This is a genomic window from Accumulibacter sp. (genome assembly GCF_016789985.1).
Classification (GTDB): Bacteria; Pseudomonadota; Gammaproteobacteria; order Burkholderiales; family Rhodocyclaceae; genus Accumulibacter.
Genome location: NZ_JAEUOL010000169.1, coordinates 1 through 54,862 on the forward strand (window position 1 = coordinate 1; position 54,862 = coordinate 54,862).

48 protein-coding genes and 2 pseudogenes are annotated in these 54,862 nt (G+C 63.6%); 28 read left to right on the forward strand and 22 right to left on the reverse strand.

Translation table 11 applies throughout. The annotated features are described in order from the left end of the window. Positions 1–605 (reverse strand): LEPR-XLL domain-containing protein (locus JNK99_RS09910; RefSeq protein ID WP_291852149.1); only part of this gene is annotated, 605 nt, incomplete at its 3' end. A gap of 306 nt (positions 606–911) precedes the next feature. Here JNK99_RS09910 and JNK99_RS09915 point away from each other — a divergent pair. Continuing rightward, on the forward strand, positions 912–1,427 hold the full coding sequence (locus tag JNK99_RS09915; protein WP_291852152.1) for a hypothetical protein: 516 nt from the start codon (positions 912–914) through the stop codon (positions 1,425–1,427). Positions 1,428–1,533: 106 nt separating this feature from the next. Continuing rightward, positions 1,534–2,517 carry an MDR family oxidoreductase gene (locus JNK99_RS09920; RefSeq protein WP_291852155.1) on the forward strand — a complete coding sequence of 328 codons (984 nt, stop codon included), beginning with the start codon at positions 1,534–1,536 and terminating at the stop codon, positions 2,515–2,517. Positions 2,518–2,653: 136 nt separating this feature from the next. Here the strand turns inward: JNK99_RS09920 and JNK99_RS09925 are convergent. After that, positions 2,654–3,942, reverse strand: a pseudogene (locus tag JNK99_RS09925) (IS4 family transposase). Between the two features lie 306 nt (positions 3,943–4,248). Here JNK99_RS09925 and JNK99_RS17665 point away from each other — a divergent pair. The 7 genes and pseudogenes from JNK99_RS17665 to JNK99_RS09955 form a co-directional block, all read left to right on the forward strand. Further along, positions 4,249–4,440 (forward strand): annotated as a pseudogene (locus tag JNK99_RS17665) (helix-turn-helix transcriptional regulator); the annotation flags it as partial. A gap of 332 nt (positions 4,441–4,772) precedes the next feature. Continuing rightward, positions 4,773–6,638, forward strand: a complete 1,866-nt coding sequence (locus JNK99_RS09930; protein ID WP_291852158.1) for an HlyD family efflux transporter periplasmic adaptor subunit — start codon at positions 4,773–4,775, stop codon at positions 6,636–6,638. A gap of 20 nt (positions 6,639–6,658) precedes the next feature. After that, positions 6,659–8,806, forward strand: a complete 2,148-nt coding sequence (locus JNK99_RS09935; RefSeq protein ID WP_291852161.1) for a PqqD family peptide modification chaperone — start codon at positions 6,659–6,661, stop codon at positions 8,804–8,806. Beyond that, a complete protein-coding gene (locus JNK99_RS09940; RefSeq protein WP_291852165.1) occupies positions 8,799–10,808 on the forward strand; it encodes a preprotein translocase subunit SecA in 2,010 nt (669 codons plus the stop codon). Before JNK99_RS09935 ends, JNK99_RS09940 begins: the two co-directional genes overlap by 8 nt. Positions 10,809–10,810: 2 nt before the next feature. After that, positions 10,811–11,710, forward strand: a complete 900-nt coding sequence (locus tag JNK99_RS09945; RefSeq protein ID WP_291852168.1) for an efflux RND transporter periplasmic adaptor subunit — start codon at positions 10,811–10,813, stop codon at positions 11,708–11,710. Positions 11,711–11,876: 166 nt separating this feature from the next. Beyond that, a complete protein-coding gene (locus tag JNK99_RS09950) occupies positions 11,877–12,620 on the forward strand; it encodes a helix-turn-helix transcriptional regulator (protein ID WP_291852171.1) in 744 nt (247 codons plus the stop codon). Positions 12,621–12,768: 148 nt separating this feature from the next. Beyond that, positions 12,769–13,215 carry a cache domain-containing protein gene (locus tag JNK99_RS09955; protein WP_291852174.1) on the forward strand — a complete coding sequence of 149 codons (447 nt, stop codon included), beginning with the start codon at positions 12,769–12,771 and terminating at the stop codon, positions 13,213–13,215. 263 nt (positions 13,216–13,478) lie between these two features. On the opposite strand, the gene ppk2 is transcribed toward JNK99_RS09955, so the two are convergent. The 4 genes from ppk2 to lgt all read right to left on the reverse strand — a co-directional run bounded on the left by ppk2 (position 13,479) and on the right by lgt (position 17,808). Next, positions 13,479–14,285, reverse strand: coding sequence for a polyphosphate kinase 2 (ppk2, locus tag JNK99_RS09960; protein ID WP_291852278.1), 807 nt, complete (start codon positions 14,283–14,285; stop codon positions 13,479–13,481). A 775-nt stretch (positions 14,286–15,060) separates the two neighbouring features. Next, positions 15,061–15,534 (reverse strand): VOC family protein, encoded by a 474-nt coding sequence (locus JNK99_RS09965; RefSeq protein WP_291852176.1) that lies wholly within the window; start codon positions 15,532–15,534, stop codon positions 15,061–15,063. Positions 15,535–15,587: 53 nt separating this feature from the next. After that, positions 15,588–16,973 carry a malonyl-CoA decarboxylase gene (locus JNK99_RS09970; RefSeq protein ID WP_291852179.1) on the reverse strand — a complete coding sequence of 462 codons (1,386 nt, stop codon included), beginning with the start codon at positions 16,971–16,973 and terminating at the stop codon, positions 15,588–15,590. Positions 16,974–17,010: 37 nt separating this feature from the next. Continuing rightward, positions 17,011–17,808: a prolipoprotein diacylglyceryl transferase gene (gene lgt / locus JNK99_RS09975; RefSeq protein WP_291852182.1), complete on the reverse strand. Its 798-nt coding sequence runs from the start codon at positions 17,806–17,808 to the stop codon at positions 17,011–17,013. An 83-nt stretch (positions 17,809–17,891) separates the two neighbouring features. Here lgt and ilvD point away from each other — a divergent pair, with 83 nt between their 5' ends. The 7 genes from ilvD (at position 17,892) to JNK99_RS10010 (ending at position 25,305) form a co-directional block, all read left to right on the forward strand. Next, the gene (ilvD, locus tag JNK99_RS09980) at positions 17,892–19,748 is read left to right on the forward strand and encodes a dihydroxy-acid dehydratase (protein ID WP_291852185.1); all 1,857 of its coding nucleotides are present in this window, start codon (positions 17,892–17,894) and stop codon (positions 19,746–19,748) included. A 176-nt stretch (positions 19,749–19,924) separates the two neighbouring features. Beyond that, complete coding sequence (locus tag JNK99_RS09985; RefSeq protein ID WP_291852188.1) at positions 19,925–20,230, forward strand: c-type cytochrome; 306 nt, start codon at positions 19,925–19,927, stop codon at positions 20,228–20,230. Between the two features lie 171 nt (positions 20,231–20,401). Beyond that, on the forward strand, positions 20,402–21,637 hold the full coding sequence (locus JNK99_RS09990) for a branched-chain amino acid ABC transporter substrate-binding protein (protein ID WP_291852193.1): 1,236 nt from the start codon (positions 20,402–20,404) through the stop codon (positions 21,635–21,637). 171 nt (positions 21,638–21,808) lie between these two features. After that, the gene (locus JNK99_RS09995) at positions 21,809–22,732 is read left to right on the forward strand and encodes a branched-chain amino acid ABC transporter permease (protein ID WP_291852196.1); all 924 of its coding nucleotides are present in this window, start codon (positions 21,809–21,811) and stop codon (positions 22,730–22,732) included. Continuing rightward, positions 22,729–23,805 (forward strand): ABC transporter ATP-binding protein, encoded by a 1,077-nt coding sequence (locus JNK99_RS10000; protein WP_291852198.1) that lies wholly within the window; start codon positions 22,729–22,731, stop codon positions 23,803–23,805. The genes JNK99_RS09995 and JNK99_RS10000 overlap by 4 nt, the downstream gene beginning before the upstream one ends. 2 nt (positions 23,806–23,807) lie before the next feature. Then, positions 23,808–24,584 carry an ABC transporter ATP-binding protein gene (locus tag JNK99_RS10005; protein WP_291852201.1) on the forward strand — a complete coding sequence of 259 codons (777 nt, stop codon included), beginning with the start codon at positions 23,808–23,810 and terminating at the stop codon, positions 24,582–24,584. 16 nt (positions 24,585–24,600) lie between these two features. Continuing rightward, positions 24,601–25,305 carry an ABC transporter ATP-binding protein gene (locus JNK99_RS10010; RefSeq protein ID WP_291852203.1) on the forward strand — a complete coding sequence of 235 codons (705 nt, stop codon included), beginning with the start codon at positions 24,601–24,603 and terminating at the stop codon, positions 25,303–25,305. A gap of 143 nt (positions 25,306–25,448) precedes the next feature. Here the strand turns inward: JNK99_RS10010 and JNK99_RS10015 are convergent, their stop codons facing one another. Together JNK99_RS10015 and JNK99_RS10020 are read right to left on the reverse strand one after the other, a co-directional pair. Continuing rightward, positions 25,449–26,624, reverse strand: coding sequence for an HDOD domain-containing protein (locus tag JNK99_RS10015; RefSeq protein WP_291852206.1), 1,176 nt, complete (start codon positions 26,622–26,624; stop codon positions 25,449–25,451). Beyond that, a complete protein-coding gene (locus JNK99_RS10020) occupies positions 26,617–27,690 on the reverse strand; it encodes a CDP-6-deoxy-delta-3,4-glucoseen reductase (RefSeq protein ID WP_291852209.1) in 1,074 nt (357 codons plus the stop codon). The genes JNK99_RS10015 and JNK99_RS10020 overlap by 8 nt, the downstream gene beginning before the upstream one ends. A gap of 39 nt (positions 27,691–27,729) precedes the next feature. Between JNK99_RS10020 and JNK99_RS10025 the strand changes: the two genes are divergently transcribed. Genes JNK99_RS10025 through JNK99_RS10035 form a run of 3 tightly spaced genes read left to right on the forward strand, consistent with a single transcriptional unit; the run spans position 27,730 to position 30,213 of the window. Next, on the forward strand, positions 27,730–28,635 hold the full coding sequence (locus tag JNK99_RS10025; protein ID WP_291852211.1) for an SDR family oxidoreductase: 906 nt from the start codon (positions 27,730–27,732) through the stop codon (positions 28,633–28,635). Then, entirely contained in the window at positions 28,629–29,045 is a 417-nt protein-coding gene (locus tag JNK99_RS10030; RefSeq protein ID WP_291852214.1) for a CopD family protein, read from the forward strand. The genes JNK99_RS10025 and JNK99_RS10030 overlap by 7 nt, the downstream gene beginning before the upstream one ends. A gap of 22 nt (positions 29,046–29,067) precedes the next feature. Further along, positions 29,068–30,213: a THUMP domain-containing protein gene (locus JNK99_RS10035; RefSeq protein WP_291852217.1), complete on the forward strand. Its 1,146-nt coding sequence runs from the start codon at positions 29,068–29,070 to the stop codon at positions 30,211–30,213. 70 nt (positions 30,214–30,283) lie between these two features. Here the strand turns inward: JNK99_RS10035 and JNK99_RS10040 are convergent, their stop codons facing one another. Beyond that, positions 30,284–31,420 carry a PilT/PilU family type 4a pilus ATPase gene (locus JNK99_RS10040; RefSeq protein ID WP_291852219.1) on the reverse strand — a complete coding sequence of 379 codons (1,137 nt, stop codon included), beginning with the start codon at positions 31,418–31,420 and terminating at the stop codon, positions 30,284–30,286. Between the two features lie 24 nt (positions 31,421–31,444). Further along, on the reverse strand, positions 31,445–32,491 hold the full coding sequence (locus JNK99_RS10045; protein ID WP_291852222.1) for a type IV pilus twitching motility protein PilT: 1,047 nt from the start codon (positions 32,489–32,491) through the stop codon (positions 31,445–31,447). A gap of 69 nt (positions 32,492–32,560) precedes the next feature. Here JNK99_RS10045 and JNK99_RS10050 point away from each other — a divergent pair, with 69 nt between their 5' ends. The 4 genes from JNK99_RS10050 to JNK99_RS10065 are packed head-to-tail and all read left to right on the forward strand — an operon-like array spanning position 32,561 to position 34,892. Further along, positions 32,561–33,244, forward strand: a complete 684-nt coding sequence (locus tag JNK99_RS10050) for a YggS family pyridoxal phosphate-dependent enzyme (protein ID WP_291852224.1) — start codon at positions 32,561–32,563, stop codon at positions 33,242–33,244. Beyond that, positions 33,241–34,056: a pyrroline-5-carboxylate reductase gene (gene proC, locus JNK99_RS10055; RefSeq protein ID WP_291852227.1), complete on the forward strand. Its 816-nt coding sequence runs from the start codon at positions 33,241–33,243 to the stop codon at positions 34,054–34,056. The genes JNK99_RS10050 and proC overlap by 4 nt, the downstream gene beginning before the upstream one ends. Further along, positions 34,056–34,595 carry a YggT family protein gene (locus tag JNK99_RS10060; protein WP_291852229.1) on the forward strand — a complete coding sequence of 180 codons (540 nt, stop codon included), beginning with the start codon at positions 34,056–34,058 and terminating at the stop codon, positions 34,593–34,595. Before proC ends, JNK99_RS10060 begins: the two co-directional genes overlap by 1 nt. A 6-nt stretch (positions 34,596–34,601) precedes the next feature. After that, a complete protein-coding gene (locus tag JNK99_RS10065) occupies positions 34,602–34,892 on the forward strand; it encodes a DUF167 domain-containing protein (RefSeq protein ID WP_291852232.1) in 291 nt (96 codons plus the stop codon). 34 nt (positions 34,893–34,926) lie between these two features. On the opposite strand, the gene JNK99_RS10070 is transcribed toward JNK99_RS10065, so the two are convergent. The 5 genes from JNK99_RS10070 to JNK99_RS10090 are packed head-to-tail and all read right to left on the reverse strand — an operon-like array spanning position 34,927 to position 38,694. Continuing rightward, a complete protein-coding gene (locus JNK99_RS10070) occupies positions 34,927–36,183 on the reverse strand; it encodes a dihydroorotase (RefSeq protein WP_291852234.1) in 1,257 nt (418 codons plus the stop codon). A gap of 3 nt (positions 36,184–36,186) precedes the next feature. Further along, positions 36,187–37,146 carry an aspartate carbamoyltransferase catalytic subunit gene (locus tag JNK99_RS10075; protein WP_291852237.1) on the reverse strand — a complete coding sequence of 320 codons (960 nt, stop codon included), beginning with the start codon at positions 37,144–37,146 and terminating at the stop codon, positions 36,187–36,189. Next, complete coding sequence (gene pyrR, locus JNK99_RS10080; RefSeq protein WP_291852240.1) at positions 37,139–37,663, reverse strand: bifunctional pyr operon transcriptional regulator/uracil phosphoribosyltransferase PyrR; 525 nt, start codon at positions 37,661–37,663, stop codon at positions 37,139–37,141. The genes JNK99_RS10075 and pyrR overlap by 8 nt, the downstream gene beginning before the upstream one ends. Next, complete coding sequence (ruvX, locus tag JNK99_RS10085) at positions 37,632–38,141, reverse strand: Holliday junction resolvase RuvX (protein WP_291852243.1); 510 nt, start codon at positions 38,139–38,141, stop codon at positions 37,632–37,634. The genes pyrR and ruvX overlap by 32 nt, the downstream gene beginning before the upstream one ends. Next, positions 38,134–38,694 carry a YqgE/AlgH family protein gene (locus tag JNK99_RS10090; protein WP_291852246.1) on the reverse strand — a complete coding sequence of 187 codons (561 nt, stop codon included), beginning with the start codon at positions 38,692–38,694 and terminating at the stop codon, positions 38,134–38,136. The genes ruvX and JNK99_RS10090 overlap by 8 nt, the downstream gene beginning before the upstream one ends. A 47-nt stretch (positions 38,695–38,741) precedes the next feature. Here JNK99_RS10090 and JNK99_RS10095 point away from each other — a divergent pair, with 47 nt between their 5' ends. Then, positions 38,742–40,193 (forward strand): deoxyribodipyrimidine photo-lyase, encoded by a 1,452-nt coding sequence (locus JNK99_RS10095; protein WP_291852250.1) that lies wholly within the window; start codon positions 38,742–38,744, stop codon positions 40,191–40,193. Here JNK99_RS10095 and JNK99_RS10100 read toward each other — a convergent pair. The 6 genes from JNK99_RS10100 to JNK99_RS10125 all read right to left on the reverse strand — a co-directional run bounded on the left by JNK99_RS10100 (position 40,168) and on the right by JNK99_RS10125 (position 49,427). Next, the gene (locus JNK99_RS10100; RefSeq protein ID WP_291852253.1) at positions 40,168–45,537 is read right to left on the reverse strand and encodes an Hpt domain-containing protein; all 5,370 of its coding nucleotides are present in this window, start codon (positions 45,535–45,537) and stop codon (positions 40,168–40,170) included. The genes JNK99_RS10095 and JNK99_RS10100 overlap by 26 nt on opposite strands. A gap of 28 nt (positions 45,538–45,565) precedes the next feature. Continuing rightward, positions 45,566–47,731, reverse strand: a complete 2,166-nt coding sequence (locus JNK99_RS10105) for a methyl-accepting chemotaxis protein (protein ID WP_291852258.1) — start codon at positions 47,729–47,731, stop codon at positions 45,566–45,568. Between the two features lie 72 nt (positions 47,732–47,803). Then, complete coding sequence (locus JNK99_RS10110; RefSeq protein ID WP_291852261.1) at positions 47,804–48,313, reverse strand: chemotaxis protein CheW; 510 nt, start codon at positions 48,311–48,313, stop codon at positions 47,804–47,806. Positions 48,314–48,327: 14 nt separating this feature from the next. Beyond that, complete coding sequence (locus JNK99_RS10115; protein WP_291852263.1) at positions 48,328–48,690, reverse strand: response regulator; 363 nt, start codon at positions 48,688–48,690, stop codon at positions 48,328–48,330. A gap of 45 nt (positions 48,691–48,735) precedes the next feature. Then, complete coding sequence (locus JNK99_RS10120) at positions 48,736–49,098, reverse strand: response regulator (protein WP_291852281.1); 363 nt, start codon at positions 49,096–49,098, stop codon at positions 48,736–48,738. 131 nt (positions 49,099–49,229) lie between these two features. Then, on the reverse strand, positions 49,230–49,427 hold the full coding sequence (locus JNK99_RS10125) for a rubredoxin (RefSeq protein WP_291852265.1): 198 nt from the start codon (positions 49,425–49,427) through the stop codon (positions 49,230–49,232). A gap of 107 nt (positions 49,428–49,534) precedes the next feature. On the opposite strand from JNK99_RS10125, the gene JNK99_RS10130 reads away from it, so the two are divergent. From JNK99_RS10130 to hemL, 3 genes are read left to right on the forward strand one after another with little or no spacing between them, the layout of a single operon-like run. Beyond that, the gene (locus JNK99_RS10130; protein WP_291852268.1) at positions 49,535–50,398 is read left to right on the forward strand and encodes a hydroxymethylpyrimidine/phosphomethylpyrimidine kinase; all 864 of its coding nucleotides are present in this window, start codon (positions 49,535–49,537) and stop codon (positions 50,396–50,398) included. Next, entirely contained in the window at positions 50,391–51,047 is a 657-nt protein-coding gene (gene thiE / locus JNK99_RS10135) for a thiamine phosphate synthase (RefSeq protein ID WP_291852270.1), read from the forward strand. Before JNK99_RS10130 ends, thiE begins: the two co-directional genes overlap by 8 nt. Continuing rightward, positions 51,034–52,314 carry a glutamate-1-semialdehyde 2,1-aminomutase gene (gene hemL / locus JNK99_RS10140; RefSeq protein WP_291852274.1) on the forward strand — a complete coding sequence of 427 codons (1,281 nt, stop codon included), beginning with the start codon at positions 51,034–51,036 and terminating at the stop codon, positions 52,312–52,314. The genes thiE and hemL overlap by 14 nt, the downstream gene beginning before the upstream one ends. A gap of 109 nt (positions 52,315–52,423) precedes the next feature. On the opposite strand, the gene JNK99_RS10145 is transcribed toward hemL, so the two are convergent. Further along, entirely contained in the window at positions 52,424–53,812 is a 1,389-nt protein-coding gene (locus JNK99_RS10145) for a CorA family divalent cation transporter (protein ID WP_291852277.1), read from the reverse strand. A gap of 297 nt (positions 53,813–54,109) precedes the next feature. Between JNK99_RS10145 and JNK99_RS10150 the strand changes: the two genes are divergently transcribed. Beyond that, a partial coding sequence (locus JNK99_RS10150; protein ID WP_291852285.1) for a KUP/HAK/KT family potassium transporter occupies positions 54,110–54,862 on the forward strand: 753 nt, incomplete at its 3' end.

Consider the following 54,862-nt stretch of genomic DNA (forward strand, 5'->3'; position numbering starts at 1 on the left):
CAGGCGCCGAGTTCGACGCTGTCGCCTTCGACCAGGCCATGCTCGGTGGCGAGCCACAACTGGCCGACCGCCCTGCCGTCGGCGCGGTGACTGACCGCGAACAGGTCGCGCCGGCCGTCGGCGTTGAAGTCGGCGTCGAAAAACGTCTGGCTCGCCTGGACACTGCCCTGCACAGCGCCGACCCCGCCTTCTCCGGCCTGGGCCATCCCGGTTGCCTGTGCGGCAGTCCTGTCCGGCGCGGGTTCGGAGGTGCCGGCGAAGGCTTGTCCGCCGGCGGTGAGCGACCAGGCGAGAGCCTTGCTTTCGCCCGGATTTTCCATCAGCACACGGGTGGTATCGGAGAGCTGCGGCTCGGCGCTGTGGACTTCAGTGGCGACGCCGGCTGTCCCGTCGAGCAGTTCCGGCAGGGCAAGTGGGTCGCCCGAGAGCAGCAGACGCGGTTCAAGTGGCTCCCAGTGCAGGCGGGAGTCGCTGCGGCCGGTGACGGGGCCCGGTGGCTTGCCGGTCAGGTGGCTGAAGGCGTCGCGCAGGGCCGAGAGCAAAGGCGCTGGGCCGGGCCTCCGCGGCAGAGGCGAACGTTCGTCGTGTTTTGCCGACCGGCGCATGGCGATTCTCCCCTTGTATCGCAACGCTCAATGTCAACGGACAAGGCCCACTTCCCCTGCTGTTCATCATTGTCGCAGGGAATCTCCGCGTGTAGCGGCGGCGCCCCGGGCAGTCAGCCCGGCGGGGCGACGCTGGTCGATCGGCTGCTGTGCATACGCTGCCGGCCGGAAGTCTGAAACGATGCCAGCAATGGTGAAACCGGCAGCGCAGCCCCCTGTTTCCTGCTATGCTACCGGCCGCAATTCTCGACAAGATGTTGCGAGATGTCAAGACTTTCCGGCACCTGTTTTTTTGATTGGCGAGCGATGCGCGAAACCCCTCCCGAAGACGAATCATGCAACGACCCAGCGACAGGGCAGGGGGGCAGGCAAGGGCTGCCGTCCTCTGCTGCACTCGCCGATTCGCTGGCGGCGCGCCTGCAGGCGGTCATCGGCAGGGAGTCGGTGTCATCGTTTGCGCGCCGTTGCGGGCTGGCCGAGTCGGTGCTGCGCACCTACCTCAAGGACGGGCGGATGCCACCGCTCGACAAGGCTTCGGCGATTGCCGCGGCGGCCGGGGTGACTGTCGACTGGCTCGCTAGCGGCCGCGGTGCCCACGTCGCGGCCGAAGCGCGGGCGGTCTACACTGTTGCCCCCGCCGGGCTGACCGGCGGCGCGCCACCGACGCTGGATGCCACGGTGCTCGCAACTGTCCTCAAGGCGGTGCTCGCAGCGCCGGGTGCGGGCGTATCGACGGAAGAGCTTGCGGCGCGCGTCGTTGATCTTTACCGGCGGACGATGGTGCGCGTGCCGGCGAGGGGCGAGGCGGCAGACGGCGGCTAGCTTCACCTGCCGGTTCCGGCGCGTTCTGCCGTGCAGGCGCCTGCTTGCTGCGGTATTTGCCGGTGCCGTCCACCATTCATCTTTATTGCAGCCAAGGAGAGTCAGCATGTTCAAGGGAATTCTGATCACCAAAGACGAGGCCGGCTACCAGGCACGGCTCCAGGAAATCGACGATGCCGTCCTGCCGGAAGGTGACGTCAGCGTGCGCGTCGCCTGGTCGACGCTGAACTACAAGGACGGTCTGGCGATTACCGGCAAGGCACCGGTCGTGCGGCGTTTTCCGATGGTACCGGGAATCGATCTTGCCGGCAGTGTGATCGAGAGTTCCAGCTCCGTCTGGAAGCCTGGTGATCAGGTGGTGCTGAACGGCTGGGGTGTTGGCGAGACGCACTGCGGCGGTCTGGCCGAACGCGCGCGTGTGCGCGGCGAGTGGCTGGTGTCCCTGCCGCAGCGGTTCACCCCACGTCAGGCGATGGCGATCGGCACGGCCGGTTACACCGCCATGCTCTGCGTACTGGCGCTGGAACAGCACGGCGTGAAGCCTGAAGACGGCGAAATCCTGGTGACCGGAGCCAACGGCGGTGTCGGCAGCGTGGCGATCGCGTTGCTCGCCACGCTCGGTTATCGCACGGTGGCGTCGACCGGCCGCGTCGCGGAAGCCGAGCATCTGCGGGCGCTCGGCGCGACCGCCGTGATCGACCGCAGCGAACTCTCGACACCGGGCAAGCCGATCGGCAAGGAACGCTGGGCAGGCGTGGTCGATACGGTGGGCAGCCACACCCTGGCCAATGCCTGTGCGACCACCCGCTACCGGGGTGCGGTAGCCGCCTGCGGCCTGGCCGGCGGAATGGATTTTCCGGCGACGGTCGCTCCCTTCATCCTGCGCGGGGTGACGCTCTACGGCATCGACAGCGTGATGGCGCCGCTGGCGGTTCGTCAGGAAGCCTGGCAGCGCCTGGCGCGCGACCTCGATCCGGCCAAGCTGGAAAGCATGACACGCGAGATCGGGCTGGACGAGGCGCTAGCGGTGGCCGGTGAGTTGCTGGCCGGCAAGGTGCGCGGACGGGTGGTGGTCGATGTGAATCGCTAGGCGGGTACTCTCCTGGCCGATGGACCGGGCGCTGAGTCGTCTGCCACCGGCCGATTTCTTGCCCCATGCGGCATCGGTATCTACGCAATCGTGGGCATCGGTTGGCGGCGGGGATGAAGCTATCCTTATACACGACTCACCCCGCAGCGACCTTGCGCATGAACTGGAGGCTGCCCGCACAGTCGATGACGCGCTGCCATCCGGGCCAGATGGTCTTGACGCCAGGCTCTCCGTCGCCTTTGCGTGCGAGGAATCCGCCGAGCCTGGCCACCAGGCGCAGGACCTGTTTGAGGGTGGGGACGTCCGCTGGCGGCTTCTTCTGGGTCAGGAGGCGGGTGGCATGCCCTCCGCCTTGGTGGAAGAATCGATCGGCGGGCAAATCTGGACAGATCCGGCCGAATCGCATCAGCCTGGCAATGCGCCAGTAAACGATCAGGTACAGCGCGCTGGTGCGCTGCAGCCTGTCGATCGTGCCCAGTTGCCGGGTCTCGATCCGGCAGCCGTTCTTGAGAAGGTGGAAGAGGATCTCGATCTCCCAGCGCGCGATACCGGTCAATCAGTTCGGCGACCTTTTCGAACGTCTCGGCGGTGCGCTTGGTCAGAAAACGCCACTCGACCGGGTTGCTGCCGGCCGGCGGATCGATTTCCCTGCCGCCACACAGGTGGCCCGGATCGTCTGCTTCTTGCCATAAGCAAGATCCACTACCCGCGCCCAAAGCTGCTGGCGGACCCCCGCGCCTTCTGACCATTCCTCGCGGGCAGAGTGAAGGTGATGCCCCCGAGCGCTTCACCGGACGTCACCGTCTGCCACAGTTTCGGCCTGCGGGCAGTGCCCGATCGTGCCGGGCACGCAGCAACCAATCGGCCGGGTGGCCCAATTTAGCGGGGCGAGCCAGCGGCTCGATCAGGTCGGACGCGCGGCCGGCCACTTAGACCAGCCGGGCGTCCGGCACCTCCGTGGCCAGTTCGGCCACCCGCTCATCGCCCTCGATCCCGCGCGTGCGCTCCTTGATTCCCGGATGCTGAGCGTTGGCATCCTTCGGCTGACGCGCCCACCTCCCCGCATCCAGAACGCCCAAGGGCTCGCGATCCGCGCTGACTGCGTAGGTCGAATGCCCGTACCAGCCCCGTTGAGTCTCGTAGCTCGGGACCCAAGCCGGTCATGCCCTGCCCGTTGAAGTCCAGTTCGATGGTGTCCTGCGGCATCAGCACGACTTTAGGGCGGGCCATCCGCATCTTCGAGCACGACCAGTGAGGGGCCAGAAGGTCGTCCCAGGTGATGGCATCATTGTCGAAGAAGCGGTACGCCGCGAGGGGCTCCGACCAGCCCGCACACGTTCCGGAGAGACCAGTCGTCGGCCTCGAAGAGAGCGTGCCCAACAACGCCATCGCTTGCTTGTCCCGTCGCCGGTTACCCGGATCGATTCCCTGCAGCTCCTCCACAGCCCAGTTCATGATACCGCCTGACCACGAAAGTTGGCAAGCTTATAGCGGGATCCTAAGTGTATAAGGGTATGCTCTATATGCACCGCGACCCGGCTGCGTTGGCTCCCAAGCAGGCGGTTCGCCTGTCGGATCTGTCCGACTTCTGTCACGTGGGCCGCAGTGACTTTGCCGACTTCATGCCGCGGTGCCGTATCGACACGCGCTGGCGGTGGCCCGGCGACGCACAAGACTGAGGACTGGGAGGCCGTCAAGCGATCGGGAGCCAGGCTGACCATCGTCAGTCTGGTGCCTTTTCGGCAGCGCGGCCATATCCGCAACCACCTCGGCTACTATGGCTTGTCGCCGCGCGAACTGGAGATCACTGCGCAAAGCCTGTCGAGTGGGCTGACCAACACCCAACTTGAACGTCGGTTGTGTATCAGCGAGGAGACCGTGAAGACCCACCTGCACGAAGCCTTTCGCAAGATCGGAGTGGGCAGCCGACCGGAGTGGTTGGTGAGCGTGCTCGGTCTCGACGACGACCGTGCCCCAGCGCCACAGCGTGACGGGTTTTACTGGCCAGTTGGCCTGGGCCGGCCTCGCCCAGGAGACGGATGCCGGAGATATCGACGGCGGCGTACGGCGGCTTCCATCGCCTATCGAGGGTTCGAATGCGGTGCGGCCGCCGCAAGGCGCTTGAAGAGTTTCGCTTTTTTGCTACCATCCGGTGTCGATTGCCTCGAGCATGGCCGGATGTCGGCGGGCCGTGTTCGGCACGGCTGTTCCCACCCTTCGTGTCGTCGCGACCCTCCTGCTTGGGAAGTACTGTCTTGCCGTCGAGCCCGGATCATCCAGGATCATTCAGCGCCGATCGACGCTCCGCATCGGGCGGCGGCACTGGTGGGGCAAGCGCCGGGGCTGGCGACGCCTGGAGCAGCTTTGCCGCGGCCCGGACGGCGGCCGATTTCTGTTCTGCCTGGTTGTCGCTGCAGTGTCTGCAGGTGCCCGAGGTGCGCGCCGCGCTGCTGCTGCTCGAACAAGGCGGTGGCACCTTCGTTCCCGCCGCCGTCTGGCCTTCCGCGCAGAGCGACGTCACCTACCTCGCGCCGGCTGCCGAGCAGTGCCTCGGCGAGCGGCAGGGCAAGGTGCTGCGCGGTCTGCCGGGCGCTCTGGTGATCGTCGCCTATCCGGTCGAACTCGACGGCCAGTTGCACGGTGCCGCCGTGCTGGACGTCGTCGAGCGGGCCGACGACGCGCTGCAGGGCGTGCTCCGCCAGTTGCACTGGGGCATCGGCTGGCTCGAGACCCTGTTCCTGCGCCGCCAGAACCTGGCGGATGCCGAAATCCTGCAGCGCGCTCGTATCGCGCTCGACGTCCTGGCCGTTGCCGGCGAACAGGGGCGCCTGCCCGCCATGGCCATGGCGGTGGTGAACGATCTCGCCAGCCGCTTCGCCTGCGAGCGTGTCGCGCTCGGCGTAGACCGCGGCGGGCGGGTGCGTCTGCTGGCCCTCTCGCACTCGGCCTTCTTCGAGCCGAAGAGCCAGTTCGTCGCGGCGCTCGAGAGCGCCATGGACGAGGCGCTCGATCAGCGGCGCAGCGTCGCCTATCCACCGCTCGCTGAAGCCGACGACGGTATCGCCATCGCGCATCGCGACTTCGCCGCGCCGCGCGCCGTGTGCTCGGTCGTGTTGGCCAGTCGCGGCATCGGAGTGGGCGTGCTCAGCTTCGAGCGCGGCACGCCCTTCACCAGCGACGACCGGCGTGCCTTCGAAGCGGTCGGCAGCCTGCTCGCACCGCTGCTGCACAGCCGGATCGAGCTGCACCGCTGGTTCGCCGGTCGCCTGGTCGACAAGCTGCGGCGCATCTGGCAGCATCTCGGAGACCGTCGGCGGCCCGGCCTGCGCGTCGCCGTGGCATTCGCTGTCGTGCTGCTGCTCGGCGTGCTCTTCCTGGACGGCGACTACCGGATCAGCGCGCGGGCCGTCGTCGAGGGCGAAGTGCAACGCGCCGCTGTCGCGCCCTTTGCCGGCTTCCTGCGTGAAGCACCGGTGCGCGCCGGCTTCGTCGTCCGCCAGGGACAGATGCTCGCCACGCTCGACGAGCGCGATCTGCTGGTCGAGCGGCAGCGCGCGCTGGCCGAACGCGAACAACATGGCGCGCGCTACCGCGACGCACTGGCCAAACATGAGCGGGCCAGCGCCAACGTCTCGCTTGCCCAGATGCAGCAGGCCGAATCGCAGCTCGCGCTGGTCGAGGACAAGCTCTTCCGTGCCCGGATCGTTGCCCCGTTCGACGGTATCGTCGTCTCCGGTGATCTCAGCCAGTTGCTCGGCTCGCCGGTCGAACAGGGCAAACTGCTCTTCGAGATCGCGCCGCTCGACGCTTACCGCGTCATCCTCAAGGTCGAGGACCGCGACATCCGTGATGTGCGCGCTGGCCAGACCGGCAAGCTGGTGCTCAGCGGGCTGGCCGGCGAAGCGCTCGACTTCGAAGTGCGCAACATCTCGATGGCCGAGGCCGAAGACGGCCGCAACGTCTTTCGCGTCGAAGCGCAACTCGCCCGCAACGATCTCAAGCTGCGTCCCGGCATGGAAGGGGTCGGCAAGATCAACGCCGGCGCGCAGAGCCACGCCTGGATCTGGACGCACCGCCTGACCGACTGGCTGCGTCTGCAAGCCTGGACCTGGCTACCCTAGCCCGCAGCACCACCGGCGACATGGCCGCCCCCTTCCTCAGCGCTTCCTGGTACCGTATCGCGGAACTGCGGCCGGTATTGCGCGCTCATGCCCGCATCCAGCGTCAGCGCTTCCGCGGCCAGGCCTGGTACGTACTGCACGACCCCGCCTCGGGCAAGCTGCATCGCTTCAGCCCTTCGGCCTATCGGGTGATCCAGTTGATGGACGGCCGGCGGACGATCAACCAGATCTGGGGCGAGGTGGCAGCGCAGGCCGGCAGCGCGGCGCCGAGCCAGGACGACGTCCTCCGCCTGCTCGCCCAACTGCACGCCGGCGATCTGCTGCAGGCCGATCTGCCGCCCGATGTCGACGAACTGGCCGAGCGTGGCGGCAAGCAGAAGCGCCACAAGCTGCTGCAGAGATTGATCAACCCGATGTCGATCCGCGTCCCCCTGTGGGACCCCGATGTCTTCCTCAAACGCAGCTTTCCGCTCGTCCGTCCACTGTGCGGGCCGCTCGGCCTCTGCCTCTGGCTGCTCGTCGTCGGGCCGGCGATCGTCCTCGCCGGCGTGCACTGGCAGGAACTGACCGTCAATCTCAGCGATCAGGTGCTTGCCACCCGCAACCTGCTACTGCTCTGGCTGATCTACCCGCTGATCAAGGCCCTGCATGAACTCGGTCACGGCTACGCGGTCCGTTCGGGTGACGGAGAAGTCCATGAGATGGGGATCATGCTGCTCGTCCTGGCGCCGATTCCGTATGTCGATGCCAGCGCCGCCGGCGCCTTTCGCAGCAAGTGGCGGCGCGCCGCGGTCGGTGCTGCCGGCATGCTGGTCGAACTCTTCCTCGCCGGTCTCGCCATGCTGTTCTGGGTGTCGGTCGAACCCGGGCTGCTGCGCTCGATCACCTTCAACGTGCTGCTCGTCGCCGGCGCCTCGACCCTGCTGTTCAACGGCAACCCGCTGCTGCGTTACGATGGCTACTACATACTCTCGGACCTGATCGAGATTCCCAATCTCGGCAATCGCTCGAACCAGTACTGGCAGTGGCTCGCCAAACGCCATCTGTTCGGCGTGACGACGGTCGAGCGACCGCCGGCGAGCCCCGGCGAGCGCCGCTGGTTCGTCTTCTACGGCGCTGCGTCGTTCCTCTACCGAACCTGGGTGATGATCGCCATCACCCTGTTCATCGCCGGCGAGTTCTTCGTCATCGGCGTCGTGCTGGCGATCTGGGCGGCGATCACCCTGTTCGTGCTGCCGGTCGGCAAGGGTCTGTCCTATGTGCTGTCGAGCCCCGAACTGCAGCGCACGCGCACACGGGCGCGACTGCTCACCTTCGGCGGGCTGGCCCTGCTCCTGCTTGGCGTGTTCTGCGTGCCGCTGCCGCTGCGCACGCATGCCGAGGGCGTGGTGTGGGTACCCGAAAACGCCGAGGTGCGCGCTGCTGCCGACGGCTTCGTCGAGCACCTGTTCGTTCGGCCGGACGCGCCGGTCGGTGCGGGTGAACTCTTGCTGACCACCGAGGAGCCCGGTCTGATCGCCGAGCTCGAACAGAGCCAGGCCCGGGTACGCCAGTTCGCGGTGCAGTACGCCTCCCTGATGTTCGACGATCGCACGCAGGCGGTGGCGATTCGCCAGGACCTGGAGCGTGAGCAGGTGGTGCTGACGCGCGCCGAGGAAAAACTCGATTCGCTGCTTGTGCTTGCTGCACTGCCCGGCCAGATCAAACTGGTGCGCGCCGAGGACCTGCCGGGGCGCTACGTGCACAAGGGAGAGTTGCTGGGCCATATCGTCGCCGGGCCGCCGCGCCTGCTGCGCGTGGTGGTCGGCCAGGACGACATCGCGCTGGTGCGCGAACAGCGCACGGTGGTCGAGGTGAAGATCGCCGACCGCCTCGAACACACCTATCGGGCGCAGGTTCTGCGTGAAGTGCCCGGCGGGTACGACCAGTTGCCCAGCAAGGCCTTGTCGCTCGATGGCGGTGGCCCGCACGGCACCGATCCGCGCGACCCGAACGGGCTGAAGTCGCTGCAGCGGCTGTTCCAGTTCGACCTCGAACTGCCACCGGAGGTTGGTGCGTTGCAGATCGGCACCCGGGTCTACGTGCGTTTCCACCATCAGGCCGAACCGCTGGCCGAGCAGTGGGGACGCCGTCTGCGCCAGCTCTTCCTGTCGCGCTTCAATGTCTAGGGTGCTGCTCGACGGCTGGCAGGTGCATGAGTTCGCCCCGGGACTCTACCCGGAGCGGCTCGACCTCAAGGATGGCCACGTCGATCGCCTGATCGGCGGGCTGCTTGGCCGCTGGGCGCAACGCGGATCCGGGCTGCGCCTGCTTCGCCTGCGGCAGTTCGCCGAACGCGTCGAGGCCCTGGCCGGCGAACTGCCGGCACTCGCTACACCCGCCCTGAAAGCTCGGGCGAGGAGCCTGCGTGGCGTGCTGGTCGCCGGTGGTCTCGCCGATGCGCCGGCCGCCGAGTGTTTCGCGCTGGTCAGCGAAGTCTGCTCGCGCCTGCTCGGGCTGCGCCATTATCCGGTGCAGATGATGGGCGGCTATGCCCTGTTGCGCGGCGCACTGGCCGAAATGCAGACTGGCGAGGGCAAGACGCTGACTGCGATGTTGCCGGCGGTGACCGTGGCACTGGCCGGCGCACCAGTGCATGTGATCACGGTGAACGCTTACCTGGCGCGCCGCGATGCCGAGGCTCTGGCGCCGGTGTATGAGTTCTTCGGCCTGCACGTCGGCCTGATCGTCCCCGACCAGGACAGGGTGCAGCGTGCTGCCGCTTATGCCTGTGACGTGACCTATTGCGTCAACAAGGATCTGGTTTTCGACTACCTGCGCGACCGGATCGGCCAGCAGCGTTCCCGCAGCGGTAACCGCGCCTTGCTCGACGAATGGCTCGCCGGGCCGTACCATGTCTCCACGCGGCCGCCGTTGCTGCGCGGCCTGTTCTACGCGATCGTCGACGAAGCCGACAGTGTGCTGATCGACGAGGCGCGCACGCCGCTGATCATTTCCAGCGATGTCGATGACGCGCATGGACGCGACCTCTACGAACAGGCTCTGGTGCTCGCCGCCGCCCTCGAACGCCGGGCGCACTACCGGCTGCGGCCGCAGGAGCGCAGCATCGAGTTGACCGATGCCGGTCGCGCCGCCGTGGCCGAGTTTGCCCGGGGACAGCCGGGACTGTGGGCGATTGCACGGGCGCGCGAGGAACTCGTCGAACAGGGCTTGTCGGCGCTGCACCTTTTTCAGCTCGACCGGCATTACCTGATCGCCGACGGCAAGGTCCGGATCGTCGATGAATGCACCGGGCGGGTGATGGCCGACCGGTCGTGGGAGCGCGGCCTGCATCAGATGATCGAGGTCAAGGAAGGGCTCGACCTCTCGAAACGGCGCGACACCATTTCACGCATTACCTATCAGCGTTTCTTCCGTCGTTACCTGTGCCTGGCCGGAATGACCGGTACGGCGACCGAGGTGGCGCCGGAGATGCGCTCGGTCTATGCGCTGGACGTCCTGCGCATTCCGCCGAATCGGCCGCTGATTCGCCGCCACCTCGGACAGCGGGTGTTCCTTGACGGCGAACGACGCTGGGCGGCAGTGGTCGAGCGTGCCGCCGCGCTGCGCGCTGCCGGGCGCGCCGTGTTGATCGGCACGCGCTCGGTCGCCGCTTCCGAGCTGGCCAGCCAGCGGCTGAGCGCGGCCGGGCTGGAGCATGCGGTGCTCAACGCGCGCCAGGATGGCGACGAGGCCAGGATCATCGCGCAGGCCGGACAGCCGGGGCGGATCACCGTGGCGACCGACATGGCGGGGCGGGGCACCGACATCCTGCTGAGTCCCGTGGTACGCGATGCGGGAGGTCTGCATGTCATTCTGTCCGAGTTCCACGACGCTGCGCGTATCGACCGCCAGCTCTTCGGTCGCGCCGGCCGGCAGGGTGATCCGGGATCGTGCGAAGCGATCGTTGCGCTCGATGACGAACTGTTCGTCGCCCATGCCGGGCACTTGCCCGGCTGGCTGCGCGCCTGGAGGGCGGCCGATGGCCTGCTGCCCGACCGGCTGGCGCGCCTGCTCCGGCTGTTCGCGCAAACGGCGGCGGAACGACAGAATTCACGGATTCGGCGACAGACGGTGGAGTTCGACAAGCGGGTCGAACGGTCACTGGCGTTTGCTGGAAGAGGGGAGTAGCTATGGGGCAGTGGAGCCGGAGGTGGGGTCAGGCGGGGCTGGCGTTGCTGTTGGCGGGCAGGGTGTTCGCCGGTGAATTCGACTGCATCATCGAGCCGAGCAAGACGGTCGAGGTGCGCGCCGCGAGCGAGGGCTTGATCGAGAAGATCTGGGTCGACCGTGGCGACATGGTCAAGGCCGGACAGTTGCTGGTAACGCTCGATTCGGGGGTCGAACGGGCAGCCAGCGAAGCAGCGCGCTACCGCTCGACGATGCAGGGTCGCGTCCGCACCGGCGAGAGCCGGGTCGAGTTCTCGACCGTCAAGTACCAACGACGCGAAAAGCTGGCCGGCCAGTCGTTCATCTCGCTGCATGACCGCGACGAGGCGCTGACCGAGAAGCGGCTGGCCGAATCCGAGCTGCTCGAGGCGAAGGACGATCGCCGGCTGGCCGAGATCGAGTACCGCCGGCTGTCCGAACAGTTGCGCCTGCGCACGATCCGCAGTCCGGTCGATGGCGTCGTGGTCGACCGGCTGCTCAACGCCGGCGAACTGGCCGATAACCGTGACCTGCGCAAACCGATCCTCCGCCTGGCCGAGATCGCCACGCTGTTCGTCGAGGTGCTGATGCCGCTTGATGCTTTCGGCAAGCTGGTGCCCGGACAAAGCGTCGAGGTGCTGCCCGAGTCACCGGTCGGCGGGCGCTACGCGGCGACCGTGAAAGTCATTGATCGGGTGCATGATGCCGCCAGCGGGACCTTCGGCGTTCGTCTCGAACTGGCCAATCCCGGCCTCAAGCTGCCGGCGGGGATCAAGTGCAGAGCGAACTTTGCGAACGTTGGCGCCGGGCGTCCGGCACCGCCGTCGGTGGGTGCAACGCGGCTGCGCCGGCCGATGCCGGTGACCCCGGAGAAGCCGATGTAGGCGGCAACGGCTGGCAGGATTTCTCCGTCGCGGTGCACGGGGACTGACGGTGCCGGGCGAATCCGCGCCACAGCGATGACTGGTTCCGATACTCTTGTCCGCTACCGCTCGCCGCCTGTACCCTATGACCCTGATACCCCATGCCGTTTCCAGAAAAGGATGACCCATGACCAGCCCGCCCTCGCCATCGGCCAGACGCAAGGCCGCCAGGAGCAGTACGAAGAAGCCCGACCCCGAGGTGGCGCCGACAGCGTTGCCAGCCGCCGATCCAGGTATCGTGGAGCAGGTCCGGGCGATGGCCGGCCGGTTGCTCGATCTCAGTTCGGCGACCGTGGTGGCCGGCAAGGCGCTTGAAACCGCCGGCCGGGTCAGCCGTGCTCTGCAGGAAGGACATCCGATCGATGCGGCCAGCGAAGTGGTGCGGGCAGTGCTGCCCAGCGTCGGCGAGCCCGCCGCCTGGGCCAGGACCGGCGCTGCGCTGCGCACCATGCGCGAGACAGCCGGGCTGACGATTGCCGAAGTCGGCGCGGCGATCGATCTCAAGGACCCGTCCCTGATCGAGGCGATCGAGAACGGGCGTCTTGCCCTGTCGTTCGAGCTGATCCTGCGTTTGGCGGCGGTCTTCGGGCGTAACGACCCGGTGGGCTTCGTCATGCGACTGACCCGCAGCTCGAACCCCGAACTGTGGAAGAGCCTGGAAGGTCTGGGAGTCGGCAGGCTGGTCCTGCAGACCGTGCGCGAACACCAGTTCGTCAACGTCTATCGCAGCAATGATGATGCGCGTGCGCTCAACGATGAGGAATTTGCCGAGATCCTGAGTTTCACGCAAGCCGCCTTCGAGATGGCGATGGCCTTGCGCAGCCGTTGTCTGGCGCGCAGCGAGGCTAACCCGGCGAGTGGCCAGGCGTGACCGGTCAGCCATCGAACCTGGGGGTACTGGCCAATCAACCGCGCTCGTTTTTGGTCTACCATGTCGGGCGAGGGGTCCCCTTTCGCTTGCGCCAGACCTGCTGGCCGCAAGTTCTTCGTTGTATGACAAACTCAAAAGGAGTGTTGTGATGCTGCGTCATCTGGCTTTGGTTTCTGTCGTCGCTTTTCTGGGGTCGGTGGGGAGTGCCGCGGCAGCGGAGTATGGGACACCAGCCGAGGCGAAGGCCATGCTCGAAAAGGCAGTCGCCGCAGTCAAGGCCGACAAGGCCAGGGCATTGGTGATGTTCACCAAGGGCGAGAGCGGTTTCAAGGACCGTGACCTGTATCCCTACTGCGGTGGTCCGGATGGCAACTTCACCGCGCATCCGACGCTGCTGGTAGGGAAGAGCCTCAAGGAACTGAAGGACAAGGCCGGCAAGCCCCTGGGTGAGGAAGTCTACGCGGTGGCCAGGGATGGCTCGCTGGCCGAGGTGGCCTACATGTGGCCGCGTCCGGGGCAGACCGAACCGGTGGCCAAGGTGGCTTTCGTGACCAAGGTCGACGATCAGGTCTGTGCTGTCGGCTACTACAAGTAGTCTCCAAGCCGCACGGCCCGCCCGCGGGTGCGACTCCGGGAGGTGACGAGCAACCCCGCTGCGGTGAGGGATGTTTGACGCCTGGAGCATGCATGCCGTATGGCGCAGGCGATCGGGTCCGGCTCGTCCGTGACGTGTAGGCGGGCAGGCTGGCCAACGCCCCGGGCCGCGACGGCGCACATCTGAGTCGGAGGCCGTTCTGGGGCAAACGGGCAGGACGGTTTCTCCGCGCCTGCTCGCTGCAGGTAGGGGTCGCCTGTGCCTCAGTAGATTTCCGGGATGAAGGTCTGGTCGGAAAGCGGCGGGCGCACGTAGCCACCTTCTTCCTGGCGCGGCGGCAGGACCATCGGCTGCGGCGTCAGGTCCTCGTAGTCGATCATGTTCAACAGGTGCGTGATGACGTTCAACCGGGCGCGCTTCTTGTCGTCGCCATCGACGACAAACCACGGTGCCTGCTTGATGTCGGTGTGTGCGAACATGATGTCCTTGGCCTTCGAGTACTCGACCCAGCGCGCCCGCGATTCGAGGTCCATCGGGCTGAGCTTCCAGTGTTTGGCCGGTGTGAAGATACGTTCCTGGAAACGGCGCTCCTGTTCTTCGTTGCTCACCGAGAACCAGTACTTGATCAGGATGATGCCGCTGCGCACGAGCATGCGCTCGAATTCCGGACAAGACCGCAGATACTCGCGGTACTCTTCCTCGGTGCAGAAACCCATCACCCGTTCGACGCCGGCGCGGTTATACCAACTGCGATCGAACAGGACCATTTCGCCACCGGCGGGTAGGTGCTGGATGTAGCGCTGGAAATACCACTGCGTCTTTTCGCGGTCGGTTGGCGCGGGCAGTGCGGCAACCCGGGTGACACGCGGACTGAGGCTCTCGGTGATGCGCTTGATCGTACCGCCCTTGCCAGCCGCATCGCGTCCTTCGAAGAGCACGACGACTTTCAGTTTCTTGAACTTGATCCACTCCTGAAGTTTGACGAGCTCCATCTGCAGCTTGGACAGGATTTTCTCGTAGTCCTGGGTCTTGAGCTTCGGTTTGCGAGTGGGGTGTGCATGTTCATTCACATCGACGCTCGCAGGAATGGCTGCGACCTTCGTTTCGGTCGACTTGCCTTTCGCGGCTTTTGCGTCGCCGGCCTTCGCCGGCTTTGCGGCCGACTTCGGTTCTGCCTTCTTGGCATCAGCTTTCGCGTCACCATCTGCTTTTTCCGATGTCTTTCGTACTGTCTTGTCCGTAGTGGCTGGTGTTGGCACGGTCTGCTCCTCGGTCACGTTTGTGGCTTGATCGTTTTCCGGGACGATGGCCTTTGCTTCACTCATTGATGCCTCCTTTGCTGACGGAAAACTGTTAGGGATGAAAGCGTCTCCAGGCGATGGATGGTGGTTCAACGGATGCCTCAGGCGGCGGGGCGGCAAGGGTCTATACCATCAGGCTGACCAGCCTCGCCTGGCGGTAGCACGACCCGAGTCTCGTTCTTCGGGCTTCGCAGCGTTCGATACAGACTTGAATTGCTGGCATGCCTCCTCGCGTCTCTGCACCGGAATCTCCCCGGTCGGTAATTATCATCTTTTTTTGCGCAGAAAAGAACAGTTCAGTGCATGGAATGTGCAAGTGACCATGTGTGCGCCCAAACTCCGCAGGACTGCGCGGGTGTGGTGGCGTCGCGTCGGGCGGAAACGGCTGCGCCAGGCGCAGAGGAACAACGAGGGCGGTGTTGCGATGCCTCGGACGGCTAACTTTTTGGCGCAGCCGGGATTGCGTCGGGTCGACGCCTTGCGCTGCGCCACGGTGAGCGGGCATGGCCGGAAGCCACTGTGGCTGCCGGCTTGGGGAAGGGGTTTAAGCGAGCTTGGCGAAGGCTTCGACGACTTCCGGCGGCGCCTGCACCAGCTCGATCAGCACACCTTCGCCGGCGATCGGGAACTCGGCGCTTGCCTTGGGATGCAGGAAGGTGATGTCGAAGCCGGCCGCTCCCCGGCGGATGCCGCCCGGTGCGAAGCGGACACCGTTGGCGGTGAGCCATTCGACCGCTTTCGGCAGATCGTCGATCCATAGCCCGACGTGGTTGAGTGGCGTCGCGTGTACCGCTGGTTTCTTCTCCGGGTCGACCGGCTGCATCAGGTCGACTTCGACCTTGAACGGGCCTTTGCCCAGGGCGACGATGTCTTCATCGACGTTTTCCCGCTCGCTGACGAAGTTGCCGGTAATCTCGAGGCCGAGCATGTCGACCCAGAGCTGGCGAAGTTTCATTTTGTCCGGACCACCGATGGCGATCTGCTGGATACCGAGGACTTTGAAGGGACGTTGGCTCATGGAGTGTGTTCTTTCTCGTAAGAGGATCGAAAAAACGTTCTGGCCACGCAATCTCAGTCGCGGGCAGAACGACGGATGGCGGCAGCGGCCGCAATCTCGCCGCTGCGCGAAAAGGCTTCGACGTTGGCTTCGATAGTATCAGGGTCGTACATATAATTCACCATCAGGCCGTAGGACTGCTTGTGCCCGCGCGTCGAGGTGTCGGCCAGATAATTGAGGCGTTCGATGCGCGCACCGTTGCCCAGGTGAAAGCGGGCAACCGGGTCGTAAGGGCGGCCACCCTTGATGGTGCTCAGCAGATAACGTGCGGCCAGGCGCGTCAGGCCATGCTGCAGGGCGCGCGCCAGCCGCGCGTCCTGGCTCCACCGGCCATCGCCAAGCAGCGCTTGCAGTTCGCCGGCGCTGTCCGGCGCTGTCGCGTCAGGCGGCAGGTGGCGTTTGATTCGTTCGAGGTCGGCCGGTCCGAACGCGTGCTGCCAGGCCTCGGGCGTCTTTTCCGACCAGCGCCGCAAGGTGGGCAGCGGCGATAGGGTGGCAAAGCTGACCAGGCGCGGATAATCGCGCTTCAGATCGTCCACCACCCGTTTGAGCAGAAAGTTGCCGAATGACACGCCACGCAGCCCGACCTGAGTGTTCGAGATCGAGTAAAAGATTGCCGTGTTGGCCCGCTGTGCATCAAACACCGGTGCGTGCTCGTCGAGCAGCGTCTGAACATTGTCGGCCAGATGATCGACCAGTGCCACCTCGACGAAGATCAGTGGCTCCATCGGCATGCGCGGATGGAAAAAGGCATAGCAGCGCCGGTCGGAATCGAGGCGGTTCTTTAGGTCGCTCCAGGAACGGATTTCATGCACCGCTTCGTACTGGATGAGTTTTTCGAGCAGGGCGGCCGGTGAACTCCAGGTGATCCGCTGCAATTCGAGGAAGCCAACGTCGAACCAGGCGCTCAGCCGCGACTCGAGTTCGCGATCCAGCGAGCGCAATGCGGCATCCTCTTCGACATGGTGCAGCAGGTCGGCACGCAGATCGACCAGGAACTTGACCCCCTGTGGCAGGGTGTTGAATTGCGTCAGGATGCGCAGGCGCGACGAGCGCAGGGCGTTACGCAGGGCCGACTCGGCGGTCCACTGGGCATCGCTGCCGATCGCCGCCTGATAATCGGTGTGCGCCTTGTCGACCCGCTGCGGATCGGGGCCAAACTCGGTGGCGACAATTCGCAGGAAGGTGGCACGCCCCTCGTCGTTGAGACCCTGATAGGTTTCGGCCAGCCGGCTGGCCCGCTGTCTGGCCGACATCTCTCCGCCGATGCCGCTGGCGCATTCATGCAGCAGGGCGCGTACCCGGGCCAGTTGCTTGCCCTCCAGGCTGTGTGGCGTGGCGCCTTCGGCGAGCAGGGTGCGTACGCGGCGCAGCCCCCTTACAACAATTCCTTCTGCCATGACTTCTCCTCTGTCGCACGGCCAGGGATGCCTCGACTCAGCTTCGTTGGCGGTTCGCGACGATGACAAAAATGATGCCGACAGCAATCATCGGCAGCGAAAGCCACTGCCCCATGCTGACGGTGTAGGACAGGCCGAAGATACCGGCGTCCGGTGAGCGGAAATACTCGGCGACCCAACGCAGGACGCCGTAGCCGATCAGGAAAACTCCCGAAACGGCACCGCGCGGACGTCGGTGACTGGAATACATCCACAGGACGATGAACAACAGGAGGCCCTCGAGCCCCGCCTGGTAGATCTGCGAGGGGTGGCGCGGCACGTGGTCCACCCATGGGAAAACCATTGCCCAGGGCAGGGAGGGGTCTGCCGGCCGTCCCCACAACTCGCCGTTGATGAAATTGCCGATGCGCCCGGCGGCGAGCCCGAGCGGCACCAGCGGAGCGATGAAGTCGGTGATTTCGAGCCAGTTGCGACCGTTCTTGCGGCCGTAGAGCATCATCGCAAGCAGGACGCCGAGGAAGCCGCCGTGAAACGACATGCCACCCCGCCAGACGGCAAGGATCTCCAGGGGTTGGGTGAGGTAGTGGCCAGGCTCGTAGAACAGCACCTGGCCGAGGCGGCCGCCGATGATGACGCCGAGGACGCCGTAGAAAAGCAGGTCGTCCAGTTGCTGCACCGTCCAGCCGGCCTGCGAGATCTGCGCATGGTGCATGATCCGATAGCGGCCCAGCCACCAGAACTGGAGAAAGGCGACCAGATACATCAGCCCGTACCAGTGCACACTCAGCGGGCCGAGAGAAACGGCGACTGGGTCGAACTGCGGATGGATCAACACGGTGCGAACACCCCGGGGGCTTTCGGATAGAATCCGCATTATAGCCCGTCACCCTCAGGCGGGTTCCCGATTGGAGATTCGCAATGCCGCATTATCGTTCCCGCACTTCGACTCATGGCCGCAACATGGCTGGCGCGCGCGCCCTCTGGCGTGCCACCGGCATGCAGGACGGCGACTTCGGCAAACCGATCATTGCCGTGGTCAACTCCTTTACCCAGTTCGTTCCCGGGCATGTGCACCTCAAGGATCTGGGGCAACTGGTGGCGCGCGAGATCGAGTCTGCCGGTGGCGTGGCCAAGGAGTTCAATACCATTGCGATCGACGACGGCATCGCTATGGGACACGACGGGATGCTTTATTCCCTTCCGTCGCGCGACCTGATAGCCGATTCGGTCGAATACATGGTCAATGCGCATTGTGCCGATGCCATGGTCTGCATCTCGAATTGCGACAAGATCACGCCCGGCATGCTGATGGCAGCGATGCGGGTGAATATCCCGACCATCTTTGTTTCCGGCGGTCCGATGGAAGCCGGCAAGGTGAAATGGGGGGGGAGGGTGATTGCCGTCGACCTGGTCGACGCAATGGTCAAGGGAGGTGACAGCAACTGTTCCGACGTCGAGGTGGACACCTTCGAACGCTCGGCCTGTCCCACCTGCGGCTCCTGCTCGGGCATGTTCACCGCCAATTCGATGAACTGCCTGACCGAGGCGCTCGGCTTTTCACTGCCCGGCAACGGCAGCCTGCTGGCCACCCATGCTGATCGCTGCGGGCTGTTTCTTCAGGCAGGCCGTCAGATCGTCGAGCTCTGCCGGCGTTACTACGAGCAGGATGACGCATCGGTGTTGCCGCGCGCGATCGGCAGCTTTGCCGCCTTCGAGAACGCCATGACCCTGGATGTCTCGATGGGTGGTTCGACCAACACGGTGTTGCACATCCTGGCGGCGGCGCAGGAAGGTGGTGTGAACTTCACGATGGAGGACATCGATCGCATTTCGCGGCAGGTGCCTTGTCTGGCCAAGGTGGCACCAGCGACCCCGGATTACCATATGGAGGACGTACACCGCGCCGGCGGCATTTTCGCCATTCTCGGCGAACTCGACCGTGCCGGTCTGATTCATCGTGCGGTTCCGACCGTGCATGCGAGAACCTTGGGCGAGGCAATCGATCGCTGGGATGTTGTGCGCACGCAGGAAGCGGCGGTGGTCGAACTGTTCAAGGCGGCACCGGGCGGCATTCCCACCCAGATCGCGTTCTCGCAGAGTCGGCGCTACCCCGAGCTCGATCTTGACCGTGCGCACGGCTGCATTCGCAACCGGGCGCACGCCTATTCACAGGACGGTGGTCTTGCCGTGCTCCATGGCAACATCGCCGAGGATGGCTGCATCGTCAAGACGGCTGGTGTGGATGAGAGCATCTGGGCATTCAGCGGGCCGGCGCGCGTCTTCGAAAGCCAGGATGATGCGGTGCAGGCCATACTGGGCGATCAGGTTGCGGCGGGTGACGTCGTGGTCATCCGTTACGAAGGCCCGAAAGGCGGGCCGGGCATGCAGGAAATGCTTTATCCGACCTCCTACCTCAAGTCGAAAGGATTGGGCAAGCTTTGTGCCTTGTTGACCGATGGACGTTTCTCGGGGGGCACTTCGGGTTTGTCGATCGGCCACGTGTCACCGGAAGCTGCGGAGGGCGGTGCGATTGGTCTGGTGGAAGAGGGTGATCTGATCGAGATCGACATCCCGGGGCGACGCATCCACCTTGCCGTTGGCGACGCGGAGCTGGCACGGCGCCGGGCGGCAATGGATGGTCGGGGGGAGTCGGCCTGGCAACCGGTGACCGTACGGCAGCGGGTGGTGTCGCGGGCGCTGCAGGCTTACGCCCTGATGGCCACCTCGGCGGCGACCGGCGCGGTGCGGGATCTGGCGCGGTTGCGGCGCGACTGATCGATGACCCGGCGGCGTGCATGTCTGCCTGCCGGTGTCAACGATCGGCCCCGGGCAAGCGTTAAGCCCGGCGGGGCCGCCGGTGCTGCGCAGATGTCCTCGGCAGGCTTTGCAAGCCGGCGAAACTGAAATAATATCGGAACGTTTCAAACCCCTTATCTGAACGGAGTGTGAGCATGAAAGCGATCTACGTCTCCCTGCTGGCTGCTGCCGGCGTGATGTCTGCTGGTGCGGTCCAGGCTGATGAAGCACTGGCCAAGTCGAAGAACTGCCTGTCCTGTCATGCTGTCGACAAGAAGGTCGTCGGCCCGGCGTACAAGGATGTGGCCAAGAAGTATACGGCCAAGGACGAAGCCATGCTTGCCGAGAAAGTGATCAAGGGGGGCAAGGGTGTCTGGGGACCGGTGCCGATGCCGCCGAACCCGTCCGTGACGCCCGATGACGCGAAAAAACTGGTCAAGTGGATCCTCAGTCTGAAATGACCTGCCAAGCAACAGAAAGACCGGCCGCGTGCCGGTTTTTCATTTATGGGAAGGGCGGCGAAAGCGGGTCGACGGCCGTCGGGATGATATGCATGTTGACAAGGCACTGATGTGCTTGGACAATCGCCCGTTCGCTAGCCCGGTATAAACACAATATTGGAGATCAAATCTATGAACCACGTACGTATTCCTGGTGTACTCGTCGTTCTGGCCGCTTCGGTTGCGCTCATTGGTTGCGGCAAGAAGGAGGAACCCAAGGCTGCTGCACCCGCGCCCGCGCCCGCTGCCGCCGCACCGGCACCGAAGCCGGAGATGGTGGTCAAGATCGGGCATGTTGCGCCGCTCACCGGCCCGATTGCGCACCTCGGCAAGGACAACGAGAACGGTGCGCGTCTGGCCGTCGAGGACGCCAACGCCAAGAAGCTGGAGATTGACGGTAAGGTCGTCAAGTTCGAGTTGCTCGGTGAGGACGATCAGGCCGACCCGAAGACCGGTACGGTCGTTGCTCAGAAACTGGTTGACGCGAAGGTCGCCGGTGTCGTCGGTCACCTGAACTCGGGCACCACCATTCCGGCGTCGGCGATCTACAATCAGGCTGGTTTGCCGCAGATTTCGCCGTCGGCAACCAATCCGAAGTATACCCAGCAAGGCTTCAACACTACCTTCCGCGTGATGGCCAATGACATCCAGCAGGGCTCGGTGGTTGGTAGCTACGCGGTGAAGGATATGGGTGCCAAGAAGGTGGCGATCATCGATGACCGCACCGCCTATGGTCAGGGCCTCGCCGATGAAGTCGAGAAGGCCGCCAAGGCCGGTGGTGCGACCATCGTTGCCCGCGAGTTCACCAATGACAAGGCGACCGACTTCAAGGCCATCCTCACCAAGATCAAGGCGAAAAACCCGGATGTCATCTTCCTAGGCGGCATGGATGCGGTGGGTGGTCCGATGCTCAAGCAGATCAAGGAACTGGGCATCAAGGCCAAGTTCACGACCGGTGACGGCGGCTGCTCGCCCGAATTGATCAAGCTTGCCGGCCCGGCTTCCGAGGGCGTGATCTGCACGCAGGCCGGCCTGCCGGTGGACAAGCTGCCGAACGGCCAGAAGTTCGTCGAAGACTTCACCAAGAAGTATGGCCAGATCCAGATCTACTCGCCGTACAGCTACGATGCGGTGATGGTCCTGGTTGACGCGATGAAGCGCGCCAATTCCGCCGATCCGGTCAAGTACCTGCCGGAAGTTGGCAAGACCTCCTACGACGGCGTCACCGGCAAGGTCGAGTTCGACGAAAAAGGCGACATCAAGAACGGCGCGATCACCGTTTTCGAAATCAAGGATGGCAAGCTGGTTACGCTGAAGAGCGAAGGCGGTACGGCCGGAGCAGCGGCAGCGCCGGAAGCCAAAAAGTAAGGACAGCCGGGCAAGCCGGCAGGAGGGAATGGTTTTGGCCATTCCCTCAGCTTTCCTGTCTCCGCATCCGCTCACTTTGAACTGGGCTGCGCGTTCGCGCGGCTGCCTTTCTGGTGCCATGCGTCGGAACCTCCGGTTCGCGACAAGCGCCTTGTTGCGGAAAGCCTGACCATGGACACACTTCTTCAGCAACTTATCAACGGACTTACGCTCGGTGCTGTCTATGCACTGGTCGCACTGGGCTACACGATGGTGTATGGCATCATCGGTCTGATCAATTTCGCACATGGCGAGGTGGTGATGATTGGCACGATGGTCGCCTTCACGGTGATCGTGTTCCTTGCCGGGTCCGGGATGCCGCCGCTGGTCATCCTCGGCATCGGATTGCTGGTCGCCGTGGCGGCCTGCATGGTGCTTGGCTGGGCACTCGAGCGCATTGCCTATCGCCCCTTGCGCCATGCCCCGAGGCTGACGCCACTGATCACCGCGATCGGCATGTCGATCGTCCTGCAGAATGTGGCGATGATCATCTGGGGCCGCAACTACATCACTTTCCCGCCGATGATCCACAAGGAGATTTACGAGTTGGGCGGGGCCAGTTTCACCAACGTACAGGTGGCGATCGTCTGCCTTGCGGCTCTGGTCATGCTGGGTCTGACCTACTTGGTGCAGCGCACGCGCATCGGCATGGCCATGCGGGCCACGGCGGAGAACCAGCAAGTGGCATTGCTGATGGGCGTCGATATCAACCGTGTCATCGCCATGGCCTTCGTCATCGGCTCAGCACTGGGCGCCCTGGCCGGTTGCATGGTCGGCTCGTACTACGAGATCGCGCATTACCAGATGGGTTTCATGCTCGGTCTCAAGGCGTTCACGGCGGCCGTGCTGGGCGGTATCGGCAATATGGCTGGCGCCATGGCAGGCGGGCTGTTGCTGGGGGTCATCGAAGCGCTCGGGGCGGGCTACATCGGTGATCTCACCGGTGATTTCCTGGGCAGCCATTACCAGGACATCTTCGCCTTCATCGTGCTGATCATCGTGCTGATGTTTCGTCCTTCGGGTCTGTTTGGTGAGCGTACTGGAGATCGCGCATGAATGGCCAGCGCAGAAGAATTCCTCTCTGGCAGGGACACTGGCTGGGTTTGGTGTTGCTCGCGGCTACACTGTTTGCAGTTCCGTTCGTTGCTGCCCTGGGTGGCCAGGCCTGGGTGCGCATCGCCAATTTCGCAATCCTTTATGTTTTTCTGGCGCTCGGGCTGAACATCGTGGTCGGTTATGCTGGTTTGCTCGACCTGGGCTACGTGGCCTTCTATGCGGTTGGTGCTTACGCGTATGCATTGCTGGCTTCGCCGCATTTCGGCATCCACCTGCCCTTCTGGGTGATCCTGCCCTTTGGCGCCGGGCTGGCATGCTTCTTTGGTGTTGTGCTCGGTGCTCCGACACTGAAATTGCGGGGCGATTACCTGGCAATCGTCACGCTCGGCTTCGGTGAGATCATCCGCATCTTCATGAACAACCTCAATGCGCCAATCAACATCACCAATGGCGCCCAGGGCATCACCCTGATCGACCCGATCCGCATCGGCGATTTCTCGTTTTCCCAGACCAGCACCATTTTCGGCGTCACCCTGTCGGGTCCACAGAAATACTATTTTCTGCTCGTGGCGCTGGCCATTCTGGTGATCATGGTCAACATGCGCCTGCAGGATTCGCGCATTGGACGCGCCTGGCAGGCGATTCGCGAGGACGAGGTGGCCGCCAAGGCGTGTGGCATCAATACCCGCAACATCAAGCTGCTGGCTTTTGCCATGGGCGCCTCGTTCGGTGGTATTGCCGGCGGCGTCTTTGCCGCGATGCAGGGTTTCGTCAGCCCGGAGAGTTTTTCCTTAATGGAGTCGATCACCATCCTGTCGATGGTCGTTCTCGGCGGCATGGGCCACATTCCCGGCGTGATTCTGGGTGCGGTGCTGCTGACCGGTTTGCCGGAGGCGCTGCGCTATGGTATCGAGCCCCTGCAGAAGGCTGCGTTCGGGCGCATGATCATCGATCCGGAGAGTCTGCGCATGCTCGTCTTCGGTCTGGCACTGGTGCTCGTCATGCGCTTCCGTCCGGCCGGGCTGTGGCCGTCGTCGCTGCGTCGTCGCGAGTTGTCCGAGACAACGGATTGATCATGAGCGCACACCAGGTTCTTCTCGAAGCACATGAGGTCGCCAAGCATTTCGGCGGGGTCAAGGCGCTACACGACGTTTCGCTGACCATTCGTCGGGGCGAGATCTATGGCCTGATCGGACCGAATGGTGCCGGCAAGACGACCTTTTTCAACTGCCTGACCGGCCTTTACCGGAATGAGAGTGGCCATTTCGTCTTCGACGGCGTGAAGCTCGCGGCGGACGCCCCGCACAAGGCTGCGGAAATCGGCATCGCGCGCACCTTTCAGAACATTCGCTTGTTCGGCAACATGACGGCAATCGAGAACGTGATGGTCGGGCGCCACCTGCGTACTCGCGCCGGTGTGTTTGGGGCCATCAGCCGCAACGCGGCGACGCGCGCCGAAGAGGCGGCGATCGCTCGCCGGGCAGAGGAACTGCTGCACTATGTGGGCATTCAGGAGCGGGCTCATGATTATGCCCGGCACCTGTCCTACGGCGATCAGCGACGCCTGGAGATTGCCCGCGCACTCGCCACCGAACCGAAGCTGCTGGCCCTCGACGAGCCGGCAGCGGGCATGAACGGTACTGAAACCGAGGCCCTGCGGCTGCTCGTCGAAGGTATCTGCCGGGATGGCGTGACGGTCCTGCTGATCGAGCATGACGTCAAGCTGGTGATGGGATTGTGTGGGCGCGTGGCGGTACTCGATTACGGCGAGAAGATCTGCGAGGACGTGCCGGCGGTGGTGCAGAAGGATCCGCGCGTGATCGAGGCCTACCTTGGTGGTTCGGTGGCCTGAAGGGAACGGATGAATCATGCTCGAAGTTAACGGACTGCGCGTTTCCTACGGTGGTATCCAGGCTGTTCGTGGCATCAGCTTTCACGTCAACGAGGGCGAGATGGTGGCGCTGATCGGCGCCAACGGCGCCGGCAAGAGCAGCACCCTGCGCGCGCTGGCACGTTTGCTCGATCCGGCGGGTGGCAGCGTCCGCTATCGTGGCAAGGAGTTGCTCGCCTTGCCACCGCATGGACTGGTGGCGGAAGGGATTGCTCTGGTGCCGGAAGGCAGGGGGGTGTTCCCGCGTATGACCAGTCTGGAAAATCTGTACATGGGCGCCTATGCACGCAAGGACAAGGCGGCCATCCAGCGCGACCTCGAACATGTGCTTGGGCTCTTTCCGCGTCTCAAGGAGAGGGCGCAGCAGGTGGCAGGAACGCTCTCCGGGGGAGAGCAGCAGATGCTGGCAATCGGCCGGGCGCTGATGAGCAAGCCGCGTCTGATGTTGCTCGACGAGCCATCGATGGGACTCGCACCGATCATGGTGCAGAAGATCTTCGAGGTGGTGTGCACGGTTGCCAGTCAAGGCATGACGATTCTGCTGGTCGAACAGAATGCCAAGCTGGCGCTGGAAGTCAGTCAGCGTGGCTATGTCATGGAGAGCGGCGAGATCACGTTGACCGACGAAGCGAGTTGCTTGCTGGCCGACCCCAAGGTGCGTGCGGCCTATCTGGGCGAATAGAATAAAAGAGGTGGTCGGACTATCTGTTGACCGCGGCGCTGCCCGGGCGCCCGGACAGCACCAGTTGCCGGATCGCGCCAGGCGGCATTCAACGGCAGGAAGCCAGCGCCGCCGGCCTGACGCCGCAGGCGCCTGGCCTAGACCTAGAAATCCATGGCATCGGCAAAGGACAATGCTTGCATTTGAGCGCTGTTGAACTGGGCCGTGGTCAGGCCCAGCATTGCCGCCTGCTCGCCGATGGCACGGCCATCTTCCCCTTCGCTGGCCAGGGCGAGCTCGAGGAAGGCTTGATAACGACCACCATTACCCAGCAATGCGTCAGAGATTGGTTCGGGCAGGCGCATTGTTTCGAGGACCTGCTCCATTTCGACGCCGAGCAGGGCATCGAGCAGGGAGAAAGCACCGGTGATGAACAGGTTGTCGTACTCTGACCGATCGACCAGACCGCTGGACAGCAACTCCATCAGGCGAGCGCGGACCAGCGCCGTATGCATCAGAGCCGGCGCCATCGGGTCCTTGCTTGCCGTTGCCAGCAGCAGCGACAACCAGCGGTTGAGTTTCTCGTAGCCGAGGATGGTCACAGCGTGGCGAAACGACTGGATCTGGCAGGACAGTCCGAAACCAGCCGAGTTGATGTAGCGCAAGAGCTTGTAGGAGATCGCCACATCCTGTTTGAGTGCTGCTTCGATTTCGCGGATCTCCGCGTTTCTGCGTACCAGATTGAGCACCCGCATGATATTTTCCTGACCAGGGTTGAGTGCCTTGGCCGGTACGCTGGTCGGCGTGGTGAAAAACCATCCGGCGGCGGCGGCGACCCCGGCATCCATGCAGGAGCGGAAGTCGGCGGCCGTTTCGACATTGAAGGCGATTCCCAGGCCGTGCGATCGGGTGCGCGCGGCGAGCAGCTTCAACTGGCCCAGGGTGAGGGCCTGCGTGTCGAAGCCGATGAAGCGGCAGGGAACTCCGGCCGACAGCGCTTGTGCCGCCCGCGGGTCGAAATGAAGACAGACCGTCGGTTGCCAGGTCTGCAGTGCCGCGATCAGGTCCGGACCACCGTCGCCGAGCAAAGCCGCCGCCGGTAGTTCGATGGTAGCATTTTCGGGTGTTGACCAGTCGAGCAGCCCTGCATCATAGCTGCTGGGCCCGCAATTGATGAACAAGGGTCTGCCACCCTGTGGCCAGACACTGGTCAGTGTGTCGAGTGCGCTCACCGCGTCGGACATGCTTCCACGCTCTCCAAGATGGAGTGTCAGGCGCGTGGCAATCACCCGGCTTTGCCGATTGATCAGCGGTTGGCGGGACATGAAGATTTCAGTCATGCGGGGCGACCCCTGTCTCCGGCGCAATGCCAGTGGCGATTGCCTGCAGCGTGTCGGCAGAATAGTCGAACGAGTCGGCGAAGAACTCGTCTGCCGGCAGGTGGCAGCGGGTGAGAAAATCCTGGCGCGCGGCAGCGATCATCGCCGGCGCTCCACAGACATAGGCTTGATGCTCTGAGAGATCTGGATGATCAGCCATTGCTGCGGCGTGGACGAGGCCGGTCCGGCCACTCCAGTGCTCTTCGGCCGGCGAGCCGGAGAGAACCGGAATGAAGCGAATATTGGGGTGTCGTGCCGGCCACTGTTCGGCGAGTTGCAGCAGGTACAGGTCGGCGCGACAGCGTGCCCCCCAATAGATAGCCATGGCTCTGTCGCTTCCCTCGGCGATGGCGTGCTCGACGATTGCCTTGATCGGTGCAAATCCGGTCCCGCCGGCGACCAGCAGCATCGGTTTGCGCGAGTCCTCGCGCAGGAAGAAAGTGCCCAGTGGGCCGCGCAGACGCAAGAGGTCGCGTTCCCGCATGTGCTGGAAGACATGTTCGGTGAACTGGCCGCCTGGTACGTGACGGACGTGCAGCTGCAGCACGCTGTCGTCATGGGGGGGGTTGGCCAGCGAAAAGGAGCGTCGCTTGGCATCTTTGAGCAGAATGTCTACGTACTGCCCGGCGAGAAACTGCAGGCGTTCGTTGGCGGGCAGTTTGAGTTCGAGGATCATCACTTGCGGAGCGACGCGGATCAGCCGGTGTACGCGGGCCGGCAGGGTCCGGATCGGGAGGTCGTCGAGTGTGCGTACTTCGCGGCTTTCGATGCACAGGTCACTCTTCGCCATGGCACAGCAGAAGAGCGCGAAGCCGGCCAGGCGGTCGGCTTCGCTGAGAATCTCGGGCGATGCCTTGCCGTGCACCACCTCGCCGGCGAGCACCTTGCCCCGGCAGTTGCCGCAAACCCCGTCGCGGCAACCGTAGGGAAGGCTCAGCCCCTGGCGCAGGGCGGCTGCGAGAATCGTTTCGTCGGGCTCGGCATGAAAACTGTGCCGGCTCGGCTGAACGCTGACCTGAAAACCCATTGACTCTCCGCTGATGTTCTAATCCGGTAAAATTGCGCGGTGCAAAAACTCTTGATCGTTGGTTGCGGTGACGTCGCACGCCGCATGTTGCCTCGTCTGCTTGGCCATTATCGTGTCTTCGCGCTGGTCCGTGATCGCGAGCAGTGTGCCTTCTGGCGCGAACATGGCGCTCGACCTGTGTTGGCCGACCTCGATCAGCCAGCCAGTTTGCGGCGCATCGCCGGTCTGGCCGACATCGTGGTTCATCTGGCGCCGCCTCCGGCGGCCGACCGCCGGAGGCGGGCAGGCGAGCAGCGCGATAGCCGGACGCGCTGGCTGTTGGCCGCCCTGGCCCGCGGCCGGAGTCTACCACAGCGCATCGTTTATATAAGCACCACTGGTGTTTACGGTGACTGCGCGGGGGCGCTGATCGACGAGACGCATGCCGTACGCCCGTCAACCGTGCGTGCCTGCCGCCGTCTGGACGCCGAGCGGCAATTGCGCGCTTTCGGTCGCCGCGGCGTGGTTGTCAGCATCCTGCGCGCGCCCGGTATCTACGCCACCGACCGCCTGCCGATCGAACGGCTGCGTAAAGGCAGTCCGGCGCTCCGTGCGGCCGATGATGTCTATACCAACCACATCCATGCCGATGACCTGGCGGCGCTGACCTGTGCGGCGCTGCGCTATGGGCGGAGCAACCGCACCTACAATGCAAGCGACGATTCACAGATCAAGATGGGCGACTATTTCGATCTGGTGGCGGATGGTTTAGGACTGGCGCGGGTGCCTCGTCTGTCGCGCGGCGAGGCCGAGATGCGGTTGCCAGAGATGCAGTTGTCGTTCATGAGTGAATCGCGCCGCCTGCTGAACCGGCGCGCCAAATGCGAGTTGCGGTTTCGGCCACGTTATGCCCAGGTCGCCGACGGCGTCGCGGCGGCGCTCAAGGAAAGGGAAAACCGGTGTTGATAGTCAAGGTACTGCATCTGTGGATGGTGGTGAGCTGGTTTGCCGGCCTGTTCTACCTGCCGCGGATCTTCGTCAACCTCGCGCTGGTTGCGCCGGACAGCACGGCAGAACGCGACCGCTTGCTGTTGATGGCGGGCAAGCTCTATCGGTTCATGACGCCGATCGGTTTTCTGGCGGTTGCCCTGGGGCTCTGGCTGTGGTTCGGCTTCGGTTTTGGCGGCGGCTGGCTGCACGCCAAGACGGCCCTGGTGCTGCTGCTGCTTGGCTACCATGCTTACTGCGGGCGCTTGCTGCGCAACTTCCAGGTGGGTCGCAACCTGCGTGACCATGTCTGGTACCGCTGGTTCAATGAGATGCCGGTGCTGCTCCTGCTGGCGGTGACCTATCTGGCTGTGGTCAAGCCCTTCTAGTCCATCCGCTCGGAGATAAGCCGTGGAAACATTCTTTGCCAGTTGTCCGCGTGGCCTCGAGCACCTTTTGGCTGAAGACCTCAGGCTGGCAGGTGCGGGCGAGCTCACGCAGATCTTCGGCGGGGTACATTTTCGTGCCGATTGGTCTGCCTGCTACCGCGCCAATCTCCAGTCAAGGATCGCCACGCGCATCCTGTGGCGAGTGGCACAGGGGTCTTACGTCAAGGAAGACGACATCTACCGCCTGGCCCTGGACACGCCCTGGCCGCAGTGGTTTCTGCCACAACAGACGATTCGCGTCGATGTGACGGCGGTAAAGAGCCCATTGAAGAGCGTGGATTTCGTCACCCTGCGCATCAAGGACGCCGTCTGTGACCGCTTTCGCCGCGAGCTGGGGAGCCGCCCGAGTGTTGATACCCGGCAGCCGGAGGTGCGCATCCAGGGCTTCATCGGGCGCGACGAGTGTACGCTGTATCTGGATACCTCGGGGGCGCCGCTTTACCAGCGCGGCTTTCGCCAGAAGACCGTCGATGCCCCGCTCAAGGAAAACCTCGCGGCCGGCATTCTCCGCCTGAGCGGCTGGCAGCCCGGGGTCGTGCTGCTTGATCCGATGTGTGGCAGCGGTACGTTTCTCCTTGAGGCGGCGCAGATCGCGCTCGGCCGGGCGCCGGGCACGGGGCGCGACTTCGCTTTTCAGCGGCTGCGTCATTTCGATGCCGATCTCTGGCAAGGCCTGCTCGCTGGCGCACGAGCGGGCGAGCACTCGGCGGCGGATGGGGGGATTTTCGGCGGCGACATCTCGCCCGCCGCGGTGCGCGCAGCACTGGCCAATCTCGATCGGGCCGGACTGCTGCCCGTCGTCCGTCTGAGCACGGGCGACCTGCTCGACATCGAGGCACCGGCCGGGCATGGGGTCATGGTGAGCAATCTGCCTTACGGCGAGCGGGTTTCGGATCACGAACAACTGGCCCGTTTCTACCCCCTGCTGGGCAGTGCCCTGAAGCGTCGCTTTGCTGGCTGGAACTGCTACCTGATCAGCGCCGACACCCGCCTGCCGAAGCTGGTCCGCCTGACTCCCAGCAAGAAGACGCCCTTGTTCAACGGAGCGCTGGAATGTCGTCTCTATGAATTCCGCATGGTGGCTGGCAGCAACCGTACCCTGGGGTGAGCCACTGCCGGTTAGCCGGAGTCCGACCCGGCGCTGGCCTGGCGAGCCGCCGCCTGCCGCTGGTGCCGACCTAGACGATGTCGAGGTGGCCGATACCTGCGGTGAGATCCCTGTCCCTGGATTCCTTGCCATGTAGCTTGATCTGCAGTCGCAGGTCGTTCAGCGAGTCGGCATTGCGCAGGGCATCGGTATAGCTGATCAGACCTTCTTCGTAGAGATCGAAAAGTGACTGGTCGAAGGTCTGCATGCCGAGCTCGCGCGACCGTTTCATCACATCCTTGATCTCCTGTACCTGACCTTTGAAGATCAGGTCGGAAATCAGCGGCGAGTTGAGCAGGATTTCAATCGCCGGGACCCGGCCCTTGCCATCCTTTTTCGGCAGCAGGCGTTGCGAAACCAGGGCGCGCAGGTTTAGCGAAAGGTCCATCAGCAGTTGGTGGCGCCGTTCCTCAGGGAAAAAGTTGATGACCCGGTCGATCGCTTGGTTGGTGCTGTTGGCGTGCAGCGTGGCAAGGCAGAGGTGGCCGGTTTCAGCGAAGGCGATGGCATAGTCCATGGTTGCACGGTCACGGATCTCGCCCATCATGATCACGTTGGGTGCCTGGCGCAAAGTGTTCTTGAGCGCCACTTCCCAGTTGTCGGTGTCCACGCCGATCTCGCGCTGGGTGACGATCGACTTCTTGTGCTCATGCACGAATTCGATCGGATCCTCGATGGTGATGATATGGCCCTGGCTGTTGCGGTTGCGGTGGTCAACCAGAGCTGCCAGCGACGTCGTCTTGCCGGTGCCGGTGCCTCCGACAAACACCACCAGGCCGCGCAGGGTCATCGCGATGTCCTTGAGTACCGCAGGCAGGGCGAGTTCGTCGAGGGTTGGCACGACCAGATTGATCGTCCGGCAAACGACCGCGACTCGCCCCTGCTGGACCAGGGCATTGACACGAAAGCGGCCGATGCCGGCTGGCGAGATGGCGAAATTGCATTCCTTGGTTGCTTCGAAATCGGACGCCTGGCGGTCGTTCATCAGCGCACGGGCGAGCTCGGCGGAGTGCTGCGGCAGCAGCGGCTGACTTGACACCGGTACGACCTTACCGTCGATCTTGATGGCCGGCGGAAAATTTGCCGTGATGAAGAGGTCGGAGCCGTTCTTCTGCACCATCAGACGCAGCAGTTCGTGCATGAACTTCAGTGCCTGATCATTCTCCATGAATCATCCTCCTCCTGCTGCGACTCAGGCGCCCGGGAAGGCGTCCTTGTTGGCTGCCTTGGCGCGTGCTTCGGATGCTGACACGACGTTGCGCCGCACCAGGTCGATCAGGGCCTGGTCGAGGGTCTGCATGCCGAACTGCTGTCCGGTTTGCAGCGACGAGTACATCTGTGCCACCTTGTTCTCACGGATCAGGTTGCGGATCGCCGGGGTGCCGATCAGGATCTCGTGTGCGGCGACTCTTCCCTGGCCATCCTTGGTCTTGAGCAGGGTTTGCGAGATCACCGCGCGCAGCGACTCGGAAAGCATCGATCGCACCATTTCCTTCTCGGCCGCCGGGAAGACGTCGATGATCCGGTCAATCGTCTTGGCAGCGCTCGAGGTATGCAGGGTGGCGAACACCAGGTGGCCGGTTTCGGCGCCGGTCAGTGCAAGGCGGATGGTCTCCAGGTCGCGCATCTCGCCCACCAGAATCACATCCGGGTCTTCGCGCAGGGCCGAGCGCAGGGCATTCTGGAAGGACAGGGTATGCGGACCGATCTCACGCTGATTGATCAGGCACTTCTTGGGTTGATGCACGAATTCGATCGGGTCCTCGACGGTGAGGATGTGGCTGTAGGCGTTCTCGTTGACATGGTTGATCATCGCTGCCAAGGTGGTCGATTTGCCCGAGCCCGTCGGCCCGGTGACCAGGACGATACCGCGCGGATAGTCCGAGATGTCCTTGAAGATGCGCGGGCAGTTGAGGTCTTCGAGCGTCAGCACCTTCGACGGAATCGTCCGGAAGACCGCGCCGGCGCCACGATTCTGGACGAAAGCATTGACCCTGAAACGTGCCAGGTTCGGGATCTCGAACGAGAAGTCGCACTCCCGCGTGTCTTCGTACTGTTTGCGCTGGGCGTCACTCATGATGTCGTACACCATTCCGTGCACGTCCTTGTGCTCCATCGCCGGCAGGTTGATCCGCCGGACATCGCCATTCACCCGGATGATCGGCGGCAAGCCCGCCGAGAGGTGGAGGTCCGACGCCCTGTTCTTGACGCTGAAAGCCAACAGTTCCGTGATGTCCATCCGGTTCGGTCCTCGGGCGGTGGGCGGGGCGCAGTGCTATACTCTCAAAAATCTGCGCGACGCCCGATTATGATCACACTTCCCGCCAAGCTGCAAGCCGTTCTCGCGCGAATTGCCGACGCTGCCCGGCTGTATGGTCGTGACCAGGCGGACGTTCGCTTGCTTGCGGTGAGCAAGACCTGGCCGGCGGCTGCGTTGCGCGAAGTGGCAGCGGCCGGCCAGCGGGCTTTCGGCGAAAGCTATGTGCAGGAGGCGGTCGGCAAGATCAGCGAGTTGCGTACGCTGGGTCTTGAGTGGCACTTCATCGGTGCCTTGCAGGCCAACAAGACGCGTCTGGTGGCCGAGTCTTTCGACTGGGTCCATTCGGTCGATCAACTTCGCATTGCCCAGCGACTATCCGAGCAACGCCCGTCATTGCTACCCCCCTTGTCCGTGTGCCTGCAGGTCAATGTCAGCGGTGAAGCCAGCAAGAGCGGCGTGTCGCCGGCCGCTGCTCCGGCCCTGGCGGCGGCGGTCGCGGTGTTGCCCGGCTTGTGTTTGCGCGGTTTGATGGCTATCCCGGCGGCTACCGACGAGTTTGGCGAACAGCGGCGCGCTTTCCGTTGCCTGCGGGAACTTTCGGAACGATTGCGGGCCGATGGCTTGTTGCTTGATACCTTGTCGATGGGTATGTCGCACGATCTGGAGGCAGCGATTGCCGAAGGGGCGACGCTGGTGCGCGTCGGCACTGCAATTTTTGGTGAGAGAAGATGAAGATCACTTTCCTTGGTGGTGGCAACATGGCCAACGCACTGATCGGCGGGCTGGTGAAGACCGGCTTTTCAGCCTCCGACATCGCGGTCATCGAGCTGGGCGCACAGGGGCGCGCCAAGTTGCGGCTCGCCTACGGCGTACGTTGCTATGAGGCGCCCGGGGCTGTGGCACTCGACTGCGATGCCGTGCTGCTGTCGGTCAAGCCGCAGCAGATGCGCGAGGCCTGTCCGCCGCTCCTGCCTTACCTCAAGCAGCAACTGATCATCAGCATCGCTGCCGGTCTGCGCTTGGCCGACGTTTCGCGCTGGCTAGGCGGCTACGGCAAGATCGTGCGCGCGATGCCCAACACACCGGCGCTGATTGGTGCCGGGATCACCGGGCTGTGCGCCATGCCGGCGGTTTCGATGGCCGAGCGGCTGGGCGCCGAGCGTATCCTGCAGGCGGTTGGCAATACCCTGTGGATTGCCGATGAGGAAAAGATGGATGCGGTGACCGCCGTCTCCGGCAGCGGTCCGGCCTATGTGTTCCTGTTCATTGAAGCACTGCAGCAGGCGGCGAGCCAACTCGGCCTGTCGCCCGGCCAGGCACGACAGTTGTCGATCGATACCGTGCTCGGGGCAGCCCGACTGGCGGCGCAGTCCGATGAAGCGGCCAGTGTGCTGCGCGAGCGAGTGACTTCCAAGGGTGGGACGACCGAGGCGGCGTTGCGGACGATGCAGGAGCGTTGCGTCAAGGAAGGCTTCATCGCCGGAGTCCTGGCGGCCAATGAGCGTGGTCGGGAATTGGGTGCGCTGCTTGGTCAGGACGACTGATGGTCTCCCAGGCAGGTCTGTTTCTGCTCGATGTGCTGGTCGCGTTTCTGAGCGTGGTGCTGCTGTTGCGTTTCTTCATGCAGGCCTGTCGCGTATCCTTCAACAACCAGGTGGGCACCTTCGTCGTCGAGTTCACCAATTGGCTGGTTCGCCCCCTGCGCAAGATCCTGCCTGGCTTCTACGGCCTTGATCTGGCCAGCCTCCTGCCGGCCTATCTGCTGCAGGTCATTTTCGCTCTGGCGGTGTTCCTGGTACGCGGCGGAAGCGAAGCCTGGTCACTGGCGACCTGGTTGTCGCTGCTCTTCTGGCACGGTCTTCTGGCAACCCTGCGCCTCAGCATCTACCTCCTGATTGGTGCCTTGCTGGTGCAGGCGGTGCTGTCATGGATCAGTCCCTATTCGCCACTGAGCCAGCCGGTAGCGCAACTGACCCGCCCCGTCCTGCGCCCGATCCAGCGTTTCCTGCCACCGATCGGTGGTGTCGACCTTTCGCCGCTGATCGCCATCGTCCTTGCCCAATTATTGCTGATGTTCCTCTAGGCCGCTGTGAGCGATTGGCTGCGTCGTGCCGAAGGAGGAATCACGCTGACCGTGCATGTCCAACCGGGAGCTAGGCACAATGAGGTGGCCGGTGTGCACGGCGAGGCGCTGAAGATTCGTCTGGCAGCACCGGCGATCGACGGCCGGGCCAATGCCGCCCTGCTCGAGTTCGTTGCCAAACGACTCGGGGTGCCCAGGTCCGCGCTGCAGATCAGGAGTGGACAGACGTCACGGCGCAAACTGCTGGTCGTTCTTGAACCGCCGACTGACGCGGTGCAGCGCCTGCTCGGCGACTGAGCCGCCGCTCCGCCCGGTCATGGGGCTTACTGCGTCAGGCTGCGAAGACGATTCGTCCGCCAACCAGAGTCATGCGTACCCGGCCACTTACTTCGTAGCCCAGGAAGGGAGTGTGCTTGCCTTGGCTGCGTAGTGCCTCGGGTGTTACGCACCACGACTCTTCCGGATCGAAGAGGCACACGTCTGCCGGACCGCCGACCGTCAGCGAGCCGGCGTCGAGGCCGAGAATGGTTGCCGGATCAGAGGTGACGCGGGCCAGAGCAACGGCCAGCGGCAGCTTGGTCTGCCGGGCCCAGAGCAGGGTCAGCGGCAGCAGGAGTTCGAGTCCGGTGGCTCCTGGCAAGGCCTCCGCGAACGGCAGTTGCTTGCCATCAGCATCGACCGGAGTGTGGTCGGAGCAGATCGCTGCCAGTCCCTCGGCAACAGCGGCGCGCAGCGCATCGCGGTCACTCGCCGAGCGTAGCGGCGGGTCGAAGCGCGCGTTGCTGTCGAAGTAGCCGATGTCCATTTCCGAGAGGTGCAGGTGATGGACCGCCACGTCGCAAGTGACCGGCATCCCGGCGCATCGTGCCTGGCGAATGAGCTCGATCGCTGCGGCCGATGACAGGCGTGACAGGTGCAGACGGACGCCGGTGTGCGCCGCCAGTTGCAGGGCGGTTGCTGTGGCAACGGTTTCAGCCGCGACGGGGATACCGGTCAGGCCCAGCCTCGAGGCGACTTCGCCATCGTGCGCAACTCCCTCGCGGGCGAGAAAATCGTCCTGAGGGCGCAGACGGACGGCGTAACCGAAGGTCGCTGCGTACTGCATGGCGCGTAGCAGCAACTGCGTGTCCACGATGGCCTGCTTGGCCTGCGAGAAGGCGATACAGCCGGCGCGCGCCAAGCTGTTCATTTCAGCGAGTCGCTCGCCCGCCAGTTGCTGGGTCAGTGCACCGATCGGGTAAACCCGAGCCAGACCGAGGGTGTCGCTGCGCCGCACCAGACGTTCGACCAGCCCCGGTTCGTCGAGCAGCGGTTTGCTGTCGGGTGGGCAGGCGAGGGAAGTGACGCCGCCGGCGACCGCCGCACCAAGTTCCGGTTCGATGCCGCCCAGCCGTGCCGAGAGATCGACCAGACCGGGGCAGACGATCATGCCGGCGGCGTCGATCGTGCGTTGGGCAGCAAAGTCGGTGGCCGGTCGCCCGATCGCCGCGATACGCCCGTCGGCAATGAACAGGTCAAGCTGCTCATCAACGCCGTTCCTGGGATCGATCAAGCGGGCGTTGCGGATGTGAAGGTGTTGCATGCTCATGCCTCAATTCCCCGCCAGAATACCCATCACCGCCATGCGCACGGCAATGCCGAAGGTGACCTGCGGCAGGATCACCGCCTGTGGTCCATCGGCGACGTCGGAGTCGATCTCGACGCCTCGGTTCATTGGTCCCGGGTGCATTACGATGGCGTCGGTTTTGGCCAGTGCCAGAGACTCCGGTGTCAGCCCGTAGCAGCGGAAGTACTCGCGCGCCGAGGGCAGCAGCGCGCCATTCATGCGCTCGTTCTGCAGCCGCAACATGATGACCACATCACAATCACGGATTCCGGTGCGCAGGTCGTGGCACACCCGCACTCCCATCTTTTCGATGGCGCTTGGCAAGAGCGTCTGCGGACCGACGGCGCGCACCTCGGCGGCACCGAGCGTGGTCAGCGCGTGGATGTCCGAGCGGGCAACGCGTGAATGCAGGATGTCGCCAACAATCGCCACGACCAGGTTGGCGAAGTCGTTCTTGTAATGGCGGATGGTGTACATGTCGAGCAGGCCTTGCGTCGGATGCGCATGGCGTCCGTCACCGGCGTTGACCACATGCACGTTGTCTCGCCCGACCCGGCGCAGGTGGTCGGCGATCAGGTGCGGGGCGCCGCTCGACGCATGGCGTACGACAAACATGTCGGCGTGCATGGCGACCAGATTGTCGACCGTATCAAGCAGGGTTTCGCCCTTGGCCGTCGAAGAGCGCGTCACATCGAGATTGATCACATCCGCCGACAGGCGCTTGGCGGCGATCTCGAAGGTGGTCCGGGTGCGCGTCGAGTTCTCGAAGAAGACATTGAACACGCTCTTGCCGCGCAGCAGTGGGACTTTCTTGACGTCACGGTGGGATACCTTGAGAAAGCTTGATGCGGTATCCAGAATATGGATGATCACCGCGCGCGGCAAGCCCTCAATTGACAGCAGGTGCGTCAACTCGCCGTGGGCGTTGAGTTGAGGATTATGCATGCTGTTCAAGGCTCCATTGCAGGCGTCCGCTGGCCTCCGCCGAGAGGACCAGTTCGTGTGACGGATCGAGGTCGACCCGCCACGGGCAGAAGTCAGCGCAAATGGGCAGCTGGCGTCTGCCCCGATCGGCCAGCACCGCGAGCTGTATGCTCGCCGGACGTCCATAGTCAAACAATTCGTTGATTGCTGCACGCGTCGTGCGACCGGTGTAGAGAACGTCGTCCACCAGAATCAGTGCACGGCCTTCAACATCGAACGGGATCGAGCTCGGCTTGACCCGTGCATGAAGACCTCTTTCGCGGTAATCGTCGCGGTAGAACGAGACGTCGATCAGACCGATTTCCGTTTCGAGATCGAGCAGTTCGTGCAGGCGCCGGGCAACCCAGACGCCTCCGCTGTGAATGCCGACCAGAACGGTCTCCGGGTACAGCCGCGGACGAATCAACTCGGCTAGCTGGACACATTGGGTTTCGGCATCGGGCAACTCAGTGGGAGAGCGTATCGGTTCGGCGGTCATCGGCATGTCCGGGTTCAGTGGGGAGGGAGCCATGGTCGGATGAGGTCATGTCTGCAAAATAGGTCTGCAGGATCAGTTGGGCAGCCACGGCATCGACATATTCGCTCCGCTTGCGGACCCTGTTGCCGGCAGAACGCAGTTGCGCCTCTGCCTCCGTCGATGACAGCCGTTCGTCGGCATGGTCCACCGGGAGGCCGAAGCGCCCGCGCAACTGATTGGCAAAACGTGTGCAGCGGGCGGTCATCGCATGTGTTGCGCCATCAAGTGAGAGCGGACGACCTACCACCAGGCTGGAGGGCTGCCATTCGGCAATCAGGGCGGCGATGGCAGAAAAACGCTCGGCATTGGTTTCGAGCCTGATGGTGGTCAGGGGATGGGCCCGGAGCAGTTCCCATTCACCAACGGCGATGCCGATGCGCTTCTCGCCGAAATCGAAGGCGAGGACGGTGCCTGTGCGCTTGTCCACCCTCTCAGGCATGCCCCGCTTCATCGACCAGATTGGTCGGGTTGACGCCAAGCAGTTCGAGGGCGGATGCCAGTCGCTCTTCGTAAGGCAATTCAAAGAGGATGTGCAGTTCGGCGGGAACGGTCAGCCAGGCGTTCTGCGCCAGTTCATGTTCGAGCTGGCCGGCTGACCAACCGGCGTAACCCAGCGTGACCATCACATCATGCGGTTGGCCGTTCAGGGCGACCGCCTGCAAGATGTCGCGCGAACTGGTGAGACCGACCTGCTCGTTGACCACCAGCGTCGACTGCCATTGTCCCAGCGGGCGATGGAGGACAAAGCCGCGGTCGGTCTGGACCGGCCCACCGAAAAGAACCGGCAGGTTGGCGATGCCTTCGGCGTGCAGCGGCACGTCGATCTTTTCGAGCAGACTACCCAGACTCATGTCGATCGGGCGATTGATGATCACCCCCAGGGCGCCGCGATCGTTGTGTTCGGCGATATAGACCAGCGTCTTGGAAAAGTAAGAGTCCACCATCGCTGGCATGGCAATGAGAAAATGGTCGGTCAGATCGATGCTTTGCATGGTCTTATTCTAATCGGCGCTGGCGGCTGACACAAAGGTAATCGGCGATGGAGTCAATTCTGGTCTGGTTTCGGCGCGACCTGCGGGATTGCGACCAGACCGCGCTTTGCGAGGCGCTGCGGCGCGGACGGCGGGTCTACTGCACATTCATATTCGATCGGGAGATCATCGATCGGCTCGATCGAGCAGACGACCGGCGTCTCGAGTTCATCCGCGAATCGCTGGTCGAGCTGGACGTGGCGTTGCGCGCGCGTGGCGGTGCCTTGATCGTGCGTCATGGCTGGCCGCGCATCGAGATTCCCAGTCTGGCCAGGGCGCTTGGCGTATCGGCGGTGTTTGCCAACCGCGACTACGAGCCGCAGGCAAAGCAACGCGACGCCGCGGTCGAAGCGGCATTGAGGGTCGATGACATTGGCTTCGAATCGTTCAAGGATCAGGCGATGTTTGACGGAGAGGAAGTCCTGACGCAGACCGGACGCCCGTACACCGTGTTTACGCCCTACCGTAACAGCTGGCTGAAGCGACTGACCGAGGATGACTGGCTGCCGCATGCGGCAGGGCGCGGCAGCCTGGCAGCGGACGCGTTGGCGAGTGGCGTGCCGTCGCTGGCCGATCTCGGCTTTGCCCGAACCGACCTGCGCGCTTTGCGGATCGTGCCGGGCATGTCCGGTGGCCGACAGTTGCTGGACGACTTCATGGCACGTATCGGGCGCTACAAGCAGCAGCGCGATTTTCCGGCCGTCAGGGGCGTTTCGTATCTCTCCGTCCATCTGCGCTTCGGGACGGTCTCGATTCGTCATCTGGTGGCGCAGGCGGTCGCGGCGGGAGCCTTGCGCACTGAGGCCGAGGGGCCGGCCACCTGGCTTTCCGAGCTGATCTGGCGCGATTTCTACTTCATGATTCTCGACCGCTTTCCCCACGTCACGCAGCACGCATTCAGGCCGGAGTACGATACCATCGTCTGGGAGCAGGGACCAGCCGCCGAACAGTCTTTTGCTGCCTGGTGCGCAGGGCGTACCGGCTATCCGCTGGTCGATGCCGCAATGCGCCAGATCAATCAGAGCGGTTACATGCATAACCGGCTGCGCATGCTGGTGGCGTCCTTCCTGACCAAGGATCTGGGCATGGACTGGCGCTGGGGTGAGGCGTATTTTGCGCGCCAGCTCAACGACTTCGACCTCGCAGCCAACAACGGCGGGTGGCAATGGGCGGCATCGAGCGGTTGTGACGCACAGCCGTATTTCCGCATCTTCAACCCGCTGACACAGTCCGAACGTTTCGATCCGGCCGGCAAATTCATTCGCCGCTACCTGCCTGAGCTGGCCGGGGTGCCCGATCGGTTCATCCACGCGCCCTGGCGCATGAGTGCAGCCGAGCAGACGGCCTGCGGCGTCCGCATCGGTCTCGATACGCCGGCGCCCATGGTCGAACACGAGGCGGCAAGGCGCCAGACGCTGCAGCGTTACGCGGTGGTCAAGTCTGGTGGCGCAGCTCGCTGACGTGGCGCTTCACCAGTCGTAGCAGCTCGTCCTCCTGGTAGGGCTTGCCGAGATAGTGGTTGACACCCAGCTCGAGGGCGTACTGACGGTGCTTTTCGGCTGTTCGCGAGGTGATCATGATGATCGGCACGGATCCCAGTCGTTTGTCGGAACGGACGTTTCTGGTCAGTTCGAAGCCGTCCATGCGCGGCATTTCGATGTCGATCAACATGACGTCCGGTACGACCGCGACCAGTTGTTCGAGTGCGTCCACCCCATCCTTGGCGGTCATGACCTGGTAGCCTTCGCGGGCTAGCAGGCGACTGGTGATCTTGCGCACGGTCAGCGAGTCGTCGACGATGATGATGGTTGGCACGCTGGCAGTGCGGCTACCGTCGGTCAGCGGCTGCCGTATCGTCGGCACCGGCGAGACGGCCGCGGGTTGGCGATCGCGACTGGCCAGGGCAATCGGGTTGAGGATCAGCACGACCTGGCCGTTGCCCAGCACGGTCGCTCCGTCGATGCCAATCACTCGGGCCAGTTGTGCGCCGATGTTCTTGACCACGATTTCCTGGTTGCCGAGCAGTTCATCGACCTGCAGGGCGACCCGCTTGCTGCCACTGCGCAGCAGCAGGACCCAGTATTGAGTGTGTTTCTCGGGTAGCGCCTGTCCGTCGCCAAGCAGGTGGGGCAGGTAGTTGAAGGGATAGTGATTGCCGGTCCACACGGCCTCGCGGGCATCACGTATGCGCGCCAGCGCTTTCTCCTTGAGATCGAGCGCCTGCTCGATCATGGCTGACGGGATGGCATACTGGCGGTTGCCTGAACGGATCAGCAGGGCTTTGGTGACGGCCAGTGTCAGCGGCAGATAGAGTCGGAAGGTCGTTCCCTGACCGGGAAGGGAGACGACCTCGATGCGACCGCCGAGACTGGTGACCTCGCTTTTCAGTACATCCATTCCGATACCGCGCCCCGACAGCTGTGATACCTCATTGGCGGTCGAGATTCCCGGCGCAAAAATCAGCTCGACGACACGTTCCGGATTGCTTGCGTCATCCTTGTGCAACAGGCCGGACGACAGACCACGCTCGCGCAGGCGGTCGATGTCGAGTCCGGCGCCGTCATCGGAAAGGGAGAGAATGATCTCGTTGCCTTCCTGCTTCAGCGTTAGCGATATCTCGCCGATTTCCGGCTTGCCCATGGTCAGGCGATGTTGGGCGTCCTCCAGTCCGTGCGCAATGGCATTGCGCAGCATATGTTCGAGTGGTGCCACCATCTTGTCGAGAACACTTCTGTCGAGTTCGAGCTGGGCACCGCTGATCTCGAGGTTCGCCCGCCTGCCGATTTCCTTGCTGACCTGGCGGACGATACGATAGAGGCGATCGGCAATATTGCCGAAGGGCACCATGCGCACCGACATGAGTTCCTGCTGCACCTCGCGGTTGAGGCGTGCCTGAGCGATGATCGCAGCGTTGGCGTCGTCAAGGTTCTTGAGCAGGTTCTGCTGGACGGTTGCCACATCATTGACCGATTCGGCCATCATTCGCGTCAGTTCCTGGAAGCGGGTGAAACGGTCGAACTCGAGCGGGTCAAAGTCGGCGTGCTGCTCTCCGGCCTGTGCGGTACGCGACTGCATCTGCAGTTCGGCCTGGATTTCGATGTCGCGCAATTGCCGGCGCAGGCGGATGACGTTCTCGGTCAGGTCGAGCAGCGAAGCCTTGATGCCACGCATCTCGCCCTCGATCCGCGAACGAGCGATCGACAACTCGCCGGCCTCATTGACCAGCCGGTCGATCAGGTCGGCACGCACGCGCAGGCTGGCCCGCTGGCTGCTGTCGGCATCCGCCTCGGGCACTTCCGGATAAGCTGTGCCGGGAACATTCTCGCCGGCCGCCGGAAGAGTTCCGGCCAGCGTTTCGGCAAGCAGTTCGGAAGCGGTGGCGTCCGATACTTCAATCGGCGCATCCCCGGTTTCGCCGCGCTGCAGTCGCTCGATCACCTGCACAATGACGTCGAACGCGCTGTCGATGTCGTCGATCAGTTCGGGTGGCGCTGCTCCTGCCCCCTGCGCTTCCTGCATGCGACTTTCGATCGCGTGGGTCAGGTCGCCCAGATTCATCGCTCCGGCCATCCGTGCACTGCCCTTGAGCGTGTGGAACAGACGTGCCAGTCGGCGCACCGGTTCGGGATCGGCGGGATTGCTGCGCCAGGCGTGCAGTTGTGCGGCGATGCTCTGGTTGAGGTCGAGTGCTTCCTCGATGAACAGCGGCAGCAGTTGCTCATCGAGTTCGTCCTGCAGCGCTGGTATGGCCGGTGGCGCCACCGGTTCGCTGGTCGATTCACTTGCCCGCCTGCCTCCGGCCAACGCTTCGGGCATGGCGGGTGCCGCTTCCTCCTCAGCGGCGGCTGCTTCGGCAAGCTGAGCCAGCTCCTCGACGGCCAGTTCCGGGTACAGGCTATCGAGCGCCTCGAGCAGGCTGGGGAGCGGCTCAGGTTCGTGCTCGCGCACGATATCGGCGAGCATCAGGTTGAGCTCGGCGATGGCCTGCCTTACGGTCTCGAAGGCTTCCAGGCTGTCGCGCTGGGCAGCCTGGTTGCGCCGCAGCAAAGCCCGTTCGAGCGCATGTCCCAGGTGGTTGACCGCGTCGATGCCGACCGTTCCGGCGATGCCGGCCAGCGTGTGCGCGGCGCGGTACATCTCGTGCGTTGTCGGAGCCGTCAGATCGGCCTCGAGCCGCGCGAACTCGCGCTGCAGGGTGGCCAGATGGCCTTCCGCCTCATCCCGGAAGATACCGGCCAGGGCCGGCGCGATCGACAGCCGTGAGCGAGCGACGACTTCCGCCATCTGGGCGATGGAGGTAATCGTCGGTGCGAGGTCAGGAGAGGGTGATGCGGTTGTCGCGGTGGCTGGTTCGCCGGTGAGACCGGTCGATGGTCGCTCGCTTGCAGCTTGGCCGTTTTCCCTCAGGAGAGTGGCCAGGGTGATCAGGCGAGTCACGTCAGGGAGCTGGCCGACTCCCGTCTTGAGCTGTTGGAGCCAAGTGAAAAACGCCGCGTAGGCTTGGCCGAGCAGGTCGAGGAGGCTGGGGGTGGCGGCCTGCTCCTGTCTCAGCCAGAGGTTGAGTACCTGTTCGACGGACCACGCCGCTTCCCCGAAATCCTTGAGGCCGACCATGCGGCCGCTTCCCTTGAGGGTGTGTATCGAACGCCTTAGCCCGGTCAATACCTCGATGTCGTGTGGCCGTTGCTCGATCAGGCGGAGGTTCTGATCAATGCTGGCCAGGACCTCGTCGGCTTCTTCGAGGAAGATTTCCAGCAGTTCGGCATCGACTTCTTCGGCCGTGGCCTGCGAGAGCTGGAGGGTCTCTGCCGAGGGCGGTGGGGTGACTGGCGCCTCCGGCTTGAGGGTGGCCATGGCGAGGTCGATTTGGCGGGCCGCATCGCCCCCCGCCGCCAAGGCAGAAAGCATCTGCTTGGTCTGCTGGCCAAGTTCCTTGTCGGCGACCAGATCGGCATCCTTCTGCAGTGCTGCCAGGTTCTGCTGCACCTCCTGTCGCAGGTCACTGTCGCTTGGCTGTTCCTTGAGCGCCACCAGCAAGGCATGAGTTTCGCGCTTCTGCTGTTCGACTTCCTGTTCGACCGAAGCCGCCGCATCGGGAACGACGACAGGGGCAGCGTCCGCCTTCATTCGGCTGACAAAGTTGTCGAAGTCGCTGGCCCCCGTCTGTATCGCGTCGACGAAAAAGCCGACCAGCGACAATTGCTCGGCGACTCCCTCGAAGTCTGCCTGGCTCGGCACATAGTCCGGGTTCGAGAAGCGCTCGATATCTTTTGCGCACTGGCGCAGAACCCTTACCGCACCATCATGGCGCATCATCGACAGTGCACCGATCACCTGTCGCAGAGGCGAATCCAGGGCAGCCAGATCGGCGCCTCTTTCGGCATCGCGGAAGAATGCATCGAGCATTTGCTCGATCTGGGCGAGGTTGCTCTTGATTTCTCTGGCGACCTGGCCAACGAGCATCTTCTCCTGCGCTTGGCGGGAAATCTCGTCGAGCGAAGGCAGTTCCGACCCGGGTCGCAATGGAGTGCCGGCAATGCAGTCATGAATCCGGGCGACCATCACGTCGACCTGATGCGTAAAGCTGCTGCCCAGATACTGGATGTTTTCCTGTGCAGTCTGTGCGAGCAGGATGGCTGTCGCGTTCTCCATGGCCAGGGGCTCGCTGTGGCGAGCTGGTGTCTGTCCCAGGAAACTGGCTACCTCGGCGATGGCTTGTACCAGACGGCAAAAGTCCGGATGACCCAGTTCTTGCGCGATGGTCGATAGCGTGGCGGCATTGGCGCGGAAGGTCGGCAAGGCCTGCATGGTACCGGCGCAGAACTTGTTCCAGGCTTCTTCGGTGGCCGTGATCGCCTCACGCAAGCGGCGTCGCACCGAATCCAGAGCAATCGGGACGCCGCTTACCGAGCCGGGCAGCAAGGTCGACAGCTGATAGGCTTCCTTGACCTTGCGTACCGCCCGATGGTTGCTGCTGGCAATGCCGACCAGATAAAGCGCGTCACGCATCAGGCGTTCGGCAACGTTGCTCGAACCTTCCAGGAGGCGTCGGCTTTGCAGATCGATGCGGCTGCACAGCTGTCTGGCAGCAGCGTCCGGCGGCAGTGCGCCTTCGCCCAGGGCGGTGAGGAAGGCAGTCGCAACCCACCAGAAGGCACGCGCCGATGGCATTTCCTGGATCGCCTCGATACGCTTGACGGCGGCGAGCATCTCGGCAGCGCCGGCACCCGCGGTGGGCGAGCGCAACCAGGCCAGGAGGCCTCGCTGGAAGTGGGCTCGCTGCTGACGCAGGCGATGTTCGAACTCATTGCGGCCCAGCTTTACCGCCGGCCCACTGCGCTGCGGTGGTCGCATGCGCAGGTCGGGGAAGAACAGGTCGCTCGCCTGGACGTGTTCTCTTCCGCGCGCCGACTGCACCTCGCGATAAAGCGACAACAGGCGCATTGGCTGGTTCGGTTGGCCGCTGATCAGATCGTCAAGATAATGACGCAGGGCTGCCAGAGCTCGCTGGATCAGGTCGACAGTCGAAGGATCGGCCGGCAGTTCCTGTTTTTCCATGCCTTCGAGCAGGAACTCGAGTGCCTCGGCTACCTGGGTGACGCCATCGAGACCGACGATGGTCAACGCGCCCTGTACCTGGTGCAAGTGGGTTCGGCAAAACCTGATCTGTGTGCGATCGGCATGGTCGTCGGTGGCGCCGGCAGCAAAGTCCTGCAGTGCCTTGTCCGCCCGTTCGAGCGCGAGGTCGATTTCGCTCTTGACCCACGTCAGCGGGCCGATGTCGAAGTCCGTCGGGGCATTCATCGGGAACAGTCTCTTTCCAATCCGGCTTTCAGGAAACCTTGAAGCCGGCTACCGAACCCTTCAGCTCGGTGGCCAGTCCGGCCAGTTCGCCGATTGCCGTGGCGGTTTTCTGTGTACCGGCGGTGGTCTGCCCGGTCACCTGCAATATCTCCTGCATCCGGCGGGCGACCTTGGTCGCGGAATCCGCGGCCTGACGGGTGGCTGCCGAGATGTTCTCGATCAGTGCGGTCAGCGTTCGTGTGACCTCGCCAATCTCCGCCAGCGTCTGGCCGGCTGCATCAGAGAGTCTGGCCCCCTCGACGACGCCGCGGGTTGACTCCTCCATTGCCGAAACAGTGTCCTGGGTGTCGGTCTGGATGGTCCTGACGATCGCGCCGATCTGCTTGGTTGCTTCACCGGAGCGTTCGGCGAGTCGCTGTACTTCTTCCGCCACCACCGTGAAGCCGCGTCCAGCTTCACCGGCAGAAGCGGCCTGGATCGCGGCGTTGAGCGCCAGCACGTTGGTCTGCTCCGTGATGTCCGAGATCAGTTCGACGATTTCACCGATCTCCTGTGAGGACTCGCCGAGACGTTTGATGCGTTTCGAGGTTTCCTGGATCTGCTCGCGAATGCGGTTCATGCCGGTGATCGAATCCTCGACGGCCTGGGCGCCCTTGCCGGCAGCCGCCAACGACTGGCGTGCCACTTTCGCCGACTGCCTGGCGTCGCTCGACACGCTGGTCATCGACGAGGCCATGGCCAGCACCGACTGGCCAGCCACCTTGATCTCGGCGGCCTGTCGTTCGGCGGCCGCAAGCAGTTCGGTCGAGGTTTGCTGCGCCATTTCCGTCGCCTGCGTCACCCGTCCGGCAGCATCGTTGATGCGACCGACCAGGACGCGTAGTTCTTCGATGGTGTAGTTGATCGAGTCGGCGATGGCGCCGGTGATATCCTCGGACACGGTTGCCGTCACCGTCAGGTCGCCGTCGGCAAGATCGCCAAGCTCGTTCATCAAGCGCAGGATGGCGTCCTGGTTCTGGCGATTGACCGCTTCGGTCTCACGTCGGCCCTGTTCGGCCTGCTCGGCCTGACGCCGGCTTTCGGTCAGGTAGGTTCTGGCCAACATGATGCCCAGCGCGACCGCCAGAGCAATCAGCAACAGAACCACGATGCCATAGGCGGTACGATTCAGACGGTTGTCCTGATAGCTCTGGGCCAGTTGGTCGGTTACCTGAAGCAGCTCTTCGCTGTCGCGAAAGATCTGGGAACCTGCCTGCTTGGCAATGATCAGTCGCTGCATGTTGCCCAGAATGCCGCCGACGGCTGCCCGATAATCGCCGAAAGTGCTGTCCAGTTCGGCCAGCTTGTGTTTTGCCTCGGGGTCCGTGGTCGCCGCGATACGCATCGATTCGCTGCCCTTGGTCAGCGCCTGCACCGTATCGCGAAAGGTATTGGTGTCCTTGCCGAGAAGGAAGGCGATTTCGGGGTCAATTGCATCCCCCAGCAGCAACGCATTGGCGTTCTTGGCAATCCGTTGCGTCAGCATCACCAGCAGATTGGCCGCGGCAATGTCCCGCACGCTGGCACTGCTTTGCAGCTTGAGCGCCGCCAGCTGCTCCGACAAGTCCAGGAGTTGTGGATTCCGCTCGTTGATCGAGGCGACGTCCTTACCGAGGGAAATCAGATTCTTCTCCATTTCCAGGAGGCGGGTCGCGTTCTTGTCGGTCTTGTCCCAGACCTGGGTCAGTGCCTGCAGTTGTGGCTGGACGCTGCCTGGCGAGGGGGGGACCCGGCCGGCGGCCAGTTCCCCGCCGTTGGTCAGCTTTTCAATATTGTCGGCGAAGCTGTCCCTGGATTCCCGTAGCTGCTTGAAGGCGATCGGTTCGCCAAGCAGGGCCAGGCTCGAGGCCTTGGCCAGTCGTTGCGACAGCATCCGCATGTCGCCGGCGGTGGCGATGTAAGCCGTATGGAAGGTCGCCTGCCGGTTGTCGCGATAGACGACCACGGCGATCACCAGCATCACCAGCACCAGGCAGCCGCCCAGCAGTTGCAAGCGTTTGGCAACCGGCAGCTGGCGCAGCATGGCGGGCGAAAACGGGAACGCCGCCTTTTTCGCCGGAGCGTCCGTATCCATCACCGTGCGACTGGTGAGCGTCTCACCTGCAGGGTCCGTGATGCGGGACAGGAAAGCCGGTAGCTTGAGTCTGAACGTCATCTTCCTTCTCCGGTTACACTTCCTCGACGGTGAGAATCATGGTCGTCGAGGTCTGCTTGATGCACGCGCGGCTCAAGCGGCGATGTCCATGAACGCCTCGTCGGCCAGCAGTTCCCGCACTCTGAGCTTGTTCCAGCGCCGCCCTTCGTTGTCCGAATAGGTTTCTGCGGCCCAGGCCGGTGCGTCAGAGGCTGCGGGTTCAGGCGTCAAGGCGTCGACATTACGCAAGCCAATCATGCGGTTCACCAGCAGGGCGGCATTGCTGCCATGCCGGCTGCCCACCAGAAGGAGCCGGGAACTGCTGTTGCGAGGCGTCGCTTCCTTGCCGACAAAGGCCGACAGATCAACCACCGAGTACAGATTGCCGCGGATGTTGGCGATCCCTGCGAACCAGGCTTTGGTCAAGGGAACCGTGGTCAGGGGGGTGAGGGTAACGATCTCACCCGAGTCAGCCAGATCGAGCAGCCAGTATTGCGATCCGGCCTGAACACCAAGCAATCCGGCCGGCGTCTGATTGCTCGTGCCGGCCAGGCGTGCTGCGAGATAGGACTGAAATTCGTGCAGACTGATCTTCTTGGTCATGCCCGGGCCATCGTTCAGAGAGCTGCAATCTTGGCCAGCAACTCCTGACCATTTACTGGTTTGACCAGATAATCCTGTGCCCCCTGGCGCAAGCCCCAGATCTTGTCGGTTTCCTGGCCCTTGGTGGTGCACACGATTACCGGGATGTTTCTCGTCGCCGGATCACGGGTCAGGGTACGGGTTGCCTGGTAGCCGTTGAGGCCGGGCATTACCACGTCCATCAGGACAAGATCCGGCAACTCGTTGCGCGCCTTGGCAATTCCTTCCTCACCGTTTTCTGCGGTAATCACCTGATAGCCGTTACTGCTCAGCAGTTCTCTCAGGACATGCCGTTCCGTCGGCGAATCGTCAACGACGAGGATCTTCTTGATGGTCATGGGCTCTCAGCCTCCCCGGTTGCCCTGCAACAAGCTCTGTCATTCTCAGGTCGCTGGCGGTGGTGCAAAAGCCGCAACCGTCTGCAACAGACTGTCCTTCGTAAATGGTTTGGTCAAGTAATGGTCGGAGCCGACCATGCGGCCACGCGCGCGGTCGAACAGGCCATCCCGTGATGACAGCATGATCACCGGCGTCGAGCGAAAACGCTGGTTTTTCTTGATCAGGGCACAGGTCTGGTAGCCGTCAAGGCGTGGCATCACGATGTCGCAAAAAATGACTTCCGGTTGATGATCGGCAACTTTGGCCAGCGCGTCGAAACCGTCCTCGGCGAGCAGCACCTGACATCCGGCCTGTACGAGAAAGATCTCTGCGCTGCGCCGTATCGTGTTGCTGTCGTCGATGACCATGACCTTGACGCCGCGTAACCTTGCAGCTTCAGTCACCTTTCTCCTCCAGAGTGTTCCCGGTCGCGATCGAAACCTTCGGAAGTCCCGGTTTCATTATCATGTTCTGCTGTCAGCACTATACCGCATTGTCTTCAGATTTCGACCATTTCGAAATCTTCCTTGCGTGCTCCGCATTCCGGACAGGTCCAGTTGATCGGCAGATCCGTCCAGCGTGTACCGGGGGCGACGCCGTCGTCCGGCAGTCCCTTGGTCTCGTCATAAATGAAGCCACAGGTCAGACACATCCAGGTGCGATAGGGCTCGTCATTCGGCATATTTAGGGTGGTCATCGGTTTTCGGGTAGAATTCTCGGGAAAACGCAAGGATTCTAGCCAAACCCGCTGCCTGATGCCAAGGGTTTGTCGAAGGCAGCCCGTCCTGACGCCATCGTGTTCTCATGAAGCCACGCTCAAGCCAACTGTCGCCCCCCATCGTACTTACTTTTGCCGCCAGCGATCCCTCGGGTGGTGCCGGGATGCAGGCCGACCTGATGACCATTTCGTCGATCGGCTGCCACCCCCTGTCGGTGACCACGGCGCTCACTGTACAGGATACCGTCGGCGTCGACAGCGTGCTGGCGGTCGATGCCGATTGCGTCGAGGATCAGGCGCGCACGCTGCTCGAAGACATGCCGGTCTCGGCATTCAAGGTCGGTCTGCTGGGCAGCCTCGAAAACATCGCGGTGATTGCCGGGATCGTCGCCGATTATCCTGCCGTGCCACTGGTGCTTGATCCGGTACTGGCCTCCGGACGAGGTGATGAACTGGCAGATGAGGAGATGATCACCGGCCTGCGCGAATTGCTGATGCCCTTGACCACCATCCTGACACCGAATTCTCTCGAAGCGCGACGCCTGGTCGATGGCAACCGCGATGGAACCGACGACGAGACTGATCCGCTGTCGCCGACCCTGGTCGAATGCGCGCAGAGCCTGCTCGATCTGGGTTGCGAGTACGTCCTGTTGACCGGGACTCACGACAATACGGTGCGTGTCATCAATAATCTTTATCGAAAAGGGCTTGGTCTGGTGCGCAGCGATGCGTGGGATCGTCTGCCGGACAGTTATCATGGGTCCGGCTGTACGCTGGCTTCGGCGATTGCCGCCAATCTTGCTCACGGTCTGTCGATGGACGAAGCGGTCGGGGCGGCGCAGGAGTACACATGGCAGGCGCTGGTCGCCGGGTTTCGGCCGGGCATGGGACAGTTCCTTCCCGATCGCTTTTTCCGCATCCGCGCGCGGCGTGGCGGTTTTGATGACTGAAGCGCTGCGGCCGCGACTGCGCGGTCTCTATGCGATTACCCCGGATGGCTTGACCGACGAGAAAAGCCAGCTTGTCCGAGTCGAGGCGGCCTTGCGGGGTGGGGCAACGCTCCTCCAGTATCGCGACAAGAAGGCGCCTGCCGACCGGCGGGCGGCCACGGCGCGTGCCCTGCACGGTCTTTGCCGACGGTATGGCGCCCGCCTGCTGATCAATGACGACCTCATCCTGGCTCTGGCGATCGAAGCCGATGGCGTCCATCTCGGCGTGACCGATGGCAATCTGCTGGCCGCCCGGCAAGCCTTGCCGCCTGGCTGCCTGGTCGGCGTCTCCTGTTATGCCGATTTCGCCCGCGCTCGTGCGGCGGCTGCGGCGGGGGCTGATTATGTTGCTTTTGGCGCGGTTTATCCTTCGTTGACCAAACCGTTGGCACCGCCCGCTCCGCTGTCGCTGTTTTCGCTGTGCCGTGCCGAACTGGGCGTGCCGAGTTGTGCCATTGGCGGTATCACCGCAGACAATGCGGCACCCCTGCTGGCGGCCGGGGCCGATCTGCTGGCGGTGATCAGCGACCTGTTCGACGCGCCCGATGTGGCGGCACGCGCGGCGGCCTATCAACTCCGCTTCAAGGAAGAAAACCGTGATGTCCCGTAGCCAACAACTTTTTGAACGTGCCCAGCAGTACATTCCCGGCGGCGTCAACTCGCCGGTACGGGCGTTTCGGTCGGTCGGCGGCACGCCGCGCTTTTTCGCTGTGGGCACCGGCGCACGGGTCACCGATGCCGACGGCCGGAGCTACCTCGATTACGTGGGCTCCTGGGGGCCGCTGATTCTCGGGCACGCCCATCCGGCGGTGATCGCTGCCGTTCAACAGGCGGCTGCCAATGGCCTGTCCTTCGGCGCGCCAACCGAGAGCGAGGTCGAGATGGCTGAGCTGCTGTGCAGCCTGTTGCCCTCGCTGGAAATGGTGCGGCTGGTCAGTTCGGGAACCGAGGCGACGATGAGTGCCATCCGTCTGGCACGCGGTTTTACCGGACGTGATCTGCTGATCAAGTTCGAAGGCTGCTATCACGGTCATTCGGACAGCCTTCTGGTCAAGGCCGGCTCGGGCCTGCTGACCCTCGGCAATCCGAGTTCGGGGGGTGTGCCGGCCGATGTGGCTCGCCATACGCTGGTGCTCGACTACAACGACAGCGGGCAGCTCGAGGCCGCTTTCGCCGAGCATGGGGCGGCCATTGCTGCGGTGATCGTCGAAGCGGTCGCCGGCAACATGAACCTGATCGCGCCACGGTCCGGCTTCCTGCAGACCATGCGCGAACTGTGCAGCCGTCACGGAGCAGTGTTGATTTTCGACGAGGTGATGACCGGTTTCCGGGTCGGCCCGCGCGGCGCACAGGGACTCTACGACATGACGCCGGATCTGACCACTCTCGGCAAGGTGATTGGCGGTGGCATGCCGGTGGGCGCGTTTGGCGGCCGGCGCGAGATCATGGCCAGCATCGCGCCGCTCGGCCCGGTGTATCAGGCCGGTACGCTGTCCGGCAACCCGGTGGCAGTGGCTGCCGGTCTGGCGACACTCAAGCTGCTGCAGGCGGACGGCTTTTACGATGCGCTGGCGCAGGGCGCGCGCAGTCTCACCGAAGGGCTGGTGGCCGTGGCCAGAAAACACGGTGTCCCGTTCTCGGCACAGTCGATCGGCGGGATGTTCGGACTCTACTTCCGTGCGCAGTGCCCACAGACCTACGCCGAGGTGATGGAGTCCGATCAGCCGGCGTTCAGGCGCTTCTTCCACGCCATGCTCGACACCGGACACTATTTCGCTCCCTCGGCTTTTGAAGCCGGCTTCGTGTCGGCCGCCCACAGTACGGCCGATATCGCAGCCACCGTCGCTGCCGCAGACGCCGTTTTCAGCAACTGGTGAAGAGCGTCCCGGCTGCCGGCGTGGCGCCGAAGACCACCCCGGGCGGCCAGTGAAATGAAGCCCCGGGCGGAGGGCGGCGCTTCATCGCGCAAGCAAGCCCGGCAGGGATCTAGTCGGTCCGGCGGTTTGCGGCGTGACTGCTGCGTGCCCGGCGCCGCTCGAAGTGGCGCAGGCCGAGATAGGTCAATCCGCCAACGGCGACCATGGCACAAGCAAAACTCGAGTAGGCAATCGGCCAGGGAATCCCTTCGGTCATCATCGAGAATTCGGACATGCCGCCCATGCCGGCCAGCACGTTGATCGGCATGAAAATGACGCTCAGGATGGTCAGCCGCTTGATGTCCTTGTTCTGGTTGATGTTGATCGCGCTGTCGGTGGCATCCATCAGGAAGTTGATCTTGTTGAACAGAAACGCGGTATGGCCGTCGAGCGATTCGATGTCGCGCAGGATCTCGCGCACGTCGTTGTGTTGCGCCTCGGAGAGGAACTTGCCGCGCAGCAGGAAGGACAATGCCCGCCGCGTGTCAAGTACGCTGCGGCGTGTGCGTCCATTGAGATCCTCGGCCTCGGAGATCGCCAACAGGATTTTCGACGCCTCCTGGTCGCTGGTGTGCGAGCGCAGCACCTGCCTGCCAACCTTTTCCAGTTCGGCGTAAACGTCCTCGAGAGCGTTGGCCGAGTACTCGACGTCGGCTGCGTAGAGGTCGAGCAGCACGTCGGTACCGTTGCTGACGTAGCCTGGCCGGGTACGCGCGCGGGCCCTTTGCAGGCGGAATACCGGCAGCTCCTCGCTGCGCACAGTGAACAGGACGTCGTACTGGAGGATGAGGGCGACCGGAACGTTACGTGATTCCTCCCGGGTGTCGAGCAGGAAGTCGGAGTGCAGGTGGGTGTGCCCTTCTTCGTCCACATAGAAGCGGGCGCTCGCTTCCAGGTCGGTGAGATTGCCCGGGTCGGGCAGGTCCACGTCAAACCGTTCGCCAATCCAGCCACGGACTTTCTTGGTTGGCGCTACGAGATCCACCCAGATCGGCTGCACGTCCCGCAAATCGTCCGGGCCGGTAACCGCGATCTGGCGCAGTCGGCCATCACGCAGCTCAAAGGCGGTGATCGCCATCTTCTCGTTGCGGTAGTGACTGTCGTCGATCAACTCTTCGAGGACTTCGTCCGGCAGCAGGGCGAGAATCGGGTCGGCACCCTCCTTGACTTCCTCCCAGACGACCAGACGTTCGTGGGGATCGAGTGATTCAAGAATGTAGGCGACCTCGCGCGGTGGCATCAGCTTGAGTTTCTGGCGGAGCTCCCGGCGGTACTGTTGCTGAATTTCGACGCTTGCTTCATCCAGGGTGGGTGTTCCCTGTTCGCGTACCAAGGGCGCTACCAGCTCTTCCACTCGTTTCTGTAGGGAGAGCAGTGACCGAACCTCGCTCAGGTGGACCTCGGCGATGCCCTTCTGCAGCATTTCCGGGGTGATCGGCTTGTTGTTCTCTTCGCTCACGTTATTAGCCCCCTGATCCTGGGATGAATCAACGAAGCGCCGGATTGTACTCCGCGATATCGGCCGCGCCGATGGTCTTGAAACATTTTGGCGCATATTTCTTGGAGTGGAGGCAAGGGCGGCTGGGGTTCGATGGGGTCCGCCCGTGAGACTCTTCTGTGAGAAGATGGCCGCCTGCGCGGCTGTCGGTCCGGCACGCAGGCGGGCGATGGCAGGCGACATTCCGGAGGGGCAGTGAGCGCAGAGAACGAGCCGCACGGCGAGCACCCAAGTCTGGCCGCGACCGCACTGGCCGCGATGGGGGTCGTTTTTGGCGATATCGGCACCAGTCCCCTTTACACCATGAAGGAGGTCTTCGGCGGCCACCATCCACTGGCGGTCACCGCGGACAACGTGCTCGGCATTCTCTCGCTGGTTTTCTGGGCGTTGACCATCACCGTGTCGTTGAAGTACGTGCTCTTCATCATGCGTGCCGACAACAAGGGTGAGGGCGGCATCATGGCGCTCACCGCGCTGGCGTTGCGCACGGCGAATGCCTCGCCGCGTGTGCTGTGGCTGGTTTCGGTTCTGGGGATCTTCGGTGCGGCACTGTTCTATGGCGATGCGGTGATCACGCCGGCGATGTCGGTTCTCGCGGCGGTCGAAGGACTCGAAGTCGCGGCGCCTCTGCTCGGCCTCTACATCTTGCCACTCACAGTCGTCATCCTGGTTCTCCTGTTTGCCTTTCAGCGGCACGGCACGGCTGCCGTGGGCGCGCTGTTCGGACCGGTAATGATGTTCTGGTTCGCCACCCTTGGCGCGCTCGGCCTGTGGAACGTGATCAAGTACCCGGCCGTGCTGGCAGCGATCAATCCGTGGTACGCCGTGTCCTTTGCCATGCAGCATCCAGGCATGGTCTTCCTGGCGCTGGGTTCGGTGGTTCTGGCGATCACCGGCGGTGAAGCGCTCTACGCCGACATGGGGCACTTCGGCCGGCGGGCGATCAAGTGGGCCTGGTTCGGCTTCGTCTTCCCGCTGCTCTATCTCAATTACCTCGGGCAGGGGGCGCTG

Coding starts and splice junctions, on each gene's coding strand:
- ruvX (WP_291852243.1), bottom strand. CDS start 38,141: ATGCCTGAGAGGGTGGACAAGCGCACAGGCACCGTCCTCGCCTTCGAT.
- JNK99_RS09920 (WP_291852155.1), top strand. CDS start 1,534: ATGTTCAAGGGAATTCTGATCACCAAAGACGAGGCCGGCTACCAGGCA.
- JNK99_RS10075 (WP_291852237.1), bottom strand. CDS start 37,146: ATGCATAATCCTCAACTCAACGCCCACGGCGAGTTGACGCACCTGCTG.
- JNK99_RS10005 (WP_291852201.1), top strand. CDS start 23,808: ATGAGCGCACACCAGGTTCTTCTCGAAGCACATGAGGTCGCCAAGCAT.
- JNK99_RS10100 (WP_291852253.1), bottom strand. CDS start 45,537: ATGAATGCCCCGACGGACTTCGACATCGGCCCGCTGACGTGGGTCAAG.
- JNK99_RS10105 (WP_291852258.1), bottom strand. CDS start 47,731: ATGACGTTCAGACTCAAGCTACCGGCTTTCCTGTCCCGCATCACGGAC.
- JNK99_RS10070 (WP_291852234.1), bottom strand. CDS start 36,183: ATGAGCATGCAACACCTTCACATCCGCAACGCCCGCTTGATCGATCCC.
- JNK99_RS09990 (WP_291852193.1), top strand. CDS start 20,402: ATGAACCACGTACGTATTCCTGGTGTACTCGTCGTTCTGGCCGCTTCG.
- JNK99_RS09955 (WP_291852174.1), top strand. CDS start 12,769: ATGCTGCGTCATCTGGCTTTGGTTTCTGTCGTCGCTTTTCTGGGGTCG.
- JNK99_RS10020 (WP_291852209.1), bottom strand. CDS start 27,690: ATGGGTTTTCAGGTCAGCGTTCAGCCGAGCCGGCACAGTTTTCATGCC.
- ilvD (WP_291852185.1), top strand. CDS start 17,892: ATGCCGCATTATCGTTCCCGCACTTCGACTCATGGCCGCAACATGGCT.
- proC (WP_291852227.1), top strand. CDS start 33,241: ATGAAGATCACTTTCCTTGGTGGTGGCAACATGGCCAACGCACTGATC.
- JNK99_RS10000 (WP_291852198.1), top strand. CDS start 22,729: ATGAATGGCCAGCGCAGAAGAATTCCTCTCTGGCAGGGACACTGGCTG.
- JNK99_RS10015 (WP_291852206.1), bottom strand. CDS start 26,624: ATGACTGAAATCTTCATGTCCCGCCAACCGCTGATCAATCGGCAAAGC.
- JNK99_RS10060 (WP_291852229.1), top strand. CDS start 34,056: ATGGTCTCCCAGGCAGGTCTGTTTCTGCTCGATGTGCTGGTCGCGTTT.
- JNK99_RS10090 (WP_291852246.1), bottom strand. CDS start 38,694: ATGCAAAGCATCGATCTGACCGACCATTTTCTCATTGCCATGCCAGCG.
- JNK99_RS09915 (WP_291852152.1), top strand. CDS start 912: ATGCGCGAAACCCCTCCCGAAGACGAATCATGCAACGACCCAGCGACA.
- JNK99_RS10115 (WP_291852263.1), bottom strand. CDS start 48,690: ATGACCATCAAGAAGATCCTCGTCGTTGACGATTCGCCGACGGAACGG.
- JNK99_RS09950 (WP_291852171.1), top strand. CDS start 11,877: ATGACCAGCCCGCCCTCGCCATCGGCCAGACGCAAGGCCGCCAGGAGC.
- JNK99_RS10095 (WP_291852250.1), top strand. CDS start 38,742: ATGGAGTCAATTCTGGTCTGGTTTCGGCGCGACCTGCGGGATTGCGAC.
- JNK99_RS09935 (WP_291852161.1), top strand. CDS start 6,659: ATGGCCGCCCCCTTCCTCAGCGCTTCCTGGTACCGTATCGCGGAACTG.
- JNK99_RS10010 (WP_291852203.1), top strand. CDS start 24,601: ATGCTCGAAGTTAACGGACTGCGCGTTTCCTACGGTGGTATCCAGGCT.
- JNK99_RS09970 (WP_291852179.1), bottom strand. CDS start 16,973: ATGGCAGAAGGAATTGTTGTAAGGGGGCTGCGCCGCGTACGCACCCTG.
- JNK99_RS09940 (WP_291852165.1), top strand. CDS start 8,799: ATGTCTAGGGTGCTGCTCGACGGCTGGCAGGTGCATGAGTTCGCCCCG.
- JNK99_RS10130 (WP_291852268.1), top strand. CDS start 49,535: ATGAAGCCACGCTCAAGCCAACTGTCGCCCCCCATCGTACTTACTTTT.
- JNK99_RS10050 (WP_291852224.1), top strand. CDS start 32,561: ATGATCACACTTCCCGCCAAGCTGCAAGCCGTTCTCGCGCGAATTGCC.
- JNK99_RS10120 (WP_291852281.1), bottom strand. CDS start 49,098: ATGGTCATCGACGACAGCAACACGATACGGCGCAGCGCAGAGATCTTT.
- JNK99_RS10125 (WP_291852265.1), bottom strand. CDS start 49,427: ATGACCACCCTAAATATGCCGAATGACGAGCCCTATCGCACCTGGATG.
- JNK99_RS10045 (WP_291852222.1), bottom strand. CDS start 32,491: ATGGACATCACGGAACTGTTGGCTTTCAGCGTCAAGAACAGGGCGTCG.
- JNK99_RS09945 (WP_291852168.1), top strand. CDS start 10,811: ATGGGGCAGTGGAGCCGGAGGTGGGGTCAGGCGGGGCTGGCGTTGCTG.
- pyrR (WP_291852240.1), bottom strand. CDS start 37,663: ATGACCGCCGAACCGATACGCTCTCCCACTGAGTTGCCCGATGCCGAA.
- JNK99_RS10040 (WP_291852219.1), bottom strand. CDS start 31,420: ATGGAGAATGATCAGGCACTGAAGTTCATGCACGAACTGCTGCGTCTG.
- JNK99_RS10110 (WP_291852261.1), bottom strand. CDS start 48,313: ATGACCAAGAAGATCAGTCTGCACGAATTTCAGTCCTATCTCGCAGCA.
- JNK99_RS09995 (WP_291852196.1), top strand. CDS start 21,809: ATGGACACACTTCTTCAGCAACTTATCAACGGACTTACGCTCGGTGCT.
- JNK99_RS09985 (WP_291852188.1), top strand. CDS start 19,925: ATGAAAGCGATCTACGTCTCCCTGCTGGCTGCTGCCGGCGTGATGTCT.
- JNK99_RS09965 (WP_291852176.1), bottom strand. CDS start 15,534: ATGAGCCAACGTCCCTTCAAAGTCCTCGGTATCCAGCAGATCGCCATC.
- thiE (WP_291852270.1), top strand. CDS start 50,391: ATGACTGAAGCGCTGCGGCCGCGACTGCGCGGTCTCTATGCGATTACC.